The sequence below is a fragment of the Rheinheimera sp. genome (assembly GCF_030824435.1).
Classification (GTDB): domain Bacteria; phylum Pseudomonadota; class Gammaproteobacteria; order Enterobacterales; family Alteromonadaceae; genus Pararheinheimera.
Genome location: NZ_JAVBXS010000042.1, coordinates 1 through 51,186, shown reverse-complemented (window position 1 = coordinate 51,186; position 51,186 = coordinate 1). Strand labels below are relative to the sequence as shown.

The following is a 51,186-nucleotide window of genomic DNA, read 5'->3' as shown; positions in this document are numbered from 1 at the left end:
AGAAAACCAGGTACCGGCTTTTGACTTTGTTGTGATAACCACTGCTGCGCAAGATTGGCCGCAACAGGCGGGACCAGCCATTTCTGGCAACGGCTGAGAATAGTCGGCAGCAGTTGTTGTTCATAAGCAGTTTGTAACAACAAAAAACTATTGGCACCTGGTTCTTCCAGATTTTTAAGTAAAGCGTTGGCGGCAGCTTCTGTCATTTTATCTGCTTGTGGCAGCAGAACAACCCGGGCACCACCTTGTTGTGGCGAGCCCTGCATAAAATGACTCAGTTCACGCACCGCATCAACACCCAGGCTGGTTTCGCTTTGTAACAACATTAAATCAGGGTGATGACCGGCTTTGACTAACATACAACTTTTACAAAGGTCGCAGGCTTTTGCCGCAGTTGGCTGACTACATAACAGTTGCTGCGCCAGATTTTTAGCCAGCAGATGTTTACCAACACCAGCCGGCCCGGTCAGCAATAAAGCGTGATGCAGCTGACCTGCCAAAGCCAGAGCACCAAGTTGCAGCTGCAGAGGCTCCAGCCAGGGCGTCGTTACATTGGCAACACTCACTTAAAGTGCTCCGTCAAAGCCCGCCTTATGGCCTGTTGCACCTGCACTAACGGCTGGCTGGCGTCTATAACGCTGATATTGGGTTCTTGTTGTGCAATTTGCAGATATTTGGCTCTGGTGCGCTGAAAAAACGCCAGTTGCTCCAGCTCAATACGGTCAAGCTCACCACGCGCTTTAGCACGTGCAAGGCCAAGCGCCGGGTCAATATCCAGATAAATGGTAAAGTCTGGTCTGGTATCGCCAAGCACTGCACTGCGGATTTTGTTGATCAACGCTTCATCCAGTTGCCGGCCGCCACCCTGATAAGCACGTGACGATAAATCGTGTCTGTCACCCAGCACCCAGTCACCACGTTCAAGTGCAGGCCTTATCACCTGACTAAGTAACTGCACTCTGGCGGCATACATCAGCAGCAGCTCCGTTTCAGGAGCCATCTGCTCTTGTTGCACAGCTTTAACCAGAGTGCGGATTTGTTCAGCAAGTGCTGTACCACCGGGTTCGCGGGTTTGCACCACAGTATGTCCTTGTGCGACCAGCCAGTCTTTGACCGTCGCGACTGCTGTTGTTTTACCAGCGCCCTCCAGTCCTTCAATCACCACAAACTGGCCTTTTTTCATGACTTTTTCCCAAAAATATATTGTTGAACTGCTTTGTTATGGTCATCCAGGCTGGCGGAAAACTGATGGGAACCATCCCCTTTTGCGACAAAATACAACATCTTGCTGGATTCTGGTTTTGCCGCAGCCTGCAATGAAGTAGCGCTCACCAGCGCTATAGGCCCGGGCGGCAAACCAAAATGCACATAAGTATTGTACGGATGTTGATCTTTTAAGTGCGCCCTGGTGATATCGCCTTGATAACGCTCTTTCAGGCCATATATGACGGTAGGATCTGTCTGCAACTTCATTTTTAGTCTGAGTCTGTTGATAAAAACCGAAGCTATCAGCGGTTTTTCAGCAATAACACCGGTTTCTTTTTCGACAATAGACGCCAGAATCAGCAATTCGTAAGGGCTCTTCAGCGGTAAACTCTGATCCCGTTGTTGCCATGCCGCACTCAGTTGTTTTAGCAGCGCCTGATGGGCGCGTTGGTAAATGGCAGAAGCTTTGTTATTGGCAGTGTAATAATAAGTTTCAGGGAAAAACAGCGCTTCCAAATCTGCAGGTGGTGTTCCCCACTCGGCTGGCCATTGCACTAAAGACTTTAAATCTTCGGTCGATTGAATGTCGTTTTGCAAAAACGGCGCTTGCTGTAACGCAGCTAAACTTTGTGACAGAGTTTCGCCTTCACGTAGCATCAGACTAAATTGCGCCGCTTTGCCACTGCGAAACAACGCCAGCTGATTTAATAATAAATCGGGAGCCACCGCATAAACACCAGCTTTTATCTGCCGAAGCTCAGGATGAAACACTGTGAGTACTTTAAACTGCCAGCACTGGGCCGACGTTAATAAACCCTGCTGTTGCCATTGCTGGCATAAAGACGACACTGAGTTGCCGCTTTTAACCTCAAAATAAGGCCCGGTGAGTGCCAGCCGGGTCTGACTAAATTGTTGTACCTGATTTCTCAGACCAAAAGCCATGACAAGCAGCACCAGAAAAATTGCAAATAAATTCTTTAACATCTTGTTTTAACTACCTTATTCTGAAGATGCAAGCAACAGCTGCTGCACAGGCCGCACCAATTCAAGACCCAGTGGCTGCTGTAAATAACGGCACACAGGTACCACCCCCATTAGGGCATTGCTGGCAAACATTGCGGTCGCTTTTTGAATATCCTGCTGCTGATAGCGCCCCAGGGTCACATCCATATTGCTAAGCAAAAACGAGCGCATGACACCAGCGACTCCGGCCTGGCTGAGCTCTGGTGTACACCATTGGCCATCAAGATAAAAAAACACATTGGCACTGCTGAATTCGGTGACATAACCCTGGCTGTCACACACCAGTAATTCATCAAAATTGCTTTGTTCTACTTCAGCTTTATGCAGCACTGTTTCAAGCCTGCTGGTGTGTTTGATGCCTGCCAGCAAAGGCTGAATACCCAGCTGCAGTTTTGCCATACCAACACTGATGCCTTGTTGCTGTGCTTTAGCATAATCAGGCAAAGGGCTGCTACTGCAATACAGATCGGGTTTATCAAAACCCAAGGCACTATAACCGCGGCCACCATGACCGCGACTAATCAGCACTTTAACCACTTGTTCTGGCTGGCTGATTTGCGCCTGCGCTGCGGTTTTTACTTCTACTTCAGCAAGAGGGGCAAAACCAAGGCGATGCATCGAAGCTTGCAAACGTTGCCAGTGCAAATGCCAGAATTGCAGCTGGCCATTTTTCACCCGGATAGTGCTGAAAATGCCGTCACCATACTGAAAACTGCGGTCAGAAACAGAGAGTTGCTGCACAAAATCGCCCAAAACGATGAAAAAAGGCAGTATGCCTGAAATTTTTCAGCCTGAAAATGACAAGACCGCCAAAGCGGCGGTCTTGTGAAGCACATGGCTTCAAACATGTACTGTTAAGCATGTTTGAAGCCTTTTAGCCTTTATATTTTGCGAAACAACACTGAACCATTGGTGCCGCCAAAACCAAAAGAGTTGCACAGTGCATACTCCATCGACACCTGGCGGGCTTCATGTGGTACATAATCCAAATCACAACCTTCGTCCGGGTTATCCAGATTGATGGTTGGTGTCACCACCTGATCCTGCAGAGACAAAATAGTGATAATGGATTCAACAGAACCTGCAGCGCCCAACAAATGGCCAATCATCGATTTACTGGAGCTGACCATCAGTTTGTCAGTAGAACCGGCGAATACTTTTTTAATCGCCATGGTCTCAGCAATATCACCTGCCGGTGTTGAAGTACCGTGCGCATTGATATAACCCACCTGATCGGCAGCTACACCGGCATCACGCAGCGCATTTGCCATGGCATTGGCGCCACCACGGCCATCTTCCGGTGGTGATGTCATATGATAAGCATCACCACTCATCCCAAAACCAACCAGCTCTGCATAAATTTTTGCACCACGGGCTTTGGCGTGTTCGTATTCTTCCAGCATCACAACGCCGGCGCCGTCACCCAGCACAAAACCATCACGGTCTTTGTCCCATGGGCGGCTCGCTTGTTGTGGTGCATCGTTACGGGTTGACAGTGCACGGGCGGCACCAAAACCACCCATACCTAAAGTAGTGGATGCTTTTTCAGCACCACCGGCTAACATAGCGTCAGCATCACCATAAGCAATCATACGGGCGGCATGACCGATATTGTGCACACCTGTGGTACAGGCCGTGACAATACTGATATTTGGACCCTGTAAGCCAAGCATAATCGACAGGTGACCGGCAATCATATTGATGATGGTGGATGGTACAAAAAACGGGGACAATTTACGGGGACCACTGGCCAGCAGTTTTTCGTGGTTTTCTTCAATTAAACCTAAACCACCAATACCTGAGCCAATAGCAGCGCCAATACGGCCAGCATTTTCTTCAGTCACTTCAATGCCTGAATCGCGAAACGCCTGGATACCGGCAGCGACACCGTACTGAATAAACAAGTCCATTTTCCGCGCCTCTTTGGCCGGGAAAAACGACTCGACATCAAAATCTTTAATTAAACCAGCAAACTTGGTGCTGTAGGCTTCAGTATTAAAATGGCTGATTAAACCAATGCCACTTTTGCCTTGTTGCAGACCCTGCCAGGTGGACGCGACATTATTGCCAAGTGGCGTCAGCATCCCCAATCCAGTTACAACGACTCGACGTTTAGTCACTATGTCCTCCGCAAGGAAATTATCTTTCTCTGCTTTACTGCTTCAAACCGGTTTTAGATCATCGGTTTGCTTATGCCAGAAATGAAAACGGGTAGCCTAGCTACCCGTCTGCATCGCGCTTTGCTTATTCAGCGTGCGCTTTGATGTAGTCGATAGCAGACTGCACTGTCGTGATTTTTTCTGCTTCTTCATCAGGAATTTCTGTATCGAATTCTTCTTCCAGCGCCATGACCAGTTCAACTGTGTCTAAAGAATCGGCACCCAGGTCATCAACAAAAGAAGCTTCGTGTTTTACGTCTTCTTCTTTAACGCCTAATTGCTCAATGATAATTTTCTTAACGCGTTCTTCGATGTTGCTCATCTTTTCTTCCTTTTTCTCATATAAATCGCAACAATTCGTGCAATTTTGGATGGCGGCTAGTTTAGTGGCAAGCGCGGTCTGATGCAAGCAATGAGCGTTTCATTTCCTGCTGGTCAAACCTGATTCGCTTACACCATATACATGCCACCGTTTACGTGAATCGTTTCACCGGTGATATAAGCCGCCTGGCGGGATGCCAAAAACGCGACCGTTGCCGCAATTTCTTCAGGCTGACCGAGACGATTCGCCGGTACCTGACTAAAGATTGCTTGCTTTTGCTCATCTGAAAGATCTTTGGTCATATCGGTGTCGATAAAACCTGGCGCAATAGCGTTGACAGTTATACCACGAGACGCCACTTCTTTCGCAAGAGATTTTGTAAAACCAAGCACCCCTGCTTTGGCAGCAGCGTAGTTAGTTTGACCGGCGTTACCCATTGATCCTACTACAGATCCAATTGTGATAATACGGCCGTTACGTTTTTTCATCATGCTTCGAAGCACAGCTTTACTCATGCGAAATACCGAAGTTAAGTTGGTTTGCATAATGTCAAACCACTCTTCGTCTTTCATCCGCATCAGCAAATTGTCACGGGTAATACCGGCGTTATTGACAAGAATATCAATTTCGCCAAAGTTGGTTTTAATGGTTTCAAGACATTGCTCAATAGATTCAGCGTTTGCGACATCCAATACCAAACCCTGGCCTGCACCTAAATAATCGGCAATGGCGGCGGCACCTTTTTCAGTTGTGGCGGTGCCAATGACTTTGGCGCCTAATGCTGCAAGCTGTTCAGCAATAGCACGGCCAATACCGCGGCTGGCGCCTGTAACTAAAGCAACCTGGCCTTCTAAAGAAATAAAAGCTGTCATTTATGCATAATTCCTTATTCTGCAGCCGGATTTAAGGCTGCCTGTAACGAAGCGACGTCATTCACCGAAGTCGTCAGTAAATTTTTATCAATACGTTTAATTAAACCGGCCAGTACTTTACCTGCACCAAGCTCTACCACTTCGGTCACCCCCTGAGCGGCCAGCCATTCAATGCTTTCAGTCCAGCGCACCGGGCTGAATAACTGACGAACCAGCGCATCTTTTACAGCAGTAGCTGTATCAGCTACAGCCACATCGACATTATTCACTACAGGGATGACAGCTGTATGAAAAGAAAGTGCAGCTAAATCAATAGCAAGCTTTTCAGCAGCTGGTTTCATCAAAGCACAATGTGACGGCACACTGACCGGCAGCGGTAACGCCCTTTTGGCGCCAAAAGCTTTACAAAGTTCACCGGCACGTTCAACCGCGGCTTTATTGCCGGCAATAACCACCTGACCTGGTGAGTTAAAATTCACCGGCGAAACCACTTCACCCTGAGCTGCTTCTTCACAGGCTTTGGCTATTAAAGCGTCGTCCAGACCAATAATGGCCTGCATAGCACCAGTACCGGCGGGCACTGCGGTTTGCATATAATGGCCGCGGTTTTCCACCAGTTTGACAGCATCGGCCAGACTCAGTACACCAGCACACACCAGCGCCGAATATTCGCCTAAAGAGTGGCCAGCCAGATAAGCCGGAGTTCTGCCACCTTGTTGTTGCCATAAACGCCAGACTGCAACGGAGGCTGTTAACAATGCAGGTTGAGTGCGGAAAGTTTCATTCAGTGCTTCTTCAGGGCCATTGGCAACCAGTGCCCATAAGTCATAACCCAGTGCTTCAGAGGCCTCAGCAAAAGTATCACGGACAATATTAAATTCGGTATAAAGCTCTGTCAGCATGCCGACAGTTTGGGAACCCTGGCCCGGGAATACCAATGCAAGTTTATTTGTCATTTGAGTGCTCGCTTTGTATTTTTTTCAGACTGAACCCAAGCTGCCAACTGCTGCTTGGGTTCAAAACGTCAATAGGGATTAATATTTAACCAGAGCTGATGCCCAGGCAAAACCACCACCAAAAGCTTCCAGCAACAAGGTTTGGCCACGTTTGATACGGCCATCCCGCACCGCTTCATCAAGGGCTGTGGGCACTGTTGCCGCTGAGGTGTTGCCATAACGGTCCAGATTAATCACCACCTGGTCCATCGACATATCGAGTTTACGGGCAACAGCGGAAATAATACGCAGATTGGCCTGATGCGGCACCAGCCAGTCAATTTGTGATTTATCGAGGTTATTTGCCGCCAGGGTTTGTTCAACCACTTCAGACAATTTAGTGACAGCAACTTTAAACACATCGTTGCCTTTCATCACACCCCAACTGTTGTGGATTGATTGTTCATCACCACGACGTGGGTTGTTCACATACAACAGCTCAGAATATTTGCCATCAGAATGAATATGGGTCGACAAAATACCTGGCTCTTCAGATGCTTCAATAATAACGGCACCTGCAGCGTCACCAAACAGAATGACCATAGAGCGGTCTTCCGGGCTAATCAGCTGAGATAAACAGTCAGCGCCAATCACCAGCACACGTTTAGCCATGCCACCTTTCACATATTGATCGGCAATACTTAAGGCATAACAAAAACCGGCACAGGCGGCGGAAATATCAAAAGCAGGAATATTCGGAATATCGAGTTCACGCTGCACTTCACAAGCTGAACTTGGTAAAGCGCGTGAACCACTGGTGGTAGCCAGCACTATCATATCAATAGAATTTTTATCAATACCGGCAGCTTCAATGGCTTTTAGCGCGGCCTGGGTACTCATGGTTGCGACAGTTTCATGTTCACCAATAATACGGCGTTCACGAATACCAGTGCGTTCAATAATCCACTCGTCTGTGGTTTCAACCATGCTCTCTAAATCGGCATTGGTACGGATTTGCGCCGGGAAATAACTGCCGGTGCCTATAATGCGTGAATACATGGGGACCTACGCTTTATCGATTAATACGTGTTCCAACCGGTCTTTTATTTTTGCAGGCACCTGGCGTTCAACCTCGCGCACCGCTTGACGGATGGCACTCAGAAATGCTTCTTTTGTCGCATTTCCATGACTTTTCACTACAATTCCGCGCAATCCTATCAGACTTGCACCGTTATAGTGGTCGGGGTTCACGCCGGTTCCGATACTTTTTAACAGCGGTTTGATCATCCAGCCGAATAAATGCGCAGACATACTGTTTTTTAATGCCTGTTCAAAACGTTTAATAATGAGTTTTGCCACACCTTCACAGGTTTTCAGTGCCACATTGCCAACAAAACCATCACAAACAATCACATCTGCTTTGCCGGAGAAAATATCATTGCCTTCGATATAGCCTATGTAATTGATATCAGGGCATTCGGACAATAATAAAGAAGTGCGTTTGATTTGATCCGAACCTTTAATTTCTTCTTCGCCCATATTCAGCAACGCCACCTTTGGCCTGTGAATACCTTCCACTTCTTCTGCCATCACAGCGCCCATCACGGCAAACTGAAACAAAGTATCGGAGTCACAATTGACGGTTGCGCCTAAATCCAGCATAAACACCGGACTGCCGACTGTGGTGGGTAATGCACTGATAAGAGCCGGCCTTTCCACACCACCAAGCATCTTCAGCACAAAATGCGCCATAGCAATCAAAGCACCGGTATTGCCGGCACTGACACAAGCCTGCACCTGTTGTTTGTCGACCAAATCAAGGGCAACACGCATGGAAGAGTCGCGTTTATTACGAAGTGCTACTGAAGGTTTATCAGTCATCAGGACTTGCTGCGACGCATGTTTGATGGATAGTTGTGGGTGGGAAGGAAAACCAGCTTCAAGCAGTTGCTGCTCAAGCATTGTGGCGTCACCACAAAGGATTAAATCAAGATTGGGGAATTCGTCTACAGCAGCAATAGCCGCAGGAATAGTAGATAGGGGGCCATGGTCGCCCCCCATCATATCTAAAGCTATTTTAAGCCGTTCTGGTTGCAACGAGTGCACCGCGACTTATTTAACTTTACGGCCTTTATAGAAACCGTCAGCAGTGATGTGGTGACGACGGTGCGTTTCACCAGTTGTTGCGTCTACAGACAGCGTTGGACCTGTCAACGCATCATGAGAACGACGCATATCACGTCTTGCACGAGATTTTTTGTTCTGTTGTACAGCCATTGCTATTCTCCTAAATTCACTTTTTCTTCAATTCTTGCAATATTGCAAATGGGTTCGGTTTTTCTGGTTCCGGCTCTATATGCCCGAAGCTCGTCTGCAACTTCGCTGGATCGCATTGATCAGCATCATGCATCGGGAACAACGGTAAAGCCAGAATTAATTCGTCCTCAACCAATTGCCTCAAGTTAACTTCGCCGTGTTCGTCTTTTTCGATCACGTCGTAGCGTTCCGGAATTTCATCGTGAGCCGAATCATCCCCTTTGACAGGGCTATATGCAAAACTGCTGTCAATCGTCAGCGACATTTCGTCACCACACCTTTCACAGGTCAGACTGACAGTACAATGGGCTTCACCTTTAATAAAGACCAAGCCTTGTTCGTCGGTTCCGCAATCGATGATTACAGCAACATCACCTTCCTTGCCCAGCAATGACTCGGTAAAACGCGTCAAAGTGTTCATTGGAATGATCCCTTCGTAACTAAGCCTTTTTTGCGCAGTACGGGTTGGATCTATAGTGATTGGAATTTTTACCTTTTGCATAAGGCGCGCATCATATAGATCAAGGCCTGTGCTGTCAAAGGGTTGATCGCACTTTTGTAAATTTTTCACGCGCAAAACGGCAAAAAAATACGTATAGTGCCGTCATTCATTTGGTCCTGCGACAAAACGGAGCTGTTTTATGTCACAAAATCTTTGGCTGGCCTCAACATCGATCTACCGCAAAGCTTTATTAGAAAAGCTGACACCAGACTTTCAAACAGCCAAACCTGAAGTAGATGAAACTGCACTGCCTGGTGAAACCGCTACAGCATTAGTAGAACGACTGGCCATTGCCAAAGCAAAAGCTGTAGCCGATAAACTTAAAGAAGGTCTGGTGATTGGCTCTGACCAGGTTGCGTTATTTGATGGTGATATTCTTGGTAAACCTCATACCGCTGACAATGCATTTTTACAGCTGAAACGTTTTAGCGGCCACAAAGTCACCTTTTTAACAGGACTGGCTGTTGTTGATGCAGCCACCGGCAACATAAGCCACTGTGTTGAACCTTTTTATGTGCATTTTCGTCACCTTACTGACGACGATATAAATACCTATATAAAGAGAGAACAACCGCTGAACTGTGCCGGTAGTTTTAAAAGTGAAGGCCTTGGCATTACTTTGTTTTCTAAACTGGAAGGTGACGACCCTAATAGCCTGATTGGCTTGCCGTTAATTAAGCTGCACCAACTATTAAAACAACAAGGCCGTGATCTGTTATTACAGCCTTAATTGCCTGTTCATTTTTGACTTAGCAGTGTTTTAACAGCTCGGGTAAGCTGTGAATCACAGCTTTGGGTGCAAAAGGTGCAAAATCCTCAACACCATGCACTCCGTGAGTAATACCCACTCTGGGCATAGCAATAGCATGCGCCATCGCTAAGTCATGTATGGTGTCACCCACCATTAAAGCCTGTGCCGGTGCAAGTTCCAGTTCTGTCAGAATTTGCTTTAACATATCGGGATCTGGTTTAGACATGGCTTCATCGGCGCAGCGACTGGTGGTAAAAAAATGACCGGTGCCTGTTTCTTCAAACATACGGTTAAGCCCAACTCTGGCTTTGCCTGTGGCAACTGCTAATAAATAATCTTGTTGCTGTAAACTGTGAAAAAGCTCCACAGCACCGTCAAACAAGGGGGTTGCTGTATTGTCGTGATGGATATAAATATCTTTATAAGCTTCACATAACAAAGTAAGTGTTGGTTTATCTGCCTGTGGAAACAGTCTGGCGAATGCTGTTTCCAGACTCAAACCAATAATTTGTTTGGCCTCCTGATAACCAGGCACTGCTATATTCAGCTGTTTTGCTGCACCTTGCACACAATTGACAATTTTGCCAACTGAATCCATTACAGTGCCATCCCAATCAAAAATTACCAGTTTTACCGCAGACATCCGATCACAACCTTTCATAATCGCCAAACTATTGCCTTTGTTATTCATCCATCAAAAGACAAACAAACCAATACTGACCACAGGCAGCAAATTTGTGCTGCCCTCGTTATTATTTTTTCGTCAGTTTCAGCAGAATTTTATCCAACTCTGCATCCAGCGGCGCTTCACACTTCATCACCAAACCAGTATTCGGGTGGGTAAAGGCCAGCGTTTTGGCATGCAGATACAAACGTTTTAAACCAAGGCTGTTCATCTGAGCGGTAAATTCGTTGTCACCGTATTTATCATCACAGGCAATAGGATGACCCACACAGGCGGTATGCACCCGGATTTGGTGGGTACGGCCTGTCACTGGGAATGCTTCAACTAAAGTGCCTTCGACATAACGCTGCAGAATTTTAAAACGGGTTTCTGATGGTTTACCGTCTCTTTCATCAACCCGCACCACCCGCTCACCGGATTGCAGGGTATTTTTTTTCAGTGGCTCTGTGACTTTTTTATTCCGTGCATCCCATTGACCAGCCACTAAAGCCCAGTATTTTTTCTCTACCGTTTTTAAACGCAGTTGTTCATGTAAGTGGGTTAACACTGAGCGTTTTTTCGCGATTAATAAACAACCTGAGGTGTCGCGGTCAAGACGGTGCACCAGCTCGAGGAATTTAGCGGTAGGACGTAATGCACGTAAAGCCTCAATCACACCAAACTGCAAACCACTGCCGCCGTGCACCGCCATGCCGGTAGGTTTATTAATCACAATTAAGTCGTTATCTTCAAACAGAATGTGGCTTTCAAGATTTTTAACCAAAGATAATTTGGTCGACACCTGATCTTTTTCTGCCGACACAACTAAAGGTGGCACCCGCACCTGGTCGCCGGCCTGTAATTTATATTCAGGTTTGATCCGGCCTTTATTGACCCGGACCTCACCTTTACGCACCACCCGGTAGATCACACTTTTAGGGACGCCTTTGAGCCGCGCCAGCAAAAAATTATCAAGGCGCTGGCCTGCATATTCTTCATCCACATCAATATATTGGATCGGGGTTTTGATTTCATCAGTCATGCGTATTTGCTGCTCTGCTACTTCGGGAATTAACAATATTTTCGGTTGCTATTATTTACTGATTGATGGGATAATCAGCCCGCTAATTGTACCAGTGGTATGAACCACTTAGGTTATTAGGGCGCTCATCAAGACGTAAGAGAAGATGTGAGGCACCGGTCGGGAGACAGATCATACCTAATTCGTGGTGAAAACCAACGACTTTATCTATCCCGAACGACAATAACGCCAGATGCTTGAGGTAATGCTGCGTAATTTGTTACCAACACCAGCACAACACCGCTTCCTGTCGATGAGCAAAAAAATTAAAAGTAAAAAGCTATAACGCAGCGCTCAAAAGCGATGTGGATCAGAGCAAATTTGTAATACGGCTGGGGTTCCAATCCGGCCGGATAAACAAGATTGACAATAACAATTGATAAATAATTGATTATTCAAGCATTCCAGTCGGGAGACTGCACCTGAATATGTTTGACAACATCTGACACGCAAACGCATGTTCGCTGTCGTTGTGGCTGAATGGACGAGTCAGACACAATGAAAAGAATGCTCATTAACGCAACGCAGGAAGAAGAAATCCGCGTTGCCCTGGTCGATGGCCAGAAATTGTACGACCTGGATATTGAAAGCCCAGGCCATGAACAGAAAAAAGCCAATATATACAAAGGCCGTATTACCCGCGTAGAACCAAGCCTCGAAGCTGCTTTTGTTGACTATGGTGCAGAGCGCCATGGTTTCCTGCCGCTCAAAGAAATTTCCCGTGAATATTTCCCGCAAGGTTATTCTTTTGACGGTCGCCCGAATATAAAAGAAGTAGTGCGTGAAGGTCAGGAAGTTATTATTCAGATTGATAAAGAAGAACGTGGCCAAAAAGGCGCTGCGCTCACTACTTTTATCAGTCTGGCCGGTTCTTACCTGGTATTGATGCCAAATAACCCACGTGCCGGCGGTATCTCCCGTCGTATCGAAGGTGATGAACGTCAGGAACTCAAAGATTCTTTAGGTCAGCTGGAAATGCCTGATGGCATGGGTTTGATTGTGCGCACCGCTGGTGTTGGCAAATCTTACGAAGAACTGGACTACGACTTAAAAGCGCTGATGAAACACTGGTCAGCTATCACCACTGAAGCACAAAACCGCCCTGCACCTTTCCTTATTCACCAGGAAAGTAATGTGGTGTTCCGTGCCATCCGTGATTATCTTCGCCGTGACGTTGGCGAAATCCTGATCGACAACACCCGTATTTTTGAAGAAGCCAAACTTTATATTCAGCAGTTCCGTCCTGATTTTGCCCACCGCGTCAAAATGTATCAGGGTGAAGTGCCACTGTTTATGCATTTCCAGATTGAAACTCAGATTGAAACTGCCTTCCGCCGTGAAGTGCGTTTACCCTCTGGCGGTTCAATTGTGATTGACTCCACCGAAGCCTTAACTGCAATTGATATCAACTCATCAAAAGCAACTAAAGGTGGAGATATTGAAGAAACAGCCTTTAATACCAACTTAGAAGCAGCAGATGAAATTGCCCGTCAATTACGTCTGCGCGACTTAGGTGGTTTAATTGTGATCGACTTTATCGATATGACGCCGGTACGTCACCAGCGTGAAGTAGAAAACCGCTTAAAAGAAGCAGTCAAACAAGACCGTGCCCGCGTCCAGATTGGCCGCATTTCCCGTTTTGGTTTATTGGAAATGTCGCGTCAGCGCCTGCGTCCTTCTTTAGGTGAGTCTGCAACACATGTCTGTCCACGTTGTCATGGCCGCGGCACTATTCGCAGCACCGAATCTTCAGCTTTGTCGATTTTACGTTTAATCGAAGAAGAAGCCATTAAAGACAACACCAGTCAAATCCATGCCCAGGTGCCGGTTTCTGTTGCTACTTACCTGATGAATGAAAAACGTGAATCTATCCGCCGTATTGAAAGCCGGTTAGGTGTGCGTATTTACATCATCCCGAACGAGCATATGGAAACACCACACTATGAAGTAACCCGTATTCGTATTGATGAAGAAATCGAAGAATCCAGTTACAACATGGTCAAAGCGCCGGCAGTACAAAACACCCTGTATCACCCGGTGTCTGATGCTGTGAAAGAAAAACCGGCTATTGCCGCTATGTCGCTGCAGGAAACCACAACAACACCAGCGCCAGTGGCAAAAGCACCGGCTCCTGTTCAGGTTGCAGCCAGTGCAGAACCAGGTCTGGTTGCTAAAGTAACGGGATTCTTTAAATCTTTGTTTGGCAGCGCACCGGCAGTGGTTGAAGAAAAACCTGAGCAGCCACAACGCCGTGTGAATAACCGCGACAATAAAAATCGCCGTAATGGCCGTAACCAAAACCGTCGTAACGAAGGTCAGGAAGAACGCGCACCACAACAACAGCGTGAAGATGGCAAGCAGGCTCGTCCTCAGCAGGACCGTCAACCGCGTAACGACCGCAACGAGCGTAGTGAACGCCCTGCCCGTGGCGAGCGTAATGAACGCACTGACCGGAACGAGCGTGCCGACCGTCCGGAACGTGCTGAGCGCCCTGAACGTTTAGATCGCAATGAAACGAAAAAACCAGCAGCTGAAAAACCGGCCAAGGTTGTTGCGGTTGATAGCGATGAAGAAGTACCAAGCTCAAGCAAGGTCACAGAACGCCGTCAACGCCGTAATATGCGTAAATCTGTACGTTTGGAAAAAGCTGTGACAGCTGAAAACACCCCGGTTGACACAGAAACGGCCGTTGCAGCTGTTGCCGAAAATCTGGCTGTTGCTCCGGTTATCAACGAAACAGTGCAAGCTGAACAGCAGCCTGTTGCTGAAGTGACAACGGCTGTTGTCGCCCGGCAGGATGCTGAAGTTGCGGTTGAACAGCCGACGGAAGCTGCTGTGGAAAGTACAGTGGAAGCTGCTGACAAAGAAGGTAGCGAAAGCCGTAGCCGTTCACGTCGTTCACCACGTCATTTACGTGCTGCCGGCCAAAAACGCAAAAAAGAGCAACAAAACGGTGAATCTGATGAATCAGTTGAAGCCCGTTATCCGGCGGATGAGCTGGTGGTGGTTGCAGAACAACAACTGGATCTGCCAATTGCGGCAGAGCCAATTGAAACAACAGCTGCTGTTGTGACAGAAACTGCTGTTACTGAAACCGTAGTGAGCAACACCGATGTTGAAGCACCTGTTGCAGAAGCAGTGGCAAAACCACGTAGCCGCAGCCGTGCTAAAGCTGTGCCTCAGGCCGAAGCTCCTGCAGTCGAAGCCGCAGTAGTTGAAACACCGGTAGTTTCTGAAACTGTTGCTGAAGTAAAAGCTGAAGTTGTAGCACCAGAACCTACCATCCCAGCCGCAGTTGAAGTTGCAGCTCAGATACAAGCTGAAGTTGTGGCGCCAGTTGCAGCTCAGGTTGCCGTTGAAGCACCAGCAGCTAAACCTGCCGCTGTTGAAACTAAAGCCGCGGTTATAGCTGCACCAGCGCCAGTTGCTGTCGCTGCACCAGCAAAAAGCCAGCCTAAGGGTAACAGATACGGCAATATGGTCACATCTACCATGACTAAACCTGTGGTGGTTGAGGCTGAGTCTGCCGCTGAAGTGCCTACGGGCATGCCAGCCGCTGAGCGCCCTGTGGTTGTTTCAACACCACGCGCCGCAACGCGCCAGGTCACAGCTGCGCCTATGACCAAACCGAAGTCAGTGGATGAATAACTGACCAAGGCAAAGCGCCGGTAAAGAAAAAGCCAGACAAATGTCTGGCTTTTTTGTTTGAGCTTTTGATCCGTCCTGTAATAAGTTGACAGATCGGAGACTTATGATGGATAAGCCAATAAAATCAATCCGTCAGCGGACACAGCGAGACTACACATTAACTTTTACAACGTCAGCTGCTGCTGGTAGAACCGTAAAATATCAGTCAGCGCTGGTGTACGGTATTGATCAGCTTCAAATAAAATTTCGTGACGTGCATTTTCGATACGAAGCACAGCCCCATCTGCACAATAAGAGCCCAGGTTTTTACAAAACAAATCCTGCGCTTCTGGTCTGACTGCTGAATCAGCACCAGCCTGCACAATTTTTACCGGCACTTTTATTTGCGCTGCAATATCCGGCATCTGTTCTGCGATGTCGCAAGCCTGCCCCAGCCATTGCCAGCTGGGTCCGCCCAGTTGTAACTCTGGTTGCTCGCGGAACAAAGTCCGAAAACGCTGATAACGCACTGTTGAATGACTGTAAATATTGCCGGCAAAAGCACTGTCCTGATATGGGCTATCGGCAAAACCTGCATAACAATCCGGACAAGTCCAGCCAAGCGCCTGTTGCAAATAACAACCATCTTTGGCGCCAAACATAAGCTCAGTATTGGGTGCATGCATAGGCGCAGACAAAGCAGCTGCTTTAAACACTTCTGGGTATTTGGCCAGATAAGCACTTGCCACTGCGCCGCCCATCGAGTGGGCTAACAACATTTTTTTATCTGGTAACTGCGCACTGAATTTGCTCAGAATAAAATGCAAATCTTCGACATAATGGTCAAAACGTTCGACATGGCCTATTTGTCGGTCCTTTAACAAACGTGCTGACTGGCCCTGGCCACGGTGATCATACCCAAGCACGGCATAACCCAAACGGCCAAACTCATAAAAAAGCTCCTGATATTTGGCAATAGCTTCGGTACGACCTGTCACTATCACAACAGTGGCTTTGGCATGCTCAGGTTGATGGTAAGCATAAAAAAGTGAGACGCCGTCCGGTTTTTTTACATTGCCTGTTGTCACCTGTTGTTGCCAGAACTGCTGCAATAACTTTGAGTTTTGGGCAAGTAAGGCTTCGCTTTGCAGTGCAAAAGGATTATCCGTATTGGCAGCTGCCGGAACTGTCACCGACATGACTGCAGCAGCGCTCCAGACTAAAAGTTGTTTTTTTACCAACTGTTGCAACACCAGTCTCATCCTTTTAGATTTTGCACCAACAATGCCAGAGCCTGTAGTTGTTGACTGATCAACTTTTGCACCCGCTCATCAGTTAATGCGCCTTCTCCATCAAAAGTACCGGCAAAAGCATTGGCAAAAACTTCGGGTTTATTAACAAAATGCAAATCTAAAAACACCCCGACCTGGCGCAGGTGATATTGGGCTCTGGATGTGCCCATGCCACCACCGGCGCCCATAATGGCGGCGGCTTTACCTGCCAGCAACCTGTTGTCCGGTTCACGTGACGCCCAGTCCAGAGCGTTTTTCAGCGCAGGCGCCAATGAATAGTTATATTCCGGGCAACCAAATAAAAAACCATCAGCAGCTTCATATTGCGCCAGTAACTTCTCTACAGCAGCAGGTTTATCAGTGAGATCGGCATTATAAAAAGGCACAGCAGATAAATCGGCAATAGTAATTTTCATTGCTGCCGGCGCATTTGCCTGTGCATATTTTAATAAGGTTAAATTGTGCGACTTCGCTCTTAAACTGCCGCATATCGCCAGAATATTCAGTTCAGACATAAGGATCCCTTTTTAGTAAATAACTACAAAATCATCAGCTGTGGCGCAATAGCGGCAGCTGGGACTTTTTGATTAATCGACAATTTCTGTTTCAGTGTGGTGCGGATAACAACGATGAAGCCAGCGGCCTGTCAACCAGCCGGCCAAAGGCAACAAGAACAATGCTGTCACTGATACCCAAAGCGGATGTGGAATGAGATAAACATTGGCCAGCGTCGCCAGCCACACCATAGCGGTGATCACCACCACAAAAAGACGGCTGACTCTTTTGACCAATAAAGTAGCCACCACAATGCCTGCAACTACACCGCTGAACCAGGCCAGCAGTACCAGCAAATACGCCATCACAGGCAGAGATTGCATATAAGCAGCGACAGCGGAAGGATCTTGCCAATCTGGTGTTGATGCAGGTGGATAAAGCCAATGACTGAACTGTTCCAGCAGCGCTATAGTGCCGATACTGACCAGCAGACCTATTAACAAAGCCAGAATTTTTTTCAGCGCTAATGGCATCATGGCTCCTCAATGAATGAAGTAGAATTTTTGTACTGGCAGTATGGCCTGTCAGCGGAAAAAAAGGCAAGCGTGACAACCACTTTGCCAATATTTGTAGATAAAACCAATAGACATAAAACAACTGCTTTAGCGCAGCGCCGGATAAGTCAGCACAAATAAATGCACTATATTCACCATAAAATGTCCGGCAACGGCCACCAGCAAACTGCCACTGCGCCAATAAAGGTAACCGTAAAACAAACCAGCCCCTGTCGCGAGCAGCGCATAAAGCCAACCACCGCCCAGATGCGCCAAACCAAATAACAAAGCCACCAGCACCATGGCAACAACAGCTCCGGTTTTTTGGCTCAGTAGGCGCTGCAAATAACCTCGGAAAAAAGCTTCTTCCACCACACAAGTGAATAGCAGGTTATTGCATGCAAATAACCACCACCAATGCGGTATCTTCCACTCCAGTGCCACAAAACCCGCAAGAACCGCCAAAGCTGAAATAACGCTAATAGCCAACAGGCTTATCAATAAGAGTTTGATAGTTGCACTGAAGTTCAAACGATAACGGCCGGTTAAATCAGGCAGCAGTAATAACAACAGGAAAAATACCAGCGGTTTATCCAGATTCAGATATAACGAAAAAGGCCGGCTTTGTGCACTGAGCTGCACCTGATTCAATAGCTGCCAGTTATCAAAACCTGGTACTAAGTGCAGACTCAGCGCCAGTGACAGCAAAATAACCCCTGAATGGCGGACAACTTTTTGCCAGCGTTTTTGACCATCTTTTAGTAAAAACACCCCGCTAAATAGTGCCACAAGGAGCACCGCTGTAGGGAGCTTCAGCCTCTCCAGTAAAATAGCAATTGCTAAAGCCGCAACAAGCAACAACCAGCTGGCCTGCCGTAACTTATTTTGCCCAGAAAAACGCAACCATAAAGCGCGCGTTTTAACCTCAGTTTTAGCATCAGCCTGAAGGTTAAGAGTGCTCATACTGGCAGCTGCTGCTTTTGCATGACTCAAAAAAACCAGCGTGATGGCAAGAGCCAACAGCAGCCAAATCAGCAATTGTGGTTGTAGCAAATCCATTTGAACTCAGTCCTTATCTGCTTATATTTTTTGCAACAGAATCACATCGTTGCCAATAAATTCAAGGCTAAAACCATCGCGGTTGGCCAAAAATAAAAAGGTATCACGGCTAAAAAAACATACATGGGTCGGGTCGTTTTTATAATGCCAAAGAGCAAACTCTGCTTGAACAGGCGCCAGCTTTGTCATCAACCCAAGCCAACCATTTGTTTTTAATAGCTTTAACCACAAGGCCCATTCGTTGACCGGTTGGTAAAAATGCTCAATGGCTTCGGTACTACAAATAAAATCATATTGTTGTGTCAGTACTTCAGGTTGATTGGCAAAATACGGGTCAAACACTGCCATCTTTTGCCCTGCTTCCTGCAACATCAAAGATAAAGTCGGGCCAGGGCCACAGCCAAAATCCAGGCCACTTAAGCCGCTATTGCCCAACCTCTCCAGCAAAGGCGCCGCCAGTTTATTTAAAAATGCCCGATAACGTTGATCCAGCGGGTTATTTTCATGTTGCTGGTAAATAGCAACTTCAGCGTCCGCCGCTAAATGACTGTTGGCATCGGCAAACACCAGCTGGCAATGTTGGCACTGAAAATAGCTGCGCTTTTTATCCTGATGGTAAAAATGGTTGTCTTTGCCAAGGCATAAAGGACAACTTGCCGGTGGGGAAAGCTCGGCCATCACAAAATAAATCCTTCTTCCGGATATAAAAAAGCCATGATACCAGAGCCATTTTATCTGTACTGCCAGATTCTGTTGCGCTTTGCTTTCTGTTAGACTTAGCCCCGCCTTTTTTCAGCAACAGAAGATGTGATGATGACTCTTGCAACCCAGGTTCTGGCGGTTAATGACGACTTGCCAATTCGTACCCATTTACCTGTTCACTCCGGCAAAGTCCGCAGTGTGTATTGGCTGACGCCGGCTGACAGCGCCCGGCTTATCAAAGAGAAAAATTATCCGGTCGCCGCCGACACCCCACTGGCTATTATGGTGATCAGCGACCGTATTTCTGCTTTTGACTGCATCTGGCACGGTGAAAACGGCTTAAACGGCGTACCAGGCAAAGGTGCGGCGCTCAATGCCATCTCCAACCATTGGTTTTCGTTGTTTAAACAACAGGGTTTGGCCGACAGCCATATTCTGGATATTCCGCACCCGCTGGTGTGGATAGTGCAAAAAGCCCGCCCGGTAAAAATTGAAGCTATTGCCCGCCAGTACATCACCGGCTCTATGTGGCGTGCTTATAGCAAAGGTGAACGTGAATTTTGTGGTATCACCTTGCCGGAAGGTCTGCAGAAGGACCAAAAACTGCCGGAAATTTTAATTACCCCTTCTACCAAAGGTATTCTGACTGGCCTTGCCGGTGTACCGGAAGCCGATGATGTGAATATTTCCCGCGCTGATATTGAACGTCACAGCAAAGCCTTTGGTTTTGAACAGGTGTCAGATATCGACCTCTATGAAAAGCTGTTAAAACAAGGTTTTGGCGTGATCAGTGATGCTTTGGCCGCGCTTGATCAGATGTTTGTAGATACCAAATTTGAGTTTGGTTATGTCAAAGGCGCCGATGGCAAAGACAAACTGATTTATATGGACGAAGTGGGCACACCAGACAGCTCACGCATTTGGGACGGCGCTGCCTGGCGCGACGGCCATATTGTGGAGCAGTCCAAAGAAGGTTTCCGCCAGTGGTTATTAAATAACTTCCCGGATCCGGATATTCTGCTGAACAAAGACCGCATGCCGGAGCGCGAAGCTTTGGCACGCGATAATGCTTTACCAACGGCAGTGATGATGGATATTTCCCGTACTTATTTGGGCATAGCAGAAAAGGTTGTTGGTAAAACAATTCAGTTGTCCGCCAATCCAAAAGCGGAAATTATCGAAGTGCTGAAACAGCAATATGGTTTGATTGATTAGTTATATTTATCAGCAACCAAACAGTAAAAAGCCCGCTTCTAATGCGGGCTTTTTACTATCACTTTCAAACCACATCCGATGGATGTGGTTTATAACAAGCGGCAAACGCCTGACATTACATCGAAATACCACCGTCAATTTCCACCACACGGCCGGTGAAAAAATCGTTTTCAAAAATGTATTTTGCGGTGTGGGCAATTTCGCTGGCTTCGCCCAATCTGCCAACAGGTTTCATTTTTTCCAAACGGTCGCGGGCTTCTGGTTTCATTGCATCTGTCATGGCAGTACGAATAACACCAGGGGCAATAGCACCCACACGAATGCCGTAACGACCCAGCTCGCGGGCCCAGGTCACTGTCATGGCAACTACACCTGCTTTGGCAGCAGCGTAGTTGGTCTGGCCCATATTGCCTGAGCGCGCCACACTGGACATATTAATAATGACACCTTTACGGCCACGTTTAACCATGCTGGCTGCAGCTTCACGGCCACATAAAAACACCCCGGTCAGGTTGACATCAATCACCGACTGAAATTGCTGTAACGACATTTTGCTTTGCAGCTCACCGTCTTTAAATTTCAGCAATAAACCGTCGCGCAAAATGCCGGCGTTGTTAATCAGCCCATCAATACCGTCAAAATCGGTATCAATAGCAGCAAAAGTGGCTTCAACTTCGGCTTCAACTGCCACATTGGCGATATAAGTGCGTACTGTTATCTGGTTGCCCAGTTCAGTTTTCGCCTGTTGTAACTGACTTTCGTTCATGTCTATCAGTGCCAGTTGGGCACCTTGTGCTGCACACATTTTTGCCATCTCCAGGCCGAGGCCCTGAGCGCCACCGGTGATAACAATAGTTTTTCCTTGTAAATTCATAATCGACCTTTATTAAAATGCTTTGAAATACAAAGCTTTATTATCAGTGTATATTGTTTTGCCAAGCTTTATTTTTTAGCAAAGAGGCGGAAAATACTGGAAAAATCCAGTTTGCCATTGCCATGACGCTGATGGGTCACATATAAATTGCGCGCCAGCGAACCCATAGGCGTTGCTGACTGACTAAGCTGGGCACATTCAGCGGCAAGACCTAAATCTTTGGCCATCAGATCCACCATAAAACCACCCTGATAATTATTGCTGGACGGCACATTGGGCTGTACATCAGGGCAAGGGTTATACAGCTCTAAAGTCCAGTTACGGCCAGAGCTTTTCAGCATAATGTCGGACAACACTTTCGGATCCAGCCCGTTGTCGATACCCAGCTGCAAAGCCTCACTGGTGCCTGCCATTAAAATAGAAAGCAGCATATTGTTGCAGATTTTGGCCACCTGACCTGCGCCCACATCACCGGCGTGGAACAGGTTTTTACCCATAGCTTCCAGCACTGTTTTGGCGCGTTCAAAATTTTGTGCCGAGCCACCAACAATAAAAGTCAGAGTTCCGGCTTTGGCGCCGCCAACACCACCGGACACCGGCGCATCAATAAAGGCTATGCCTTGTGCCGCCAAACCTGCACCAACACTGCGCGCTGTTGCGGCATCTATCGTTGAACAATCCAGCACCAAAGCGTTTTTGGCAATATGCCCGGCAACACCCTGCTCGCCCAGGTATAAACCGGCTACATGTTTACCGGCAGGCAGCATTGAAATAATAAACTCAGCACCTTTAACCGCATCCAAAGCCGAAGCTGCAACCACAGCACCTTCAGCCTGCACCTGTGCCAGCGCGTCTTTTGATAAATCAAAAGCCTGAACCTGGTGGCCGGCTTTGAGCAAATTGATGGCCATAGGGCCACCCATATTTCCTAAACCAATAAAAGCAACTAACGCCATGATATTTCCCCGTTTTTTCTGAACCGGCGGACTGCTTTAGCAGCTTCTGCAAACCGGTAATGTCTGGTTTTTGGCAGCCACACTGTGAAGTGCTGATGCCTTGATAAAAAGCGCCATCATTAAAAGTACAGTGATTAAAAGTGCAGTGATTAAAAGTGGCGGCTTCCTTGTTCTGCAGCAAGGCTGTTGCAAACAACCTTTAATCATTGTGACTTATCTTTAATGTACTTTGCCAAGCTCACAAAGCGGATGTTCGTTGTCTGGCCATGGTGAGCGGAATAATTCATCAATCACAGCCGGTGGCACTGAAGCCACGTCCGGATATAACCAATTAGGCTTTTGATCTTTATCAATCAACAGCGCCCGCACGCCTTCGGTAAATTCACCCAGCTTGCCACATTGCACGCTCAGGCAAAGTTCCAGCCGGAAACTGTCCGCCAATATTTTTGACTGGCCCAGCTGCAACAACCGATACACAATATGCGCTGTGATTGGGCTGCCGTATTGCAAAGAGGCTTTGGCTTTGCTCAGCCAGCTGTCGTCCCCTTGAATAGCCAGAATAGCTTGCATGGCGCTGGTTAAATCTGCTGTATCGGCAAGTGCCGCAATCGCAGTCTGATGTAAACGGATTTGACTGGCAGGTTGTTGATTACGCGACAGCTCTTCGAGGTTCAACAGTTCATCCGACAACTTCTGATGATTCAGAGCCACCGTATTGCCCCAACGAATGGCTTTTAGTTTTTCAATCACTAAAGATTTTTTATCATGCGGAATAAAATGGTCAGCTAAATCAATCAGTTTAGCGTCAGCTGCATTAATAGAAGCACCGGTTAAGCCTAAAAACAAACCACAACCTTTAGGCATGCGGTTTAAAAACCAGCTGCCACCAACATCCGGATACAACCCAATCGCCATTTCCGGCATCGCAATACGCGACGTGCTGGTCACAATACGGTGCGACGCGCCGGCCATTAAACCAAGGCCACCGCCCATCACAATACCATTGCCCCACACCAGCACAGGTTTATCAAAAGTGTGAATAAGATAATCCAGACTGTATTCTTTGGTGAAAAAATCCCGCACATAAGGCTGAAAACTGCCGGGTTCACTGCGCATACTGTGATACAAATCGCGGATATCCCCACCGGCACAAAAGGCTTTATCGCCGGCACCTTCCAGCATCACCATCGCAATTTGAGTGTCTTCTTTCCAGGCCAGAAGCTGTGGTAACAACAGCTCCACCATCGGCAAACTTAAGGCGTTTAACGACTTTTCACTGTTCAGCGTAGCAACACCAATCAGTTTGCCGTTGTCGGCAATGATAGTGTTAAACAGCACCACTGCTTCTGAAGCTTGAGTTGTTTCTGTCATCAGCCATTCACCCAGTTTGCTTTACGTTTTTGCAAGAAAGCCGACACACCTTCCACCTGGTCTTTGGTATCAAACAGGCCAACAAATAACTCACGCTCAAGCGGCAGTGCTGCTGTGATACTGCCACTACGGCCTTGCTGGATCAGTTTTTTACAGGCGGTCACAGCGGGCGGGCTTTGCTCTGCCACTTTATCGGCCAGCAATAAAGCTGTCTCAAGCGCCAACCCAGTAGCGACCACTTCTTCCACCAGACCAATTTGCAAAGCTTTGGCGGAGCCAATACGCTCACCACATAAAATCATGCGTTTAGCCCAACCTTCACCCACCAGCCATGCCAGGTTTTGGGTACCACCGGCACAAGGTAATAAACCTACTTTGGCTTCCGGCAGCGCCAGTTGCGCCTGCTCTTCGGCAATACGTAAATCACAGGCCAAAGCCACTTCTAAACCACCACCCATGGCATAACCGTTAATAGCGGCAATAGAAACACCCCGAAAGGCCGACAGAGTTTCATAAGCTTCACCAAAAATACGTGACATATCAGAGGCTATGGCTTTGTCACCTGAAGCAAACAGATTTAAATCAGCACCAGCGGAAAAAAACTTCTGCCCTTCACCGGTAATCACCAAAGCATAAATATTGTTGTCTTGTTCTAACGACTTCACTGCGTCACGCAGTTGCGTCAGAGTGTCGCGGGTCCAGGTATTAGCAGGTGGATTGCTGATGGTAATCAGTGCGGTATGGCCCCGCTTTTCCAGCTTCAGTTGTGACATAACAAATCCTTCTTTATTATTTTTTGCAAAAGAGGCTGTTAAAACTGATAAAAAGTAGCCTCATTTTGCTGGAGAGTTGCTGAGTTTGCTGCCTCGTAATTGTAAAAGCCGTCTTTAATAACAGGCGGCTTTTACCCAGCTTATAAAATGTCGCCGGCGGCACTGTCAAGCAAACGACGACCAATAATAAGGCGCATAATTTCATTGGTGCCTTCTAAAATCTGGTGCACCCGGACATCGCGGAAATGCCGCTCCAGCGGATATTCTTTGATATAACCATAACCACCATGGATTTGCAGTGCCTGATCACAGACCTGGAAACCGATATCAGTGGCAAAACGTTTGGCCATGGCGCAATAAGCAGTTTTTTCAGCGTCATCAGTGTCTAGCTTAAATGCTGCCAAGCGTACCAACTGTCTGGCCGCAACCAGCTCAGTTGCCATGTCGGCCAATTTAAACTGCAATGCCTGAAAAGCCGCCAGTGGTTTGCCAAACTGCTCACGCTCCAGCATATAGTTACGGGCAGTATTCAGCGCCTGCTGGGCAGTACCAATAGAACAAGTGGCAATATTAATACGACCACCGTCCAGGCCTTTCATGGCAAAAGTAAAACCTTCACCTTCGTTGCCTAACAGGTTATGCGCTGGAATACGGACATTATCAAAAGTGACTAAACGGGTTGGTTGCGCATTCCAGCCCATTTTCTCTTCCGCTTTGCCGTAAATGACACCGGCAGCATCAGCTGGCACCACAAAAGCAGAAATACCTTTAGGCCCTGCCTCGCCGGTGCGCGCCATCACCACTAACACTTCAGTGGAACCTGCACCTGAGATAAACATCTTGGAGCCGTTCAGCACATAAAAATCGCCGTCTTTTTTGGCGCTGGTGCGAAGTGAGGCCGCATCTGATCCTGAGCCTGGTTCTGTTAAACAATAAGAAGCCAGCTTCTCGCCCGTGACCAGGCTTGGGCACCATTCGTTTTTAGTGATTTCGGTGCCCCAGGTGGCAATCATCCAGGTAGCCATATTATGAATAGTTAACATGGCGGTGGTGGCGGTACAACCCATGGCCAGCTGCTCAAAAATAATCGAAGAATCAAGCCGCGATAAACCTAAACCACCGGCATCTTCCGGGGTATATAACGAGCAAAAGCCCAGTTCACCGGCTTTTTGCAGCACATCTTTTGGAAAATGATGAGTTCTGTCCCATTCAGCAGCAAAAGGGGCCAGTTCAGTTTCAGCAAACTGACGGGCCGTTTCTGCAAAAGCTTGTTGATCTTCGGTTAAATTAAAATTCATAGAGTACACCTTCAAATAAGCTGTTTGGCCTGCGACATCCGACATTCATTGTTGCAAAACACCACTATCGTCTGCTGACTTTTATCAGCGTTTATACGCTTCGGTAGACGGCTGTTCGCTTTTTATCTTGTATTTGATGTGCCGTTCCAGTGGTCACGCGCATAAAGTGCTGCCGGGACTGATGATTGGCACTGGCTAAGCGGACAATCAAAAGCCGCGCGGGGAGCGCGCGGCGGGTCCGCGTGTCAGAGCCAGTCAGCTGGCCCTCACAACAAAAGTTATTGTTAACGCAGGTTAATCGACATATTTGGCCCTGTCGCTGCCATATCGTCTTCAAACCAACGGGCGGTAATGGTTTTGGTTTCAGTGTAAAAACGCACTGCCTGTTTACCATAAGCGTGTTGGTCGCCGTAGAAAGAGCCTTTCCAGCCGGTAAAAGAGAAAAACGGCAGTGGCACCGGAATAGGAATATTAATACCGACCTGACCGACTTCCACTTCATGCTGATATTTACGGGCAGCATGGCCGCTGGCGGTAAAAATGGCGGTGCCGTTACCAAATGGGCTTGAATTCACTAAAGCAATAGCTTCATCCAGCGAGTTCACGCTCATGGTGTTGAGCACAGGGCCAAAAATTTCTTCTTTATAAATCGCCATATCGGTGGTGACATTAGAGAACACTGTTGGGCCAACCCAGTTACCATTTGGATAACCGTCCACCACTATGTTGGAGCCGTCGACCAGACAAGTAGCGCCTTCTTTTTTACCCTGGTCAATCAAAGACAGCACCCGGGCACGGGCTTGCGGGCTGATTTGCGGGCCATAAGCTGCGTTTGGATCGGTATAAACACCAGGACGTACTTTGCCAATAGCAGCAGCCACTTCCGGGATCCACTCAGCGGCAGCACCAACAAATACAGCCACAGAAATGGCCATACAACGTTGACCTGCAGCACCCACTGATGCACCCACCAGGGCGTTCACCACCTGATTTTTATTGGCATCAGGCATAATCACCATATGGTTTTTGGCACCGGCAAAAGCCTGTACCCGTTTTAAATTGTCAGTGCCGGTTTTGTAAATGTATTGACCCACATTCACTGAACCAACAAAAGAAATGGCTTTAATTTCTTTATGGTGCAGCAATACGTCCACTTGTTCTTTATTACCGTGCACCACCTGCAACACACCTTTTGGCGCGCCGGCTTCTGCAAACAGTTCAGCAATACGGTTTACCGTCATTGGATCTTGTTCAGAAGGCTTTAATACAAAAGTGTTGCCACAGGCAATGGCCATAGGGAACATCCAAAGCGGAATCATGGCCGGGAAGTTAAATGGCGTAATACCAGCGCAGACACCCAGTGGCTGAATATAGCTATAAGTGTCGATGCTGCGCGCCACGTTTTCAACGGTTTCACCCATCATTAAAGATGGGATATTGGCAGCTTGTTCGACCACTTCAATACCACGCCAGACGTCGCCTTTGGCGTCTTCCACTGTTTTGCCAAGTTCACGGCAAATAATGTCGGCAATATCAGCCTGATGTTCTTTTAACAGAGCGGCAAAACGCATCATTAAACGGGCGCGTTCTGATACCGGCGTTTCTTTCCAGCTCAAAAACGCTTCTTTGGCCGAGCTGATAGCATGTTCCATCTCGTCCATGGTGGTGCATGGCACCTGAGCGATCACTTCCTGCGTGGCAGGATTTGTCACCGGGATAAACTTTTCACTTTTTGAGTGCACAAACTCGCCGTTGATAAACAGCTGAACCTGAGTGGTCATAACTTTTTCCCCGTTTGGAAGCAGCCACCTTCTGAGCGCTGCCCCGGATTTTCAGAAAAACCCGGGGCTTTTAGCACCGGGCTTTGGATTTGTTGCGTGGTACTTGCCACTGCTTATATTTTTTAGAATTAGCTTTTAGGCTTAGCTATTAGACCGCGAAAACAGCCTTTTTACTGAAGCCTGTGGCTTTAGCCGTTAAACAACTTCAACCGCTAATGCCACAGCCTCACCACCGCCAATACATAAAGAAGCGATACCACGTTTCAGGCCACGGGCCTTCAGCGCGTGAATTAAAGTCACCAGAATACGGGCGCCCGAAGCACCAATTGGGTGACCTAAAGCACATGCGCCACCATTGACGTTCACTTTGTTGCTGTCCAGGCCCATTTCTTTGATGGCCAGCATAGTGACCATTGCAAAAGCTTCGTTAATTTCCCACAGGTCCACGTCGTTTTTGTCCCAGCCTAAGTTGCTGAGCAATTTTGTCATGGCGCCGACCGGAGCAACGGTAAATAACGCTGGTTCCATTGAATGGGTGGCATGACCAACCACACGGGCCAGAGGGGTTGCACCTTGTGCTAAAGCATCTGTTTCACGCATCAACACTAATGCCGCAGCACCATCGGAAATAGAGCTTGAGTTGGCAGCTGTGATAGTGCCGTCTTTGGCAAAAGCCGGACGCAGCGTTGGAATTTTATCAACTTTGGCATTGCCGGGTTGTTCGTCAGTGGCAAATACCACTTCCCCTTTACGGCTTTGAATAGTGACAGGGGCAATTTCAGCGACAAAAGCACCATCAGCGATGGCCTTTTGTGCGCGGGTCAAAGACTGCACGGCAAAAGCGTCCATCGCTTCACGGCTAAAATCCTGCTCATTGGCGGTTACCTGGGCAAAACAACCCATGGCTTTACCGTCATAAGCGTTTTCCAGACCATCCAGCATCATGTGATCTTTCACTTCACCATGGCCCATGCGCATACCAGAGCGGGCTTTTGGCAGAATATAAGGTGCGTTCGACATAGACTCCATGCCACCCGCTACCACTACATCGGCACTGCCGGCTTTTAATAAGTCGGAGGCTAACATCACAGCTTTTAAGCCAGAACCACAAACCTTATTAATAGTGGTGGCACCTGCGGATAATGGCAGGCCAGCTTTTAACACCGCCTGACGGGCTGGCGCCTGGCCGAGTCCTGCCGGCAACACACAACCCATAATCACTTCACTGATTTTATCAGCGGCAATACCAGACTGAGCTAAAGCGGCACTAATAGCAGTGGCACCTAAATCGGTGGCGCTGACATCGGCCAAACCACCAATAAAACCGCCCATTACTGTGCGTTTTGCCGCCACTATCACTACTTGATTCTGCTGCGCCATGAATTCTGCTCTCCGAAATTTGTGGGTGTCTACCCTGCTGTTTGCAACTGTGCATGAGCCTACACCAAATTTACGTTTACGCCAACGTCAACCGACCAGCACTTTGGTGTTATCGACCTATTTTAAAGCTCGGGAATATGGCGCTGAGATGACAGTGATTGGCAGTTTAAATTTACAATTCGCAGTTAACTACAGTGAATCAGCGGCTTCAAACGCGTAGAATAACGTTAAAAACAATGCAGCATATTGTTTATATTCATAGTGTTGAAGTACAAACACAGTTTTAAACACCGCTATATTCAGTTGGTGTTGATGCACCGCAAAACGCAGATTTTTTGCCGCAGTTTTTTCTGATTGCCATATTCATGCCAGCCATCAGCTTTACCTTTACGTAAACTTCACTTATAGTTACCGGCGATTTTTACGGTGGCCGATATGACAGAAAAAGACGACAAAACCTATAGCATCAGCGAACTTGCCAAAGAGTTTGATATTACCACCCGCAGTATTCGTTTTTACGAAGATCAAGGGCTTATCACCCCTTTGCGTCAGGGACAAACCCGCATTTACAGCAAAAGAGACAGGGTGCGGCTGAAGCTTATTTTACGTGGCAAACGTTTAGGTTTTAGTTTGTCAGAAACCGGCCAACTGTTTGAACTTTATGACGCTGATAAATCCAGCGTCACCCAGCTCACCATTATGCTGAAATTAATAGAGCAGAAAAAAGTCGAGCTGCATCAGCAAATGGACGACATTAAAGTGGTGCTGATGGAACTGGTAACCGTTGAAAAACGCTGTCGCGAGACGCTGACTGACGCCAAAACCACAGAAGCCAAAACCAATAACCAATCCGCAAACGGGGAACTTTCATGATTAGCAGTTATAAATCGCTTAACTTCGACCTGGGTGAAACGGTCGATATGATCCGCGAACAGGTGAACGCCTTCGCCCGCGAAGAAATTGCCCCACGCGCCGCTCAGATTGACCACGACAACGCCTTTCCAAACGACTTATGGCGCAAATTTGGCGACTTAGGCTTGCTTGGCGTGACAGTAGACGAAAAATACGGTGGTTCTGGTTTAGGTTATTTAGAACACATTGTGGCGATGGAAGAAATTAGCCGCGCTTCAGCCTCTGTGGCTTTGTCTTATGGCGCTCACTCTAACCTTTGTGTAAACCAGATTTTCAAAAACGGCAACGAAGCGCAGAAGCTGAAATATCTGCCAAAACTGTGCTCTGGTGAACATATTGGTGCTTTGGCGATGTCGGAGCCAAACTCCGGCTCTGACGTGGTTTCGATGAAACTGCGGGCGGAAAAACGCGGTGATAAATACATTTTAAACGGCAACAAAATGTGGATCACCAATGGTCCTGACGCCCACACTTATGTGATTTATGCCAAAACCGATATCAACGCCGGCTCTAAAGGCATTACTGCTTTTATTGTGGAACGTGGTTTTAAAGGTTTTTCTCAGGCGCAAAAGCTCGACAAACTGGGTATGCGCGGTTCTAACACTTGTGAGCTGGTGTTTGAAGACTGTGAAGTGCCGGAAGAAAACGTGCTTGGCAGCGTTGGCTCAGGCGTAAAAGTGCTGATGTCGGGTCTGGATTATGAACGTCTGGTGTTGTCCGGCGGTCCGCTTGGCATTATGCAGGCTTGTATGGACGTGGTGGTACCTTACATCCATGACCGTAAGCAGTTTGGTCAGGCGATTGGTGAGTTCCAACTGGTACAAGGCAAAATTGCCGATATGTACACTCAGATGAATGCGGCCAAAGCTTATGCTTACACAGTTGCCAAAGCTTGTGACCGTGGTGAAACCACCCGTAAAGATGCTGCTGCGGTAATTTTATATACAGCTGAACTGGCGACCAAAATGGCGCTGGATGCCATTCAGTTGCTCGGTGGTAACGGCTACATCAACGAATACCCGACAGGCCGCTTATTACGTGACGCCAAACTCTATGAAATTGGCGCCGGTACTTCGGAAATCCGTCGTATGTTAATAGGCCGGGAGCTGTTTAACGAGTCGAATTAATAACACGGCAATTGCCAGTTGAACGACTGGCTTGCCGGAGAGTAAGAACAAGAACGCCGACACGCCCATCAACCCATCCCTGGGGGGCTAGGTTCGCAGCATCCCTGCTGCTCAACGGTCGGCTTATCTTGCTCTCACTCTCCTTTGTTGTACGTTCAATTTTCCATAACGAAGGTACAACACAATCCGACTCCGGGGCTGCGCCCCTGCTTTCGTCGCAATAAGAGCAAAAAGCGCAGTTACAGACAAAGCACGACTTCCAATTATTTCTATACCCAAAATCATTGATGATGCGGGTAGGCGGCAACTGAACGAATCCCCAGGAGCATAGCAGTCTATGTGACTGGGGTGAGTGATGGCAGACAACAACCCCGCATCTTCAAGGATGACGGGTATATAGGTGACTTCAGTGACCAGATTAAGCAGCAAAGTAAATCCAAGAAGTGCTGAATTTTTGCAAAATGCCCAGGCGATGCAGGCCGTGGTGGATGATTTAAACAGCAAAGTGCAGCAAATTAAACTCGGTGGTGGTGAAGCTTTAATTGCCCGCCATACCAGCCGCGGTAAGTTGTTTGTGCGTGACCGTATTCAAAAGCTGCTGGACCCTGGCTCTCCTTTTTTAGAAATTGGTCAGTTTGCCGCCTGGCAATGTTATGACGATTATGTGCCAGCAGCTGGTGTTGTTGCCGGTATTGGCCGGGTCAGTGGTGTTGAATGTATGATTGTAGCCAATGATGCCACGGTCAAAGGTGGTACTTATTATCCGCTGACGGTAAAAAAACATTTACGCGCCCAGGAAATTGCTGAGCGTTGCCAGCTGCCTTGTATTTATCTGGTGGATTCGGGTGGTGCGAACTTACCGCGTCAGGATGATGTATTCCCGGACAAACTGCATTTTGGCCGCATTTTCTTTAACCAGGCCAATATGTCAGCCAAAGGCATTCCGCAAATTGCTGTGGTCATGGGTCTCTGTACCGCAGGTGGTGCTTATGTACCTGCCATGGCGGACGAATCTATTATTGTGAAAGAACAAGGCACTATTTTCCTCGCTGGCCCGCCACTGGTGAAAGCCGCGACCGGCGAAGAAGTATCAGCCGAAGATTTAGGTGGTGCTGATGTGCATTGCCGCATTTCCGGTGTTGCCGACCATTACGCGCAAAACGATGAACATGCTTTGCAACTGGCGCGTAACAGCATTGCCCGTTTAAACCGAGCTGCGCCACAGCTTCGTGATGTGAAACCTTCACAAGAGCCGTTATTTGATGCCAAAGAGTTATACGGCATTGTGGGCACCGACCTTAAAAAGCCTTTTGATGTGCGTGAAGTCATCGCCCGTATTGTCGATGGTTCTGATTTTGATGAATTTAAACAGCTGTACGGCGCTACTTTAGTTTGTGGTTTTGCCCGTATTTTTGGCAACCCTGTAGGTATTGTTGCCAACAACGGCATTTTATTTTCTGAGTCAGCACAAAAAGGCGCGCACTTTATCGAGCTTTGTTGTCAGCGCAAAATTCCGCTTCTATTCCTGCAAAACATCACTGGTTTTATGGTGGGGCAAAAATACGAAGCCGAAGGTATTGCCAAGCACGGCGCCAAAATGGTGACCGCAGTGTCTTGTGCCAAAGTGCCAAAATTTACTGTGCTGATCGGTGGCTCTTATGGCGCCGGTAACTACGGTATGTGTGGGCGTGCTTATGACCCAACCATGATGTGGATGTGGCCAAATGCCCGTATTTCGGTGATGGGTGGTGAACAAGCCGCTGGTGTGATGGCGCAGGTGACTAAAGATGGTTTAGCCCGCAAAGGCGAAACTTTATCTAGCGACGCTGAAGCTGCTTTGAAAAAACCAATTATCGAGCAGTATGAACAACAAGGTCATCCTTATTATGCCTCTGGCCGCTTATGGGACGATGGCATTATCGACCCGGCGCAAACCCGGATGGTGGTTGGTTTGGCGCTTGCTGCATCTTTAAATGCGCCTATTGAAGACACACGCTTTGGCGTGTTCCGGATGTAAAGGGAACTGATGATGCAAAACCAGAATTTTAGTTATATCAGCACTTCCATCGACCCGCGTGGTGTAGCGCAACTGGTGCTGAACCGCCCTGAAGTGCATAACGCCTTTAACGATAAAATGATTCAGGAGCTGATTCAGGCGCTGGATTTGTTTGCGGCAAACCCACAGCTGCGGGTGTTATTGCTGCGCTCCAATGGCAAAAACTTTAGCGCTGGCGCCGATTTAGGCTGGATGCGCTCTATGGCCGACAAAAATTACGATGAAAATCTATTAGACGCCGGTGAACTTGCCAAACTGATGCAAAAGCTCGACAACTTCCCTGCCCCAACCATTGCTTTAGTGCAAGGTGCGGCTTTTGGCGGTGCAGTTGGCTTAGTGGCGTGTTGTGATATTGCCATTGCTTCTGATAAAGCCAGTTTTTGTTTAAGCGAAGTCAAAATTGGTTTAATGCCTGCTGTGATCAGTCCCTATGTGGTGCGGGCCATTGGCGAGCGTGCCAGCCGCCGGTATTTTTTAACGGCCGAACGTTTTTTTGCCGCCGAAGCTTTGCATTTAGGTTTGTTGCATCAAATGGTCAGCGACGACGAATTGCATGGTGTTTCTGATGCCATGGTGCAAACTTTGCTCGCTAATAGCCCTGCTGCGGTAAAAGCGGCCAAAAACTTAATTTTTACTGTGGCCAATCAGCCGACAACTCAGGCTTTAATTGACGAAACCAGCCGCCGTATTGCCGCAATCCGGGTCTCCGGCGAAGGTCAGGAAGGTTTATCAGCCTTTTTGCAAAAACGCACGCCGGCCTGGCAGCTCAACGATTCAGGCAATGATTCAGCCGACAATGCAGCAACAGACTCAAAAGGACAGGCTTAATATGTTTGATAAAATTTTAATAGCCAACCGCGGCGAAATTGCCTGTCGTGTGATTAAAACCGCCCATCAACTGGGCATTCGTTGTGTCGCAGTTTATTCCGAAGCGGATGCCAATGCCCGCCATGTGCAAATGGCTGACGAAGCTTATTTATTAGGCCCGGCGCCCAGCAAAGAATCTTATTTACGTGCTGATAAAATTCTGGAAATAGCCCAAAAATCCGGTGCTAAAGCTGTGCATCCTGGATATGGCTTTTTATCGGAAAACGAAGATTTTGCCGCTGCCTGCGCCAAAGCCGGTGTCGTTTTTATTGGCCCGCCAGTGCCTGCTATTGCGGCTATGGGCAGTAAAAGTGCCGCCAAAGAAATTATGAGCAAAGCCGGTGTGCCGCTGGTGCCTGGCTACCATGGTGACAACCAGGATGAAGCCTTTTTAGCGCTGGAAGCCGACAAGGTGGGTTACCCGCTGCTGCTCAAAGCCGCCTACGGTGGTGGTGGCAAAGGCATGAAAGTGGTGTGGCAAAAGTCTGAGTTTCTCGAGCAGCTGCAAAGTGCCAAACGCGAAGCCTTAAACGGCTTTGGCAACGACAAAATCCTGATGGAAAGGTATCTGACCAAACCCCGTCATGTGGAAATTCAGGTGTTTGCCGACAACTTTGGTAACGCCGTTTATTTACATGAACGTGATTGTTCTATTCAGCGCCGCCATCAAAAAGTGATTGAAGAAGCACCGGCACCAAACTTCAGCGCGGCGCAGCGCAAAGCCATGGGCGAAGCGGCGGTCAAAGCGGCGCAGGCCATAGGTTATGCCGGTGCCGGTACTGTGGAATTCCTGTTTGACGAAGATGGTTCTTTCTATTTTATGGAAATGAACACCCGTTTGCAGGTTGAACACCCTGTGACTGAAATGATCACAGGCCAGGATTTAGTGAAATGGCAGTTGTTGGTAGCAAGTAATCAGCCGCTGCCACTGACACAAGCTGAAATTCCGCTGGATGGTCATGCCATTGAAGTGCGGGTTTATGCTGAAGATCCGGACAATAACTTCCTGCCTGCCACTGGCAAGCTGACTTATTTACGCCAGCCGGACGCCAACCGTCATGTGAGGATTGATACTGGTGTGGTGGAAAACGACGAAGTATCGCCGTTTTACGACCCGATGATTGCCAAACTGATTGTCTGGGACGAAAGCCGCGACCGGGCTATCGCTCGTATGCGCAGAGCTCTGGACGATTACCGTATTGCCGGGGTAAAAACCAACTTAAACTTTTTAACCCGCCTGGTAGAGCACCCGGCTTTTGGCCGTGCTGAACTTGACACCCATTTTATTGAACATCACCAGGCGGAGCTGTTTGCGCCAGAGCAAAATGAGCCGACTCAGGCATTGATTCTAGCGGCGTTATATTTGCTGCTAAAACAACAGCCATCAGCAACCGCTAGCTCACCATGGCAGTCAGCCATTGGTTGGCGGATGAATGAAAATGCCAGCGTTAGTTTTAACTTAACGCAAGGCGAACAAAGCAAACAAGTTTGCATCACCCAACAGGCCGACGCCTTTGTGGTTGCAGTTGCTGACTTAAGCTTAACCATCAACGCACAGTTAAACCACGACGAGCTAACCGCCAATATCAGTGGCCATCAGTGCAAAGTACGCGTCAGCCAGTTCCTGGAAACGGTTTCGGTATTTATCAAACAACAACGTTTTGATTTTGATTACAAAACCGTTGTTGAAGTGGCGACAAACGATGAAAGCGCTGGCAGCTTAAAAGCGCCGATGAACGGCACTGTCGTGGCGGTTTTAGTTGCAGCCGGTCAAGAGGTAGAAGCAGGCCAAACCTTGCTGGTGATGGAAGCGATGAAAATGGAATATGCCATTAAAGCGCCGGCTGCTGGTGTGGTGAATGCGCTGTTTTATGCTGCTGGCGATTTAGTCAAAGATGGCGCCGAGCTGGTGGATTTTGCCGCCAAAACGGAGGCTTAATATGAGTCAATTCACGAACGAGAGCCTGGCATTAAATTTACCAAAGCAGGTGCGCATTGTTGAAGTAGGCCCGCGTGATGGTCTGCAAAATGAAGTAGCAGTGCCACTTGATGCGAAAATTGCACTGGTCAATGCGTTAGCCGATGCCGGTTTAACCACCATTGAAACCGGCTCATTTGTCAGCCCCAAGTGGGTGCCACAAATGGCCGACTCGGCCGCGGTATTTGCCGGAATTAACCGTAAAAACGGCGTCACCTACACTGCGCTCACGCCAAACTTACAGGGTTATCAGGCGGCTAAAGCTGCCGGTGCTGATGAAGTGGCGATTTTTGGCGCTGCTTCTGAAGCTTTTAGCCAGAAAAACATCAACTGCTCTATCAGCGAAAGCATGGCGCGTTTTGAGCCTGTCGTTACAGCGGCCAAAGCCGATGGTTTGCGCGTGCGTGGTTATGTGTCTTGTGTGGTCGGTTGTCCTTATCAGGGCGATGTAGCACCAAGTGAAGTTGCCCGGGTGGCTAAAGCTTTGCTCGATATGGGCTGTTATGAAATATCTTTGGGCGACACTATAGGTGTTGGCACCCCGGCCAAAGTGCTGTTGATGCTGGATGCTGTGCTCGAAGTGGTGCCAGTGGACAAAATTGCCGTGCATTTTCACGACACTTATGGCCAGGCGTTAACAAATATTTACGCCGCGCTAAGCCGTGGTGTGGCTGTAATTGACAGTGCAGTCGCTGGCCTGGGCGGTTGCCCTTATGCCGCCGGCGCGTCAGGCAATGTTGCCACTGAAGATGTGGTGTATTTACTAAGCGGCCTTGGCATAGACCATGGTGTTGATTTAAATACGCTCGCCCGTGCGGGCTGGGCTATTGCAGAAGCCTTGGGGAAAACACCTAGTTCTAAAGTAGGATTGGCGCTTAAAGCCAAATGTCAGCAGAATTAAGCCGCTTTTTCGCAACACAGCGGCACTACAGCATATAAAAATGAAGAGGACTTCAAATGGCAGGGTTTAACAAAGTTGTACATAGCTACGACGAAGCAATGGCAGGCCTGGAAAACGGCATGACAGTGATAGCCGGTGGTTTTGGCCTGTGTGGTATTCCGGAAGGTTTAATAGCGCAAATTAAAAAAATGGGTACCCGCGATTTAACTGTGGTGTCTAACAACTGTGGTGTCGACGGTTTTGGTTTGGGTGTATTACTGGAAGATCGCCAAATCAAAAAAATGGTGGCTTCGTATGTCGGTGAAAACGCTTTGTTTGAAAAACAACTATTAAGTGGCGAGTTAGAAGTAGAACTGACGCCACAAGGCACACTGGCGGAAAAAATCCGCGCCGGTGGTGCTGGTATTCCGGCCTTTTTTACCGCTACAGGCTACGGCACACCAGTGGCAGAAGGCAAAGAAACCCGCGAAATTAACGGCCGCAACTATGTGCTAGAGCCCTCCATTACCGGCGATTTTGCCATAGTGCGCGCCTGGAAAGCCGACCGTTACGGCAACCTGGTATTCCGCCACACGGCGATGAACTTTAACCCTATGGTGGCCACTGCCGGCAAAATTACCGTGGCTGAAGTGGAAGAAATTGTTGAACCTGGTGAACTTGAGCCTTCGCAAATTCACACCCCTGGCATTTATGTGCAAAGGGTAATTCAGGCCAAATTCGAAAAACGCATTGAACGTCGTATGGTTCGCCAAGGTTAAGGAGCAGAAAAATGGCATTATCCCGTGAACAGGTAGCAATGCGTGTGGCGCAAGAGCTTAAAGACGGTTATTACGTAAATTTAGGTATTGGCATTCCTACTTTGGTGGCCAACTATGTACCTGCAGGCATTGAAGTGATGTTGCAATCAGAAAACGGTTTACTCGGTATGGGCCCCTATCCGACTGAAGCACAAATTGACGCCGATATGATTAACGCCGGTAAAGAAACAGTCACAGCTATTAAAGGCGCTGCGATTTTTTCTTCAGCTGAAAGTTTTGCCATGATCCGCGGTGGTCATGTCGATTTAACGGTATTAGGCGCTTTTGAAGTGGATCAAAACGGCAATATCGCCAGCTGGATGATCCCGGGCAAACTGGTGAAAGGTATGGGCGGCGCTATGGATTTAGTGGCTGGCGCGCAGAATATTGTGGTCACTATGACCCACGCCGATAAATACGGCGCCTCCAAGTTACTGGACGCCTGTACCCTGCCTCTGACTGGTGTCGGTTGTGTGAAAAAAATCGTCACCGACTTAGCTGTGCTGGAAGTCAAAGACGGCGCATTCCATTTACTGGAAAGAGCGCCGGGCATCAGTGTGGAAGAAATTCAGCAAAAAACCGCTGGTAAATTAGTGATTAATGGCGAAATACCTGAAATGGTGTTTGCTTAACTTCGTGCACAACTAAAGCGGCAATTCACTTACATTGCTGCTTTAACAAAGATACTCATATGTATTGCACAAGAGCACAACTTACAAAATAACAAAGCCCGCATTGCGGGCTTTGCTTATTCCGGGGTTGGTATTGCGGTAAAAACATAAACTTTGGCTGCTATCAAACAGCTTGTTGCCAATACCGTTATTGCGCGGCCACCAGCGCGCGCTGATGAATATTGCCTCCGACTACTGCCGTCATGCTTGGGGTACTGACTACGGTAATTTCCGAAGGATCACCAATTAACATCACAAAAGCCAGTTTACGGTTGGCTAACAAATACCAGCCAACCTGATATTCCGGCAAATTAATACCATTGACTGCAACATCGGGGGTATAAAGCCCCAACTCTTCCTGTGGCATCACATCAATGGCACTTTGTGGCAAAGACAAATCTGTCACAGTAGCGCGATAAAACCCAGCCTGTAACAACATACTGTTATCGCGAATGTGAATAGAGTTGTCATTCAGCCACCAGGCAGTCCATAAAAATACCGCAGTACAACTGAGCACCGACCACAACAGCGGTTTCAGCCAGCTTTGATTAAGACGGTATAAAATAAGGCCGATGGCGGCAGGCAACACCACCGTCATGCTGAATAAAATCAGATACAGCTGCCAGCCTATATCAATAAAATTCATAATTTCACAACATAAACACACAAAGTTACAAAATTGTATCACAGCAAATTACAAGCGCTCGTGAAAACGCTAATTAATTTCACACAAACCATTAACTGCGCATTAAATATACATTTTTGCTTATTTAGTACTATTGAAAGGAACAAAAGATCGGGGCGGTAAATACAAAAAATAAAAAAAGCCACAGCTGCTGTGGCCAGTTTACGGTTTTATTAAAAACGGGTAATTAAGCTGGAGGTATCAAGACGGCCCCCACCCTGAGCCTGAACTTCAGCATAAAACTGATCAACAAGGGCTGTCAGTGGTAATTGAGCGCCATTACGACGTGCCTCGTCGAGGGTGATACCAAGGTCTTTTCGCATCCAATCGACAGCAAACCCAAAATCAAATTTACCATCCACCATGGTGTAACCGCGGTTTTCCATTTGCCAGGACTGAGCTGCACCTTTCGAAATCACATCCAGCACAGCTTTAGCGTCCAGTCCGGCCTGAGTTGCAAAATGCAGGGCTTCTGAGAGTCCCTGTACCACACCAGCGATACAAATCTGATTCACCATTTTTGCCAGTTGACCTGCACCTGCACTACCCAACAATTTACAACTGCGGGCGTAACTTTGTAACACCGGTTCCGCTTTGGCGAAATCGGCTTCGTTGCCTCCAGTCATTATGGTTAAAGCACCATTTTGTGCGCCGGCCTGACCACCGGAAACCGGTGCATCCAGAAAACCTATCTGTTTATCGGCACAAGCTGCACAGAGCTCACGCGCTAGATCAGCCGAAGCAGTGGTATGGTCTACCAGCAAAGCGCCCGCTTTCATTGTCGCCAGTACACCATGTTCGCCATACACAACGGAACGAACATCCTGATCGTTGCCAACACAAAGCATCACCACATCAGCGTCTTGTGCTGCGAGTGCCGGCGTGGCTGCCGCCGCACCACCATACTGTGCCACCCAGGCTTTGGCTTTTTCCGCGGTCCTGTTGTATACAGTCACCTGATAGCCTTTTTGCTGCAGGTGGCCTGCCATCGGAAACCCCATCACACCCAGGCCGATAAAAGCCAATCTGAACTCTTTTGCTACTGTTGCCATATAACTGTCTTAATTCTGTGAAACACTGAACTTTAGCTTACAAACTTATGATACAAATAGCAAAAATGCCCTTGATAGGAGAACACATGGCCAATGTGCATCATTTTAAAGTGAAGACAGCCACAGGCGAAATTATGGATCTCAGCCAGTTTCGCGACAAAGTGCTGCTGATAGTGAATACAGCAAGCCAGTGTGGTTTCACGCCGCAGTATCAGGAACTTGAAGCACTACATCAGCAATATAAAGATCAGGGGCTGGTGATTATTGCTTTTCCCTGTAATCAGTTTGGTGGTCAGGAGCCCGCTGCCGATCAGGCTATCCAGCAATTTTGTCAGCTCAATTACGGTGTTACTTTTCCGGTTTTGGCCAAAATTAATGTGAATGGCCCTGAAGCAGAACCTTTATTTGAATACCTGAAAGATCAAGCCAGAGGACTGTTAAAAACCCGCGCTATTAAATGGAATTTTACCAAGTTCCTGGTCAATAAAGATGGTGTGGTGGTGAAACGTTATGCCCCCAGAACCAAACCAAGCCAGTTTATTGAGGCAATCCGCGAAGAGCTGGCGTTATTGCCAAAATAACATCAAGCCTTAAGCCTGATTGTTTAACCTGATAAGCTGGCATAAACAGCAGATGGAGTTCAGGATGAAAGTTACAGTATTCAGCAGTCAGGCTTATGATGAAAAGGCACTTCGCCAGCATAGTCCGATAGATATCAATTGGCAGTTTTTACCACAAAAACTTGATGCTTTAACTGCCATTGCAGCAAAAGGTAGTGACGCTGTCTGTGTTTTTGTGAATGATGATCTGAGTGAAGCTGTATTAACACAACTTGCTGGCCTTGGCATCTTTGCTGTAGCGCTGCGCTGTGCCGGTTTTAATAATGTTGACCTTCAGGCGGCCAAAAAGCTCGGGGTGCGGGTGATGCGGGTACCGGCATATTCACCTCAGGCTGTTGCCGAACATACAACCGGCATGATGCTGTGTTTAAGCCGTAAATTTCACAAAGCTTATAACAGAACCCGCGACAACAATTTTGATTTAAATGGTCTGCTGGGCTTTAACCTCTATGGCAAAACAGTAGGTTTAATTGGCACCGGTCGGATTGGCGTGGCTACAGCCCGTATCCTGCATGGTTTCGGCTGCACATTATTGTGTGTCGACCCGGTAAAAAATGATGAAGTTTCAGCGCTTGGTGCCCGTTATGTCAGCCTGGCTGAACTGTACCGGCAAAGTGATATTATCAGCCTGCATTGTCCGCTGACACCACAAAGCCACCATATGATCAACGATACAGCCCTGCAGCAGATGAAAGACGGTGTGATGCTGATTAACACCAGCCGCGGCGCTTTAATAGATACCAAAGCTGTAATAGCTGCATTAAAAACGGCCAAAATTGGATATCTTGGGCTGGATGTCTATGAGCAGGAAGCTGATTTGTTTTTTAAAGATTTGTCCGATAAAGTCATAGCTGATGAAATTTTTCAACGTTTGTTAACTTTCCCCAATGTGCTGATCACCGGCCATCAGGCGTTTTTTACCGAAGAAGCACTGGCCCAAATCAGCCGTATTACAGCGGATAATCTGCTGGCTTATACGCAAAACAAAAAGTCCGGTAACGAGCTATAACAGCATCAGCACTGAAATTTTGTGGCATAACCAGCGGTTTTTCCTCCAAAACACATCATTATGCCAGGATTGCTTAAAAGCTCAGTGGTAAAAAAACGGTCAGCAAGCTGACCGTTTTTTATGATGGTAATAGACCTTATACCACTCTTAATGCATAAGGGTCCGGTCAAAAAATGCCGTAATAGTTTGATGTAAATGGGTTTGCACCTGCTGACCAAACATCGCATGTTTGCTACCAGGGTATGTCATCATTTCAAACATTTTGCCTTTTTGCTGTAATTCAGAAAACAGCTTGGTACTGTTACTAAACAACACGTTATCGTCTGCCATACCGTGATAAATCAGTAATGAGCCTGTTAAACCGTCGCTGTAAGGAAATACCGAACTTTGCTGATAACCTTTGGCGTTTTGCGCCGGATGACCCAAATAGCGTTCTGTATAGTGGGTGTCATATAAAGTCCAGTCGGTCACAGGGGCACCTGAAACACCGGCGGCAAAATAATCCGAAGCTTTAAACATCGCCATAATGGCCATGTAACCACCATAACTGTGGCCATACACCCCTATTTTTTTCGGATCGACGTAAGGCAAAGTACGTAAATATTCGACACCGGTAATTTGATCTTCGATTTCAACAACACCGAGCTGTTGGTAGATCGGATCTTCAAATTTCTTGCCACGGTTTTCAGAACCACGGTTGTCGAGCTGAAACACGATATAACCACGTTGTGCCATGTAGTGGAAATATAAGTCTTTGCCACTCCAGCTATTGGTCACCCTTTGTGCACCGGGACCACCATACACACTGACAATCACCGGATGTTTTTTGTTGTTATCGAGATTTTTCGGTTCAAACACGCGGTAATGTAAAGTCTGGCCATCTTTTGCTGTTAAGGTGCCAAAGCGCGGCTGGACAAGCTCCGGCCAGTAGGGTGTTAACGGATGTTGTGCTGTTAATTCATTTGCTTCAAGCACGGTCAGGGTTTTGCCTGTGCTGTCATTCAGCTGTACCTTAGGCAGGCTGTTGACTGCTGAATAACTGTCCAGAAAACCACTACCATCTTCGGCGACAACAACTGCATGGCTGGCGCCTGGTGTTGTCAGACGGTCGATATGGAGGTCTTTGAGTCTCAAACGATACAAATGGTTTTCCAGCACTGTGTCCTTGCGGCCAGTGAAATAGACCAGACCGTTTTTTTCGTCCACTGATTCAATTTTATTCACCACCCATTGACCTGACGTCAGTTGAGTCGCTGCGCCGCCATCCAGCTGATACAAATACAAATGTTTATAGCCGTCGCGCTCAGAGGCCCAGATAAGTCGTTGTTTATCTTTAAAAAAGTGTAAATCGTCATGGAGGTTAAGCCAGGTTTTGCTTTGTTCGGTTAATAAGGTTTTTTGCTGTTGTGTGGTTAAATCTACCAGTCTCAGTTCCAGCTGTTGCTGGTTGCGGCTTTGCCACTGATAAGTCAGCTGATTCGGATTTTCTGTCCACTGCACTCTTGGCAGATAAATATCTTTTTCCTGACCAAGGTCGAGCCAGTTCACCCCTTGCCCGGATAAAGCGACAACACCCAATCTGATACTGACATTATTGGCACCGGCATACGGATAACGCTGGTTATATAGTTTTATTTCATCGGCATAAATTTCATTGCGCAGCACCTGTGGCACATTCACATCGTCAAACTGGGTAAAAGCAATTTTGCTGTCATCCGGTGCCCACCAATAGCCGGTCATGCGCGCCATTTCTTCCTGCGCCACAAACTCGGCCATACCATTTTTTACCGTGCCTTTGCCATCTGTCGTCAGCTGCAGCTCTTTTCCGCTTTTTAAATCAAGCACATATATATTCTGTTCACGGACAAAAGACACAAAACGCCCTTTTGGACTGATCTGGGCGTCAGTTTCAAACTCAGCCGTTTCGGTCAGTTTACGGGCTTTGTTTTTCGCCAGATCGTAATAATACAAATCGCCGTTTAGCGGAAATAACAAAGCTTTGCCATCTTTAGACCAGCTATAACTGACAATACCGCTGGCAAATAACCGCAAACGTTCACGCCGCGCTTTCTCTTCATCTGACAATGTTTCAGGACCACTGAACAGACTGTCTGAATCCACCAGCACACTATGTTTGCCGGTTTTAACCTGGTATTGCCATAAATCCAACCGGTTGGCATCGGTGTTTTTGCCTTTAAGGTAAGTCACACGACTGCCGTCCGGCGAATAACTCAGCGACTTTGGCGCTGTGCCACTTAAGGACGGATCGGCAAAAAGCACATTCAGCTCAAGCTGTTTAGCACAAACACCAGCAGAGAAGCTTGCCGCCGCAAGCACAGTCAAACCGGTAGATAAAGAGGAAGTCATAAAAAATCCTGAAAACAATGAAGGACTTCTATCTAACGCCACAGAATTATTTTTTTCAATCAAATCCGTCCAGTCAAAGATTAATACCGTTGAAACGCTCAAAATGAGGCTGTAAGCCTTCATTGACGGGCAAATCCCGAAATCAAACACAAGACAATGAGAATATTCTGCAACAGTTTTGAGACGATAAGGGCATTTTACAGGTTGGACAAAAGGACAAATTTGCCATAAGTTAGTTCACGAGCTCACACAGATAAAACGAGCCGTACAAAACGATCCAGGATTAAAAGGCATAATTATGAAAAATAAGACAAAACTTCAGCCGCTTGCGGCAGGAATTAAGTTTGCGCTAACCGGTAGTGCCCTGTTGATGTTAAGTAGTGCCAGCTTTGGTGTTGTTGCACAGGACGCAGCAGAAGCTCAAAAAACCGAAGAGGTTGAAAAAATTGTGGTGGTAGGCTCCCGTGGGGCGCCACGCTCAGTCGGTGACTCCGCAGTCCCGGTTGATGTCATCAGCGCCGACGAATTTGTGAAGGCCGGCCCAAGTGACATGATGACCCTGATGAGTTCCGTAGTTCCCTCCTTTAACGTCAATAGCCAACCAATCAACGATGCTTCCACTTTAGTCCGCCCTGCTAACCTTCGTGGCCTGCCACCAGATAGCACTCTGGTATTGGTAAACGGCAAACGCCGTCACCGCTCTGCAGTTATCACTTTCTTAGGCAGCGGTTTATCAGATGGTTCTCAAGGTCCGGATATTTCCGTGATCCCATCTATTGCGTTAAAACAAGTGGAAATCCTGCGGGATGGTGCTGCAGCTCAATACGGCTCTGATGCTATCGCCGGTGTGATTAACTTCCGTTTAAAAGACGCCAGCGAAGGTGGTGCTGTTGAATTAAAAACCGGCCAGCATTATGACGGCGACGGCGATTTACGCCAGGTTTCAGCCAACATAGGTTTACCTTTTACTGATAATGGTTTTGCCAACTTCAGTACTGAATTTAAACAATCTGACCCAACCAGCCGTTCAGTACAACGTGGTGACGCAGCTGGCTTAGCGGCCAACGGCAATACACAAATTGCTGATCCTGCGCAAGTTTGGGGCTCACCTGAATTTAAACGTGATTTTAAAGTTTTTGGTAACATCGGTTTAGAAGTTGCTAAAAACAAAGAGTTTTATGCCTTTGGTAACTTCGCCCAGCGTAACGTGGAAGGCGGTTTTTATTTCCGTAACCCACAAACCCGCGGCGGTGTTTATTCAAATGACGGCGGCGATTCCCTGTTAGTAGGCAATCTGGATGCCAGCAAAGGCGAATGTAGTAATGTGGATATCCAGGGTCTGAATTACAGCCAGGTCACGGCGAAAGTAAAAGCGCTGCCTTCCCACTGCTTTACGTTTTTCTCTATGCTGCCTGGCGGTTTTACACCGAAATTTGGTGGCATAGTGACTGACGGTGCTTTAGCTGGTGGTCTGAAAGGCGAGCTGGATAATGGCTGGTTCTTCGACTTAAGCAGCACTTATGGTCGCAGTGAAGTTGAGTTTTATATCAATAACACCATCAATGCTTCAATGGGTCCGCGTACACCACGGGACTTTAATGCTGGTAAATATGTACAGCAGGAACAAGCTATCAACTACGACATGAATAAACTGATTGAAGTTGATGCACTGCCGTATCCGCTGGCTGTTGCCGGTGGTCTGGAATACCGCATTGATACCTTCGAAATTTATGCCGGTGACAAAAACTCTTTTGAAGTAGGCCCATTAGCTTCACAAGGTTTTGGTATTGGTTCTAACGGTTTCCCTGGTTTTAAACCAGATGACGCAGGTTCATTTAACCGTTATAACTATGCCGCTTACACCGAATTTGGCGCTGAGTTCTCTGAAAGATTCCGTTCTGATTTTGCACTTCGTTATGAAAATTATGAAGATTTTGGTACGACAACCAATGCAAAATTAACAGGTCGCTTCCAGGCAACAGACGAGATGGCGTTACGGGGTGCTGTCAGCACCGGTTTCCGTGCACCAACCATTGGTCAGTCTATGGTTCGTAACGTGACCACCTCTTTTGCAGCAGGCCAGGGTTTAGTGGACAATGCAACTTTGCCACCAACTCACCCTATCTCTGTGCTTAAAGGCGGTAAAGCCTTAACACCGGAAGAGTCTACCAACTATTCATTTGGTACTGTGGTTGAAGTTGACGACTTCTACGCCACGCTGGATTATTACCGTATTGAAGTGGAAGATCGTATCAGTCAGTCTTCATCTCAAACTTTAACACCAGCCGATATTCAGGCTTTGTTAAATCTGGGTGTTGCTGATGCAACCAGTTTCGCCGGCGTTAAATATTTTACCAATGACTTCGACACCACAACTCAGGGTGTTGATTTTGTTGCTAACTACAGTGCCGATTTAATGGGTGGCCGTACCACTTTTGCCCTTGCTGTAAACTACAACAAAACTGAAGTTGACCGTATCACCGAAAGACCTGGTGTCGATGGTGATGGCAATCCGGTTGTGCTGCGCAACATCAACGAAGCCAAAGTAAAACAAATTGAAGATGGTTTACCAAAAGTTCGTGGCAGCTTCACGGTCAGCCAGAACTGGGGTGAAGTTGGTGGTTTTATCCGTCTGAATCACTACGGTTCTTATTTTGAAGACCATGCTGACTCAGGTGCTTTACGGGTTGAAGACGATGGTTTACCGCTGTTCTTAGGTGCGGAGCAAACTGTTGATGTTGAAGTGAACTACAGCTTCAACGAAAGCTACAACCTGGCCATTGGTGCTAACAACCTGTTTGATGAAGTACCAGACGAGAACCGCTGGGCTGAAGTTTTGGGTGCAAAATACCCAACAACAACAGTCATGGGTTTTAACGGCGGATTCTATTACGCTCGTTTAACTTACAACTTCTGATAACATTTTGTATCCGGCCGGTTTAAGACGGTCGTGAAGGATAAAAACCACCCTTCTGTTTACAGTGGGTGGTTTTTTTATTTAGTTGAATTGGTAACGCTAAATACGTTAACAACTGCAAAAACCCCAACAGAGCTACACCTTGACCTCAGGTGATAATTGCCAATAAGGAAAAAAAACACCACGCTGGCAAATGCTGTCATGACCATGCTTTTGCTGGTTGGAACAGACCCGGTACTACACAACTGCGATAAGCTGTGTATCTACTCCCAGCACAACCTTATGTATAGACTCAGGTTTTGTTAGTTGCATTGAAATGTTGCCGCGGCAGGGAAAACATGGCAAGGTTTCATTAGAGTTTTTACTTGAGAAAGTGTTGTGCAACTTATTCCATGGAGCTATCCAAGCCGCTACGGCTTTACCTTAAGAGGTCATCACAGTGTCCCCAGCGGCAAACCTCTGTTGCATCTGCTGCATGGCAACGGCTATTGCAGTCTGATGTACCAGCCTTTGTTACGGCAACTGGCACCCTATTTTGATTTTTTCTTATCAGATGCGCAGGGTCACGGTGACAGCGATCATGGCGGTGCTTTTATCGGTTGGAATCAAAGTGCTGAGCTGGCTTCGGCTGCGCTCAAGGCCCATTTGCATTTATTTGGTCAGGTGCAGGTTTATGGTTGTGGCCATAGTTTTGGTGGTGTACTCACTGCATTGATGAATGCAGCAGATACACAAATTTTTCATCAGGTGATATTGCTGGACCCTGTGCTGTTTCCGCCTTTGTTACTTAAGTCCATGCAGGCATTAGACTTACTTGGACTCTACCGCCACAATCCCATGGCTAAAAAAGCGTTAAAACGCCGGCAATATTGGCCCGACAGGTTAACTGTCGAGCATTATCTGACCAACAGAGGTATGTTTCGTGGCTGGCAACCGGACGCCCTTGCAGCATATATCGAACATGCACTACATCATAAGGAAGGCGTAAAGCTAAAATGTAAACCAGAACGCGAAGCCGAAATCTTCTCGTCTTATCCCAAAGGCTTATGGCAGGCATTAAAAAAACCTTGTGCAGCAACTTTGGTGATCTACGGCCGCGAGACTTACCCTTTTGTGCATAAAGCCTTGCTCAGATGGCAAAAGCTGAATCCAGTGGTTGAAGCACAACAAACAGCAGGTGGACATTGTTTTATGCAACAATATCCGGAAGTTACCGCACAGCTGATGCTAAGACACTGGGGCTTTAACTAAGTCTTCACCCTCACTAATTGTCAAGACAGCGGCACTGCAAAAAAAGCGCTGCCGCTATTTTTACAGTTTCAGTATAATGGCGCCAGTTTTAGCCATTCGGTAATTATTCAAGTGAAAAAAAGCAGTGTAGTACTGAGCGCATTATTATTATCCGCCTGTTCTGTTGTGCCTGAGCAGGTCGCCAAACCTGCACCGGTGCAGGATATTCAGCAAGTAGAAGTGAAGCCGGAATTAGTGCCGGGCGAAGTTGTGCATTCTGATAACGCCCAGCCTATTGCAACAGATTTTGGTTTGATTTTTATCGACCGCGATATGAGTTTTACCGGCACTTTGCCATGCAAAAAATGTCCGGGCGTGAACTACCACGTCAATTTATATCAGGACGGTAAATTTGAAGCCCGCCGTGAATTTATCGATCGCAATCTGGTAGAGCTGATTGAAGGCAGCTGGCAACTGGATGAACGTACTTTGCACTTCACCACTCAACGTCAGCGCATGCCTTCATTCCAGTTTGCCAGCAACCAGCACCTGATCATGCTGGACGTAGCGGGCAAACCTCTGGTGTCTGCCGACAACATGACATTAACCCGTCAACCAAATTTGCAAAAAATTGACAGCCGCCTGCCATTATTGGGTCTGTATCAACTCAAAGGTAACGAAGCCAGTTTTACTGACTGCCAAACCGGCGAAAGTCATCAGATTGCCATGACACAACATCACTTACCTATGATGCGCAGTTATCAGACGAACCCTGTGATCAATGGTAAATCTGTTGTTGCTACCATGACAGCACGCAAAAGCCCGGATAACAATCAGGCCTTATTTGTCGATAAATTTGACCAGTTCTGGCCAGGTGCCACCTGCCCTAATCAGGCAACGCCAGGCACAGCACAAGGTGTAGTCTGGCGCTTAAGTTCGGTGTCACAAATTGGCGTGCCGCAAAAACTGAACATCCGCATGATGTTTGCAGAAAATAATAAACTATTTGGTTTTTCCGGCTGCAATAACTTTAATGCTTCTTATGAACAAAAAGACAACCAGCTAAAAGTAATGCCAGTTGTCAGCACAAGGAAACATTGTGCCGATGCCAATTTTTACGAACAACAATTTACTAAACAACTGCAACTCGCTGATCGCATTGAAGTTAATCAAACCAAACTTCAGTTATTTAAAGACAATGCCATGATTATGGAATTTGCTCCGGCAACCAACTAGTCAAACGGTCAGAACAAGCTGCACCTGCAAAGTGCAGCTTTTTTTTGTGCAAAAAAGGCACTTTTATGAAAAAACTACTGATTTATATCGCCAACCGTCTTTGGCTTATTTTGTTGTTGTATGTCATCAGCCTGCTGATTGGTGCTTTTGGTTTTTCGGTGATTGAACAGAAATCTTTTGCCGATGGTTTATGGTGGGCCACTGTCACGTCCTTAACTATAGGTTATGGTGATTTAACCCCGCTTACCACTGAAGGTCGTATTTTTGGCATCTTATGTGGTCATTTTTGGATCTTTGTCGTTATTCCGATGATAGTTGCCAATATCATTATGCATCTGGTTGAAGATAAACATTTATTTAGTGATGAAGAGCAGCGGGAACTGATGGATAAAATCAGGCGGATTGAGCAGCATATCACTCAACAGGATAAAAAAGTCGATTAAAACCGACTATCCTATGACATAGCTATTGCCCCCAAAGCAGCTCTGCGGCCTGAACAATAGCTATACAATCTCAAGGTTCAAAATCATACAAAAACAAAAAAGGCAGCCGGAGCTGCCTTTTTCTACTACTTAAAAATTAAGCAGTTAAAGCTTGTTTCGCTTTCGCAACTAAAGCAGCAAATGCGCCTTTGTCGAATACAGCGATGTCAGCCAGAATTTTACGGTCGATTTCAACAGATGCTCTTTTCAGACCATCGATGAAACGGCTGTAAGATAAACCGTTTTGACGTGAAGCAGCGTTAATACGCGCGATCCACAGTTGACGGAATTGACGTTTACGTTGACGACGGTCACGGTAAGCGTATTGGCCGGCTTTGATAACTGCTTGGAAAGCTACACGATAAACACGGCTACGGGCACCGTAGTAACCTTTAGCCTGGTTTAATACCTTCTTGTGACGCGCGCGAGCGGTCACACCACGTTTTACTCTTGGCATTTCAGTCTCCTAAATATTATGCGTATGGCAAGCAGCGAGCGATACCAGCGACGTCAACTTTTGCAACTAACGTTTTTGGACCTAACTGACGCTTACGCTTAGAAGACTTCTTCGTCAGAATGTGGCGAAGATGTGATTGCTTACGTTTAAAACCACCAGAGGCGGTCTTTTTAAAGCGCTTTGCAGCGCCTTTGTTGGTTTTCATCTTAGGCATAGTTAAATAACTCGCATTGTTTAATTACAACGAATAATAAGGCGAAAAACCTCATCCCACAGTGTTACCACTGCAGGACAGGGTTTTTACTTGTATGCGCTTATTACTTCTTATTTGGGGCCAGCATCATGATCATCTGACGACCCTCAACGCGGCTTGGGAAAGATTCACAGATAGCGATATCTGTCATATCTTCTTTAATCCGGTTAAGCATCTCGATACCGATGTCCAGATGCGCCATTTCACGACCACGGTAGCGGAGCGTTACTTTAGCTTTGTCACCCTCTTCAATGAAGCGACGCAGGTTGCGTAGTTTTACCTGGTAATCGCCTTCATCAGTTCCAGGCCGGAATTTGATTTCCTTGATCTGGATCTGTTTTTGCTTCTTCTTCTGCTCTTT

49 protein-coding genes are annotated in these 51,186 nt (G+C 47.3%); 17 read left to right on the top strand and 32 right to left on the bottom strand.

The genetic code is table 11. The features are described 5' to 3' along the window. The 12 genes from holB to yceD form a co-directional block, all read right to left on the bottom strand. Nucleotides 1–566, bottom strand: a 566-nt coding sequence (gene holB, locus RCH83_RS10390) for a DNA polymerase III subunit delta' (protein ID WP_306521700.1), incomplete at its 3' end; no start/stop codon positions are given. Continuing rightward, nucleotides 563–1,183 carry a dTMP kinase gene (gene tmk, locus RCH83_RS10385; RefSeq protein WP_306521698.1) on the bottom strand — a complete coding sequence of 207 codons (621 nt, stop codon included), beginning with the start codon at nucleotides 1,181–1,183 and terminating at the stop codon, nucleotides 563–565. The genes tmk and holB, both read right to left, overlap by 4 nt. Continuing rightward, a complete protein-coding gene (mltG, locus tag RCH83_RS10380) occupies nucleotides 1,180–2,190 on the bottom strand; it encodes an endolytic transglycosylase MltG (RefSeq protein ID WP_306521696.1) in 1,011 nt (336 codons plus the stop codon). The genes tmk and mltG overlap by 4 nt, the downstream gene beginning before the upstream one ends. A gap of 15 nt (nucleotides 2,191–2,205) precedes the next feature. Then, entirely contained in the window at nucleotides 2,206–2,970 is a 765-nt protein-coding gene (gene pabC, locus RCH83_RS10375; protein ID WP_306521694.1) for an aminodeoxychorismate lyase, read from the bottom strand. Nucleotides 2,971–3,110: 140 nt separating this feature from the next. After that, the gene (fabF, locus tag RCH83_RS10370) at nucleotides 3,111–4,349 is read right to left on the bottom strand and encodes a beta-ketoacyl-ACP synthase II (protein WP_306521692.1); all 1,239 of its coding nucleotides are present in this window, start codon (nucleotides 4,347–4,349) and stop codon (nucleotides 3,111–3,113) included. 124 nt (nucleotides 4,350–4,473) lie between these two features. Then, nucleotides 4,474–4,710: an acyl carrier protein gene (gene acpP, locus RCH83_RS10365; protein ID WP_031564929.1), complete on the bottom strand. Its 237-nt coding sequence runs from the start codon at nucleotides 4,708–4,710 to the stop codon at nucleotides 4,474–4,476. 128 nt (nucleotides 4,711–4,838) lie between these two features. Beyond that, on the bottom strand, nucleotides 4,839–5,582 hold the full coding sequence (fabG, locus tag RCH83_RS10360; RefSeq protein ID WP_306521690.1) for a 3-oxoacyl-ACP reductase FabG: 744 nt from the start codon (nucleotides 5,580–5,582) through the stop codon (nucleotides 4,839–4,841). A 14-nt stretch (nucleotides 5,583–5,596) separates the two neighbouring features. Continuing rightward, on the bottom strand, nucleotides 5,597–6,538 hold the full coding sequence (fabD, locus tag RCH83_RS10355) for an ACP S-malonyltransferase (RefSeq protein ID WP_306521688.1): 942 nt from the start codon (nucleotides 6,536–6,538) through the stop codon (nucleotides 5,597–5,599). 78 nt (nucleotides 6,539–6,616) lie between these two features. Beyond that, on the bottom strand, nucleotides 6,617–7,576 hold the full coding sequence (locus RCH83_RS10350) for a beta-ketoacyl-ACP synthase III (RefSeq protein ID WP_306521686.1): 960 nt from the start codon (nucleotides 7,574–7,576) through the stop codon (nucleotides 6,617–6,619). A 6-nt stretch (nucleotides 7,577–7,582) separates the two neighbouring features. Then, the gene (gene plsX / locus RCH83_RS10345; protein WP_306521684.1) at nucleotides 7,583–8,623 is read right to left on the bottom strand and encodes a phosphate acyltransferase PlsX; all 1,041 of its coding nucleotides are present in this window, start codon (nucleotides 8,621–8,623) and stop codon (nucleotides 7,583–7,585) included. A gap of 6 nt (nucleotides 8,624–8,629) precedes the next feature. Next, the gene (rpmF, locus tag RCH83_RS10340) at nucleotides 8,630–8,794 is read right to left on the bottom strand and encodes a 50S ribosomal protein L32 (RefSeq protein WP_031564938.1); all 165 of its coding nucleotides are present in this window, start codon (nucleotides 8,792–8,794) and stop codon (nucleotides 8,630–8,632) included. Between the two features lie 16 nt (nucleotides 8,795–8,810). Then, complete coding sequence (gene yceD / locus RCH83_RS10335; protein WP_306521682.1) at nucleotides 8,811–9,404, bottom strand: 23S rRNA accumulation protein YceD; 594 nt, start codon at nucleotides 9,402–9,404, stop codon at nucleotides 8,811–8,813. A gap of 70 nt (nucleotides 9,405–9,474) precedes the next feature. On the opposite strand from yceD, the gene RCH83_RS10330 reads away from it, so the two are divergent. Next, a complete protein-coding gene (locus RCH83_RS10330; protein ID WP_306521680.1) occupies nucleotides 9,475–10,065 on the top strand; it encodes a nucleoside triphosphate pyrophosphatase in 591 nt (196 codons plus the stop codon). Nucleotides 10,066–10,084: 19 nt separating this feature from the next. On the opposite strand, the gene RCH83_RS10325 is transcribed toward RCH83_RS10330, so the two are convergent. Together RCH83_RS10325 and rluC are read right to left on the bottom strand one after the other, a co-directional pair. Continuing rightward, nucleotides 10,085–10,729, bottom strand: a complete 645-nt coding sequence (locus RCH83_RS10325; RefSeq protein ID WP_306521678.1) for an HAD-IA family hydrolase — start codon at nucleotides 10,727–10,729, stop codon at nucleotides 10,085–10,087. A 109-nt stretch (nucleotides 10,730–10,838) separates the two neighbouring features. Beyond that, entirely contained in the window at nucleotides 10,839–11,792 is a 954-nt protein-coding gene (rluC, locus tag RCH83_RS10320) for a 23S rRNA pseudouridine(955/2504/2580) synthase RluC (RefSeq protein ID WP_306521676.1), read from the bottom strand. A gap of 537 nt (nucleotides 11,793–12,329) precedes the next feature. Between rluC and rne the strand changes: the two genes are divergently transcribed. Next, the gene (rne, locus tag RCH83_RS10315; RefSeq protein ID WP_306521674.1) at nucleotides 12,330–15,479 is read left to right on the top strand and encodes a ribonuclease E; all 3,150 of its coding nucleotides are present in this window, start codon (nucleotides 12,330–12,332) and stop codon (nucleotides 15,477–15,479) included. A gap of 164 nt (nucleotides 15,480–15,643) precedes the next feature. Here the strand turns inward: rne and RCH83_RS10310 are convergent, their stop codons facing one another. From RCH83_RS10310 to RCH83_RS10290, 5 genes are all read right to left on the bottom strand, one after another. Continuing rightward, nucleotides 15,644–16,711 (bottom strand): alpha/beta fold hydrolase, encoded by a 1,068-nt coding sequence (locus RCH83_RS10310; protein WP_306521672.1) that lies wholly within the window; start codon nucleotides 16,709–16,711, stop codon nucleotides 15,644–15,646. Between the two features lie 5 nt (nucleotides 16,712–16,716). Further along, nucleotides 16,717–17,265, bottom strand: a complete 549-nt coding sequence (locus RCH83_RS10305) for an NADPH-dependent FMN reductase (protein ID WP_306521669.1) — start codon at nucleotides 17,263–17,265, stop codon at nucleotides 16,717–16,719. A 72-nt stretch (nucleotides 17,266–17,337) separates the two neighbouring features. Continuing rightward, entirely contained in the window at nucleotides 17,338–17,778 is a 441-nt protein-coding gene (locus tag RCH83_RS10300) for a hypothetical protein (protein WP_306521667.1), read from the bottom strand. 129 nt (nucleotides 17,779–17,907) lie between these two features. Further along, nucleotides 17,908–18,588 (bottom strand): CPBP family intramembrane glutamic endopeptidase, encoded by a 681-nt coding sequence (locus RCH83_RS10295; protein ID WP_306521665.1) that lies wholly within the window; start codon nucleotides 18,586–18,588, stop codon nucleotides 17,908–17,910. A 291-nt stretch (nucleotides 18,589–18,879) separates the two neighbouring features. Continuing rightward, entirely contained in the window at nucleotides 18,880–19,536 is a 657-nt protein-coding gene (locus RCH83_RS10290; protein ID WP_306521662.1) for a class I SAM-dependent methyltransferase, read from the bottom strand. Between the two features lie 132 nt (nucleotides 19,537–19,668). Here RCH83_RS10290 and RCH83_RS10285 point away from each other — a divergent pair, with 132 nt between their 5' ends. Continuing rightward, nucleotides 19,669–20,775, top strand: coding sequence for a phosphoribosylaminoimidazolesuccinocarboxamide synthase (locus RCH83_RS10285; protein WP_306521660.1), 1,107 nt, complete (start codon nucleotides 19,669–19,671; stop codon nucleotides 20,773–20,775). A gap of 115 nt (nucleotides 20,776–20,890) precedes the next feature. Here RCH83_RS10285 and RCH83_RS10280 read toward each other — a convergent pair whose 3' ends face one another. From RCH83_RS10280 to RCH83_RS10250, 7 genes are all read right to left on the bottom strand, one after another. Then, nucleotides 20,891–21,649 (bottom strand): SDR family oxidoreductase, encoded by a 759-nt coding sequence (locus RCH83_RS10280; protein ID WP_306521658.1) that lies wholly within the window; start codon nucleotides 21,647–21,649, stop codon nucleotides 20,891–20,893. Between the two features lie 68 nt (nucleotides 21,650–21,717). Then, nucleotides 21,718–22,605, bottom strand: a complete 888-nt coding sequence (gene mmsB, locus RCH83_RS10275) for a 3-hydroxyisobutyrate dehydrogenase (protein WP_306521656.1) — start codon at nucleotides 22,603–22,605, stop codon at nucleotides 21,718–21,720. Between the two features lie 219 nt (nucleotides 22,606–22,824). Further along, the gene (locus RCH83_RS10270; RefSeq protein WP_306521653.1) at nucleotides 22,825–23,976 is read right to left on the bottom strand and encodes an enoyl-CoA hydratase/isomerase family protein; all 1,152 of its coding nucleotides are present in this window, start codon (nucleotides 23,974–23,976) and stop codon (nucleotides 22,825–22,827) included. Then, nucleotides 23,976–24,749 (bottom strand): enoyl-CoA hydratase, encoded by a 774-nt coding sequence (locus RCH83_RS10265; protein ID WP_306521651.1) that lies wholly within the window; start codon nucleotides 24,747–24,749, stop codon nucleotides 23,976–23,978. The genes RCH83_RS10270 and RCH83_RS10265 overlap by 1 nt, the downstream gene beginning before the upstream one ends. Before the next feature lie 140 nt (nucleotides 24,750–24,889). Then, nucleotides 24,890–26,047, bottom strand: coding sequence for an acyl-CoA dehydrogenase family protein (locus RCH83_RS10260; protein ID WP_306521649.1), 1,158 nt, complete (start codon nucleotides 26,045–26,047; stop codon nucleotides 24,890–24,892). 284 nt (nucleotides 26,048–26,331) lie between these two features. Next, on the bottom strand, nucleotides 26,332–27,828 hold the full coding sequence (locus RCH83_RS10255) for a CoA-acylating methylmalonate-semialdehyde dehydrogenase (protein ID WP_306521647.1): 1,497 nt from the start codon (nucleotides 27,826–27,828) through the stop codon (nucleotides 26,332–26,334). Nucleotides 27,829–28,023: 195 nt separating this feature from the next. Then, a complete protein-coding gene (locus RCH83_RS10250; RefSeq protein WP_306521645.1) occupies nucleotides 28,024–29,208 on the bottom strand; it encodes an acetyl-CoA C-acyltransferase in 1,185 nt (394 codons plus the stop codon). A gap of 435 nt (nucleotides 29,209–29,643) precedes the next feature. Between RCH83_RS10250 and RCH83_RS10245 the strand changes: the two genes are divergently transcribed. The 8 genes from RCH83_RS10245 (at nucleotide 29,644) to RCH83_RS10210 (ending at nucleotide 38,478) form a co-directional block, all read left to right on the top strand. Beyond that, nucleotides 29,644–30,081, top strand: coding sequence for a MerR family DNA-binding transcriptional regulator (locus tag RCH83_RS10245; protein WP_306521643.1), 438 nt, complete (start codon nucleotides 29,644–29,646; stop codon nucleotides 30,079–30,081). Then, complete coding sequence (locus RCH83_RS10240; RefSeq protein WP_306521641.1) at nucleotides 30,078–31,247, top strand: isovaleryl-CoA dehydrogenase; 1,170 nt, start codon at nucleotides 30,078–30,080, stop codon at nucleotides 31,245–31,247. Before RCH83_RS10245 ends, RCH83_RS10240 begins: the two co-directional genes overlap by 4 nt. Before the next feature lie 472 nt (nucleotides 31,248–31,719). Continuing rightward, on the top strand, nucleotides 31,720–33,264 hold the full coding sequence (locus tag RCH83_RS10235) for a carboxyl transferase domain-containing protein (protein ID WP_373689765.1): 1,545 nt from the start codon (nucleotides 31,720–31,722) through the stop codon (nucleotides 33,262–33,264). Nucleotides 33,265–33,276: 12 nt separating this feature from the next. Next, the gene (locus RCH83_RS10230) at nucleotides 33,277–34,131 is read left to right on the top strand and encodes an enoyl-CoA hydratase-related protein (RefSeq protein WP_306521639.1); all 855 of its coding nucleotides are present in this window, start codon (nucleotides 33,277–33,279) and stop codon (nucleotides 34,129–34,131) included. A gap of 1 nt (nucleotide 34,132) precedes the next feature. Then, the gene (locus tag RCH83_RS10225; RefSeq protein WP_306521637.1) at nucleotides 34,133–36,109 is read left to right on the top strand and encodes an acetyl/propionyl/methylcrotonyl-CoA carboxylase subunit alpha; all 1,977 of its coding nucleotides are present in this window, start codon (nucleotides 34,133–34,135) and stop codon (nucleotides 36,107–36,109) included. 1 nt (nucleotide 36,110) lies between these two features. After that, nucleotides 36,111–37,049 (top strand): hydroxymethylglutaryl-CoA lyase, encoded by a 939-nt coding sequence (locus RCH83_RS10220; protein ID WP_306521635.1) that lies wholly within the window; start codon nucleotides 36,111–36,113, stop codon nucleotides 37,047–37,049. 56 nt (nucleotides 37,050–37,105) lie between these two features. Beyond that, nucleotides 37,106–37,807, top strand: a complete 702-nt coding sequence (locus RCH83_RS10215; RefSeq protein WP_260656620.1) for a CoA transferase subunit A — start codon at nucleotides 37,106–37,108, stop codon at nucleotides 37,805–37,807. 11 nt (nucleotides 37,808–37,818) lie between these two features. Then, nucleotides 37,819–38,478: a CoA transferase subunit B gene (locus RCH83_RS10210; RefSeq protein ID WP_306521633.1), complete on the top strand. Its 660-nt coding sequence runs from the start codon at nucleotides 37,819–37,821 to the stop codon at nucleotides 38,476–38,478. Nucleotides 38,479–38,665: 187 nt separating this feature from the next. Here the strand turns inward: RCH83_RS10210 and RCH83_RS10205 are convergent, their stop codons facing one another. Together RCH83_RS10205 and RCH83_RS10200 are read right to left on the bottom strand one after the other, a co-directional pair. After that, nucleotides 38,666–39,163 carry a hypothetical protein gene (locus RCH83_RS10205; RefSeq protein WP_306521631.1) on the bottom strand — a complete coding sequence of 166 codons (498 nt, stop codon included), beginning with the start codon at nucleotides 39,161–39,163 and terminating at the stop codon, nucleotides 38,666–38,668. A gap of 212 nt (nucleotides 39,164–39,375) precedes the next feature. Next, the gene (locus RCH83_RS10200; protein WP_306521629.1) at nucleotides 39,376–40,254 is read right to left on the bottom strand and encodes an NAD(P)-dependent oxidoreductase; all 879 of its coding nucleotides are present in this window, start codon (nucleotides 40,252–40,254) and stop codon (nucleotides 39,376–39,378) included. Nucleotides 40,255–40,340: 86 nt separating this feature from the next. Here RCH83_RS10200 and RCH83_RS10195 point away from each other — a divergent pair, with 86 nt between their 5' ends. Together RCH83_RS10195 and RCH83_RS10190 are read left to right on the top strand one after the other, a co-directional pair. Then, nucleotides 40,341–40,835, top strand: coding sequence for a glutathione peroxidase (locus RCH83_RS10195; RefSeq protein WP_306521627.1), 495 nt, complete (start codon nucleotides 40,341–40,343; stop codon nucleotides 40,833–40,835). A 64-nt stretch (nucleotides 40,836–40,899) separates the two neighbouring features. Further along, complete coding sequence (locus RCH83_RS10190) at nucleotides 40,900–41,883, top strand: 2-hydroxyacid dehydrogenase (protein ID WP_306521625.1); 984 nt, start codon at nucleotides 40,900–40,902, stop codon at nucleotides 41,881–41,883. A gap of 147 nt (nucleotides 41,884–42,030) precedes the next feature. On the opposite strand, the gene RCH83_RS10185 is transcribed toward RCH83_RS10190, so the two are convergent. Continuing rightward, complete coding sequence (locus RCH83_RS10185; RefSeq protein ID WP_306521623.1) at nucleotides 42,031–44,250, bottom strand: S9 family peptidase; 2,220 nt, start codon at nucleotides 44,248–44,250, stop codon at nucleotides 42,031–42,033. Nucleotides 44,251–44,548: 298 nt separating this feature from the next. Here RCH83_RS10185 and RCH83_RS10180 point away from each other — a divergent pair, with 298 nt between their 5' ends. From RCH83_RS10180 to RCH83_RS10165, 4 genes are all read left to right on the top strand, one after another. Further along, complete coding sequence (locus tag RCH83_RS10180; RefSeq protein WP_306521621.1) at nucleotides 44,549–47,167, top strand: TonB-dependent siderophore receptor; 2,619 nt, start codon at nucleotides 44,549–44,551, stop codon at nucleotides 47,165–47,167. Nucleotides 47,168–47,545: 378 nt separating this feature from the next. Continuing rightward, entirely contained in the window at nucleotides 47,546–48,418 is an 873-nt protein-coding gene (locus RCH83_RS10175) for an alpha/beta fold hydrolase (protein WP_306521619.1), read from the top strand. 111 nt (nucleotides 48,419–48,529) lie between these two features. Next, nucleotides 48,530–49,633: an META domain-containing protein gene (locus RCH83_RS10170; RefSeq protein ID WP_306521617.1), complete on the top strand. Its 1,104-nt coding sequence runs from the start codon at nucleotides 48,530–48,532 to the stop codon at nucleotides 49,631–49,633. A gap of 65 nt (nucleotides 49,634–49,698) precedes the next feature. Beyond that, nucleotides 49,699–50,076, top strand: coding sequence for a potassium channel family protein (locus RCH83_RS10165; RefSeq protein ID WP_306521615.1), 378 nt, complete (start codon nucleotides 49,699–49,701; stop codon nucleotides 50,074–50,076). Between the two features lie 136 nt (nucleotides 50,077–50,212). Here RCH83_RS10165 and rplT read toward each other — a convergent pair whose 3' ends face one another. From rplT to infC, 3 genes are all read right to left on the bottom strand, one after another. Beyond that, on the bottom strand, nucleotides 50,213–50,572 hold the full coding sequence (gene rplT / locus RCH83_RS10160; protein ID WP_260656631.1) for a 50S ribosomal protein L20: 360 nt from the start codon (nucleotides 50,570–50,572) through the stop codon (nucleotides 50,213–50,215). A 16-nt stretch (nucleotides 50,573–50,588) separates the two neighbouring features. Continuing rightward, a complete protein-coding gene (gene rpmI, locus RCH83_RS10155; protein ID WP_068069322.1) occupies nucleotides 50,589–50,786 on the bottom strand; it encodes a 50S ribosomal protein L35 in 198 nt (65 codons plus the stop codon). Nucleotides 50,787–50,889: 103 nt separating this feature from the next. Continuing rightward, nucleotides 50,890–51,186, bottom strand: a 297-nt coding sequence (gene infC, locus RCH83_RS10150) for a translation initiation factor IF-3 (RefSeq protein WP_306521613.1), incomplete at its 5' end; no start/stop codon positions are given.

Coding starts and splice junctions, on each gene's coding strand:
- RCH83_RS10255 (WP_306521647.1), bottom strand. CDS start 27,828: ATGACCACTCAGGTTCAGCTGTTTATCAACGGCGAGTTTGTGCACTCA.
- RCH83_RS10270 (WP_306521653.1), bottom strand. CDS start 23,976: ATGACAGAAACAACTCAAGCTTCAGAAGCAGTGGTGCTGTTTAACACT.
- fabD (WP_306521688.1), bottom strand. CDS start 6,538: ATGACAAATAAACTTGCATTGGTATTCCCGGGCCAGGGTTCCCAAACT.
- acpP (WP_031564929.1), bottom strand. CDS start 4,710: ATGAGCAACATCGAAGAACGCGTTAAGAAAATTATCATTGAGCAATTA.
- RCH83_RS10240 (WP_306521641.1), top strand. CDS start 30,078: ATGATTAGCAGTTATAAATCGCTTAACTTCGACCTGGGTGAAACGGTC.
- rpmI (WP_068069322.1), bottom strand. CDS start 50,786: ATGCCTAAGATGAAAACCAACAAAGGCGCTGCAAAGCGCTTTAAAAAG.
- RCH83_RS10225 (WP_306521637.1), top strand. CDS start 34,133: ATGTTTGATAAAATTTTAATAGCCAACCGCGGCGAAATTGCCTGTCGT.
- rne (WP_306521674.1), top strand. CDS start 12,330: ATGAAAAGAATGCTCATTAACGCAACGCAGGAAGAAGAAATCCGCGTT.
- RCH83_RS10235 (WP_373689765.1), top strand. CDS start 31,720: ATGCAGGCCGTGGTGGATGATTTAAACAGCAAAGTGCAGCAAATTAAA.
- rplT (WP_260656631.1), bottom strand. CDS start 50,572: ATGCCAAGAGTAAAACGTGGTGTGACCGCTCGCGCGCGTCACAAGAAG.
- RCH83_RS10245 (WP_306521643.1), top strand. CDS start 29,644: ATGACAGAAAAAGACGACAAAACCTATAGCATCAGCGAACTTGCCAAA.
- RCH83_RS10220 (WP_306521635.1), top strand. CDS start 36,111: ATGAGTCAATTCACGAACGAGAGCCTGGCATTAAATTTACCAAAGCAG.
- RCH83_RS10230 (WP_306521639.1), top strand. CDS start 33,277: ATGCAAAACCAGAATTTTAGTTATATCAGCACTTCCATCGACCCGCGT.
- RCH83_RS10330 (WP_306521680.1), top strand. CDS start 9,475: ATGTCACAAAATCTTTGGCTGGCCTCAACATCGATCTACCGCAAAGCT.
- RCH83_RS10185 (WP_306521623.1), bottom strand. CDS start 44,250: ATGACTTCCTCTTTATCTACCGGTTTGACTGTGCTTGCGGCGGCAAGC.
- RCH83_RS10280 (WP_306521658.1), bottom strand. CDS start 21,649: ATGAATTTACAAGGAAAAACTATTGTTATCACCGGTGGCGCTCAGGGC.
- rluC (WP_306521676.1), bottom strand. CDS start 11,792: ATGACTGATGAAATCAAAACCCCGATCCAATATATTGATGTGGATGAA.
- RCH83_RS10210 (WP_306521633.1), top strand. CDS start 37,819: ATGGCATTATCCCGTGAACAGGTAGCAATGCGTGTGGCGCAAGAGCTT.
- RCH83_RS10350 (WP_306521686.1), bottom strand. CDS start 7,576: ATGTATTCACGCATTATAGGCACCGGCAGTTATTTCCCGGCGCAAATC.
- RCH83_RS10180 (WP_306521621.1), top strand. CDS start 44,549: ATGAAAAATAAGACAAAACTTCAGCCGCTTGCGGCAGGAATTAAGTTT.
- RCH83_RS10215 (WP_260656620.1), top strand. CDS start 37,106: ATGGCAGGGTTTAACAAAGTTGTACATAGCTACGACGAAGCAATGGCA.
- RCH83_RS10265 (WP_306521651.1), bottom strand. CDS start 24,749: ATGTCACAACTGAAGCTGGAAAAGCGGGGCCATACCGCACTGATTACC.
- mltG (WP_306521696.1), bottom strand. CDS start 2,190: ATGTTAAAGAATTTATTTGCAATTTTTCTGGTGCTGCTTGTCATGGCT.
- RCH83_RS10300 (WP_306521667.1), bottom strand. CDS start 17,778: ATGCCATTAGCGCTGAAAAAAATTCTGGCTTTGTTAATAGGTCTGCTG.
- RCH83_RS10305 (WP_306521669.1), bottom strand. CDS start 17,265: ATGTCTGAACTGAATATTCTGGCGATATGCGGCAGTTTAAGAGCGAAG.
- RCH83_RS10195 (WP_306521627.1), top strand. CDS start 40,341: ATGGCCAATGTGCATCATTTTAAAGTGAAGACAGCCACAGGCGAAATT.
- RCH83_RS10285 (WP_306521660.1), top strand. CDS start 19,669: ATGATGACTCTTGCAACCCAGGTTCTGGCGGTTAATGACGACTTGCCA.
- RCH83_RS10200 (WP_306521629.1), bottom strand. CDS start 40,254: ATGGCAACAGTAGCAAAAGAGTTCAGATTGGCTTTTATCGGCCTGGGT.
- tmk (WP_306521698.1), bottom strand. CDS start 1,183: ATGAAAAAAGGCCAGTTTGTGGTGATTGAAGGACTGGAGGGCGCTGGT.
- rpmF (WP_031564938.1), bottom strand. CDS start 8,794: ATGGCTGTACAACAGAACAAAAAATCTCGTGCAAGACGTGATATGCGT.
- RCH83_RS10325 (WP_306521678.1), bottom strand. CDS start 10,729: ATGTCTGCGGTAAAACTGGTAATTTTTGATTGGGATGGCACTGTAATG.
- RCH83_RS10290 (WP_306521662.1), bottom strand. CDS start 19,536: ATGGCCGAGCTTTCCCCACCGGCAAGTTGTCCTTTATGCCTTGGCAAA.
- RCH83_RS10205 (WP_306521631.1), bottom strand. CDS start 39,163: ATGAATTTTATTGATATAGGCTGGCAGCTGTATCTGATTTTATTCAGC.
- fabG (WP_306521690.1), bottom strand. CDS start 5,582: ATGACAGCTTTTATTTCTTTAGAAGGCCAGGTTGCTTTAGTTACAGGC.
- RCH83_RS10260 (WP_306521649.1), bottom strand. CDS start 26,047: ATGAATTTTAATTTAACCGAAGATCAACAAGCTTTTGCAGAAACGGCC.
- mmsB (WP_306521656.1), bottom strand. CDS start 22,605: ATGGCGTTAGTTGCTTTTATTGGTTTAGGAAATATGGGTGGCCCTATG.
- RCH83_RS10190 (WP_306521625.1), top strand. CDS start 40,900: ATGAAAGTTACAGTATTCAGCAGTCAGGCTTATGATGAAAAGGCACTT.
- RCH83_RS10165 (WP_306521615.1), top strand. CDS start 49,699: ATGAAAAAACTACTGATTTATATCGCCAACCGTCTTTGGCTTATTTTG.
- RCH83_RS10250 (WP_306521645.1), bottom strand. CDS start 29,208: ATGGCGCAGCAGAATCAAGTAGTGATAGTGGCGGCAAAACGCACAGTA.